The sequence below is a fragment of the Pseudozobellia sp. WGM2 genome (assembly GCF_017810075.1).
Lineage (GTDB): Bacteria > Bacteroidota > Bacteroidia > Flavobacteriales > Flavobacteriaceae > JADNYK01.
Map to the genome: position 1 here is coordinate 288,357 of NZ_JADNYK010000004.1, position 57,671 is coordinate 346,027.

46 protein-coding genes (1 of these 46 only partly in view) are annotated in these 57,671 nt (G+C 39.2%); 21 read left to right on the forward strand and 25 right to left on the reverse strand.

Annotated features, from left to right (window positions below):
* Positions 1–39 precede the first annotated feature (39 nt).
* From IV512_RS11110 to IV512_RS11120, 3 genes are read left to right on the forward strand one after another with little or no spacing between them, the layout of a single operon-like run.
* Positions 40–3,165, forward strand: coding sequence for a TonB-dependent receptor (locus tag IV512_RS11110; protein ID WP_245224752.1), 3,126 nt, complete (start codon positions 40–42; stop codon positions 3,163–3,165).
* A 5-nt stretch (positions 3,166–3,170) separates the two neighbouring features.
* Positions 3,171–5,012: a RagB/SusD family nutrient uptake outer membrane protein gene (locus IV512_RS11115; RefSeq protein ID WP_209403334.1), complete on the forward strand. Its 1,842-nt coding sequence runs from the start codon at positions 3,171–3,173 to the stop codon at positions 5,010–5,012.
* 51 nt (positions 5,013–5,063) lie between these two features.
* On the forward strand, positions 5,064–5,738 hold the full coding sequence (locus tag IV512_RS11120; protein ID WP_209403336.1) for a DUF3823 domain-containing protein: 675 nt from the start codon (positions 5,064–5,066) through the stop codon (positions 5,736–5,738).
* Between the two features lie 231 nt (positions 5,739–5,969).
* Here IV512_RS11120 and IV512_RS11125 read toward each other — a convergent pair whose 3' ends face one another.
* Positions 5,970–6,110, reverse strand: a complete 141-nt coding sequence (locus IV512_RS11125) for a hypothetical protein (RefSeq protein WP_209403338.1) — start codon at positions 6,108–6,110, stop codon at positions 5,970–5,972.
* A gap of 67 nt (positions 6,111–6,177) precedes the next feature.
* On the reverse strand, positions 6,178–6,633 hold the full coding sequence (locus tag IV512_RS11130) for a DUF4442 domain-containing protein (RefSeq protein ID WP_209403916.1): 456 nt from the start codon (positions 6,631–6,633) through the stop codon (positions 6,178–6,180).
* Positions 6,634–6,765: 132 nt separating this feature from the next.
* Here IV512_RS11130 and IV512_RS11135 point away from each other — a divergent pair, with 132 nt between their 5' ends.
* The 6 genes from IV512_RS11135 (at position 6,766) to IV512_RS11160 (ending at position 12,690) form a co-directional block, all read left to right on the forward strand.
* Positions 6,766–7,248, forward strand: coding sequence for a DUF4870 domain-containing protein (locus IV512_RS11135; RefSeq protein ID WP_100871753.1), 483 nt, complete (start codon positions 6,766–6,768; stop codon positions 7,246–7,248).
* Between the two features lie 172 nt (positions 7,249–7,420).
* Entirely contained in the window at positions 7,421–7,750 is a 330-nt protein-coding gene (locus IV512_RS11140; RefSeq protein ID WP_100872398.1) for a PadR family transcriptional regulator, read from the forward strand.
* 62 nt (positions 7,751–7,812) lie between these two features.
* Positions 7,813–9,633, forward strand: a complete 1,821-nt coding sequence (locus tag IV512_RS11145) for a PspC domain-containing protein (protein WP_100871752.1) — start codon at positions 7,813–7,815, stop codon at positions 9,631–9,633.
* Positions 9,634–9,768: 135 nt separating this feature from the next.
* Positions 9,769–10,500, forward strand: coding sequence for a head GIN domain-containing protein (locus tag IV512_RS11150; RefSeq protein ID WP_209403340.1), 732 nt, complete (start codon positions 9,769–9,771; stop codon positions 10,498–10,500).
* A 124-nt stretch (positions 10,501–10,624) separates the two neighbouring features.
* Positions 10,625–11,635 (forward strand): dipeptide epimerase, encoded by a 1,011-nt coding sequence (locus IV512_RS11155; RefSeq protein WP_209403342.1) that lies wholly within the window; start codon positions 10,625–10,627, stop codon positions 11,633–11,635.
* Positions 11,635–12,690 carry an aminotransferase class I/II-fold pyridoxal phosphate-dependent enzyme gene (locus IV512_RS11160; protein WP_209403344.1) on the forward strand — a complete coding sequence of 352 codons (1,056 nt, stop codon included), beginning with the start codon at positions 11,635–11,637 and terminating at the stop codon, positions 12,688–12,690. The genes IV512_RS11155 and IV512_RS11160 overlap by 1 nt, the downstream gene beginning before the upstream one ends.
* Positions 12,691–12,706: 16 nt before the next feature.
* Here the strand turns inward: IV512_RS11160 and IV512_RS11165 are convergent, their stop codons facing one another.
* Both IV512_RS11165 and IV512_RS11170 read right to left on the reverse strand, forming a co-directional pair.
* On the reverse strand, positions 12,707–14,176 hold the full coding sequence (locus tag IV512_RS11165; protein ID WP_209403346.1) for a SusD/RagB family nutrient-binding outer membrane lipoprotein: 1,470 nt from the start codon (positions 14,174–14,176) through the stop codon (positions 12,707–12,709).
* Between the two features lie 12 nt (positions 14,177–14,188).
* Complete coding sequence (locus IV512_RS11170) at positions 14,189–17,341, reverse strand: SusC/RagA family TonB-linked outer membrane protein (protein WP_209403349.1); 3,153 nt, start codon at positions 17,339–17,341, stop codon at positions 14,189–14,191.
* A 269-nt stretch (positions 17,342–17,610) separates the two neighbouring features.
* Here IV512_RS11170 and IV512_RS11175 point away from each other — a divergent pair, with 269 nt between their 5' ends.
* Positions 17,611–18,060 carry a hypothetical protein gene (locus IV512_RS11175; RefSeq protein WP_209403351.1) on the forward strand — a complete coding sequence of 150 codons (450 nt, stop codon included), beginning with the start codon at positions 17,611–17,613 and terminating at the stop codon, positions 18,058–18,060.
* A gap of 64 nt (positions 18,061–18,124) precedes the next feature.
* Here the strand turns inward: IV512_RS11175 and trxB are convergent, their stop codons facing one another.
* On the reverse strand, positions 18,125–19,090 hold the full coding sequence (trxB, locus tag IV512_RS11180; RefSeq protein ID WP_209403353.1) for a thioredoxin-disulfide reductase: 966 nt from the start codon (positions 19,088–19,090) through the stop codon (positions 18,125–18,127).
* A 258-nt stretch (positions 19,091–19,348) separates the two neighbouring features.
* Between trxB and IV512_RS11185 the strand changes: the two genes are divergently transcribed.
* Both IV512_RS11185 and IV512_RS11190 read left to right on the forward strand, forming a co-directional pair.
* Positions 19,349–20,044: a LytTR family DNA-binding domain-containing protein gene (locus IV512_RS11185; protein WP_209403355.1), complete on the forward strand. Its 696-nt coding sequence runs from the start codon at positions 19,349–19,351 to the stop codon at positions 20,042–20,044.
* Between the two features lie 247 nt (positions 20,045–20,291).
* Positions 20,292–20,996, forward strand: coding sequence for a LytTR family DNA-binding domain-containing protein (locus tag IV512_RS11190; RefSeq protein WP_209403356.1), 705 nt, complete (start codon positions 20,292–20,294; stop codon positions 20,994–20,996).
* A gap of 2 nt (positions 20,997–20,998) precedes the next feature.
* Here the strand turns inward: IV512_RS11190 and galK are convergent, their stop codons facing one another.
* Genes galK through IV512_RS11210 form a run of 4 tightly spaced genes read right to left on the reverse strand, consistent with a single transcriptional unit; the run spans position 20,999 to position 26,270 of the window.
* On the reverse strand, positions 20,999–22,144 hold the full coding sequence (gene galK, locus IV512_RS11195; RefSeq protein WP_209403359.1) for a galactokinase: 1,146 nt from the start codon (positions 22,142–22,144) through the stop codon (positions 20,999–21,001).
* 9 nt (positions 22,145–22,153) lie between these two features.
* Positions 22,154–23,299 carry a formylglycine-generating enzyme family protein gene (locus IV512_RS11200; RefSeq protein WP_209403361.1) on the reverse strand — a complete coding sequence of 382 codons (1,146 nt, stop codon included), beginning with the start codon at positions 23,297–23,299 and terminating at the stop codon, positions 22,154–22,156.
* 30 nt (positions 23,300–23,329) lie between these two features.
* Positions 23,330–24,874 carry an arylsulfatase gene (locus tag IV512_RS11205; protein ID WP_245224754.1) on the reverse strand — a complete coding sequence of 515 codons (1,545 nt, stop codon included), beginning with the start codon at positions 24,872–24,874 and terminating at the stop codon, positions 23,330–23,332.
* A 46-nt stretch (positions 24,875–24,920) separates the two neighbouring features.
* A complete protein-coding gene (locus IV512_RS11210; RefSeq protein ID WP_209403365.1) occupies positions 24,921–26,270 on the reverse strand; it encodes a Gfo/Idh/MocA family protein in 1,350 nt (449 codons plus the stop codon).
* A gap of 367 nt (positions 26,271–26,637) precedes the next feature.
* On the opposite strand from IV512_RS11210, the gene IV512_RS11215 reads away from it, so the two are divergent.
* Positions 26,638–27,906 carry a sugar MFS transporter gene (locus tag IV512_RS11215; protein WP_209403367.1) on the forward strand — a complete coding sequence of 423 codons (1,269 nt, stop codon included), beginning with the start codon at positions 26,638–26,640 and terminating at the stop codon, positions 27,904–27,906.
* Positions 27,907–27,967: 61 nt separating this feature from the next.
* On the opposite strand, the gene IV512_RS11220 is transcribed toward IV512_RS11215, so the two are convergent.
* The 3 genes from IV512_RS11220 to IV512_RS11230 all read right to left on the reverse strand — a co-directional run bounded on the left by IV512_RS11220 (position 27,968) and on the right by IV512_RS11230 (position 34,484).
* Complete coding sequence (locus IV512_RS11220) at positions 27,968–29,410, reverse strand: rubredoxin (RefSeq protein ID WP_209403369.1); 1,443 nt, start codon at positions 29,408–29,410, stop codon at positions 27,968–27,970.
* A 48-nt stretch (positions 29,411–29,458) separates the two neighbouring features.
* Positions 29,459–32,992, reverse strand: a complete 3,534-nt coding sequence (locus IV512_RS11225) for a nitrate reductase (RefSeq protein ID WP_209403371.1) — start codon at positions 32,990–32,992, stop codon at positions 29,459–29,461.
* A 142-nt stretch (positions 32,993–33,134) separates the two neighbouring features.
* Positions 33,135–34,484 carry an alpha-amylase family glycosyl hydrolase gene (locus IV512_RS11230; protein WP_209403373.1) on the reverse strand — a complete coding sequence of 450 codons (1,350 nt, stop codon included), beginning with the start codon at positions 34,482–34,484 and terminating at the stop codon, positions 33,135–33,137.
* Between the two features lie 207 nt (positions 34,485–34,691).
* Here IV512_RS11230 and IV512_RS11235 point away from each other — a divergent pair, with 207 nt between their 5' ends.
* On the forward strand, positions 34,692–35,999 hold the full coding sequence (locus IV512_RS11235) for a serine hydrolase (protein ID WP_209403375.1): 1,308 nt from the start codon (positions 34,692–34,694) through the stop codon (positions 35,997–35,999).
* 10 nt (positions 36,000–36,009) lie between these two features.
* Here the strand turns inward: IV512_RS11235 and IV512_RS11240 are convergent, their stop codons facing one another.
* From IV512_RS11240 to cobA, 8 genes are all read right to left on the reverse strand, one after another.
* On the reverse strand, positions 36,010–37,497 hold the full coding sequence (locus tag IV512_RS11240) for a glycoside hydrolase family 28 protein (protein ID WP_209403377.1): 1,488 nt from the start codon (positions 37,495–37,497) through the stop codon (positions 36,010–36,012).
* Between the two features lie 32 nt (positions 37,498–37,529).
* Positions 37,530–38,951, reverse strand: a complete 1,422-nt coding sequence (locus IV512_RS11245; protein ID WP_209403379.1) for a DUF1593 domain-containing protein — start codon at positions 38,949–38,951, stop codon at positions 37,530–37,532.
* 130 nt (positions 38,952–39,081) lie between these two features.
* Positions 39,082–40,176: a hypothetical protein gene (locus IV512_RS11250; protein WP_209403381.1), complete on the reverse strand. Its 1,095-nt coding sequence runs from the start codon at positions 40,174–40,176 to the stop codon at positions 39,082–39,084.
* A gap of 47 nt (positions 40,177–40,223) precedes the next feature.
* Positions 40,224–41,579, reverse strand: coding sequence for a glycoside hydrolase family 28 protein (locus IV512_RS11255; protein WP_209403383.1), 1,356 nt, complete (start codon positions 41,577–41,579; stop codon positions 40,224–40,226).
* 96 nt (positions 41,580–41,675) lie between these two features.
* The gene (locus tag IV512_RS11260; RefSeq protein ID WP_209403385.1) at positions 41,676–42,347 is read right to left on the reverse strand and encodes a response regulator transcription factor; all 672 of its coding nucleotides are present in this window, start codon (positions 42,345–42,347) and stop codon (positions 41,676–41,678) included.
* Between the two features lie 167 nt (positions 42,348–42,514).
* Positions 42,515–43,807, reverse strand: a complete 1,293-nt coding sequence (locus tag IV512_RS11265) for an alginate export family protein (protein WP_209403387.1) — start codon at positions 43,805–43,807, stop codon at positions 42,515–42,517.
* 87 nt (positions 43,808–43,894) lie between these two features.
* A complete protein-coding gene (locus tag IV512_RS11270) occupies positions 43,895–45,313 on the reverse strand; it encodes an MFS transporter (protein WP_209403389.1) in 1,419 nt (472 codons plus the stop codon).
* A 247-nt stretch (positions 45,314–45,560) separates the two neighbouring features.
* On the reverse strand, positions 45,561–46,334 hold the full coding sequence (gene cobA / locus IV512_RS11275; RefSeq protein ID WP_209403391.1) for a uroporphyrinogen-III C-methyltransferase: 774 nt from the start codon (positions 46,332–46,334) through the stop codon (positions 45,561–45,563).
* A gap of 128 nt (positions 46,335–46,462) precedes the next feature.
* On the opposite strand from cobA, the gene nirB reads away from it, so the two are divergent.
* The 7 genes from nirB to IV512_RS11310 all read left to right on the forward strand — a co-directional run bounded on the left by nirB (position 46,463) and on the right by IV512_RS11310 (position 53,892).
* Positions 46,463–48,979 carry a nitrite reductase large subunit NirB gene (nirB, locus tag IV512_RS11280; protein WP_209403393.1) on the forward strand — a complete coding sequence of 839 codons (2,517 nt, stop codon included), beginning with the start codon at positions 46,463–46,465 and terminating at the stop codon, positions 48,977–48,979.
* Between the two features lie 28 nt (positions 48,980–49,007).
* Positions 49,008–49,388, forward strand: coding sequence for a nitrite reductase small subunit NirD (gene nirD, locus IV512_RS11285; RefSeq protein ID WP_245224756.1), 381 nt, complete (start codon positions 49,008–49,010; stop codon positions 49,386–49,388).
* Positions 49,389–49,472: 84 nt separating this feature from the next.
* The gene (locus IV512_RS11290; RefSeq protein ID WP_209403395.1) at positions 49,473–50,063 is read left to right on the forward strand and encodes a DUF4202 domain-containing protein; all 591 of its coding nucleotides are present in this window, start codon (positions 49,473–49,475) and stop codon (positions 50,061–50,063) included.
* A 23-nt stretch (positions 50,064–50,086) separates the two neighbouring features.
* Positions 50,087–51,934 carry an ATP-binding protein gene (locus IV512_RS11295; protein ID WP_209403398.1) on the forward strand — a complete coding sequence of 616 codons (1,848 nt, stop codon included), beginning with the start codon at positions 50,087–50,089 and terminating at the stop codon, positions 51,932–51,934.
* A gap of 4 nt (positions 51,935–51,938) precedes the next feature.
* Positions 51,939–52,307, forward strand: coding sequence for a hypothetical protein (locus IV512_RS11300; RefSeq protein WP_209403400.1), 369 nt, complete (start codon positions 51,939–51,941; stop codon positions 52,305–52,307).
* A gap of 193 nt (positions 52,308–52,500) precedes the next feature.
* On the forward strand, positions 52,501–52,902 hold the full coding sequence (locus IV512_RS11305) for a response regulator (protein ID WP_209403402.1): 402 nt from the start codon (positions 52,501–52,503) through the stop codon (positions 52,900–52,902).
* A 279-nt stretch (positions 52,903–53,181) separates the two neighbouring features.
* Positions 53,182–53,892 (forward strand): LytTR family DNA-binding domain-containing protein, encoded by a 711-nt coding sequence (locus IV512_RS11310; RefSeq protein WP_209403403.1) that lies wholly within the window; start codon positions 53,182–53,184, stop codon positions 53,890–53,892.
* Positions 53,893–54,610: 718 nt separating this feature from the next.
* Here the strand turns inward: IV512_RS11310 and IV512_RS11315 are convergent.
* From IV512_RS11315 to thiM, 5 genes are all read right to left on the reverse strand, one after another.
* On the reverse strand, positions 54,611–55,120 hold the full coding sequence (locus tag IV512_RS11315) for a DUF5004 domain-containing protein (protein ID WP_209403405.1): 510 nt from the start codon (positions 55,118–55,120) through the stop codon (positions 54,611–54,613).
* Between the two features lie 103 nt (positions 55,121–55,223).
* Positions 55,224–55,871, reverse strand: coding sequence for a thiaminase II (gene tenA / locus IV512_RS11320; protein WP_209403407.1), 648 nt, complete (start codon positions 55,869–55,871; stop codon positions 55,224–55,226).
* Positions 55,855–56,691: a bifunctional hydroxymethylpyrimidine kinase/phosphomethylpyrimidine kinase gene (gene thiD / locus IV512_RS11325; protein ID WP_209403409.1), complete on the reverse strand. Its 837-nt coding sequence runs from the start codon at positions 56,689–56,691 to the stop codon at positions 55,855–55,857. Before thiD ends, tenA begins: the two co-directional genes overlap by 17 nt.
* A complete protein-coding gene (thiE, locus tag IV512_RS11330; RefSeq protein ID WP_209403411.1) occupies positions 56,688–57,323 on the reverse strand; it encodes a thiamine phosphate synthase in 636 nt (211 codons plus the stop codon). The genes thiD and thiE overlap by 4 nt, the downstream gene beginning before the upstream one ends.
* Positions 57,323–57,671 carry the 3' end of a hydroxyethylthiazole kinase gene (gene thiM / locus IV512_RS11335; protein WP_209403413.1) on the reverse strand. It continues 449 nt past the right edge of the window, so only the last 349 of its 798 coding nucleotides appear in the window; the start codon falls outside the window, past its right edge — the gene reads right to left on this strand; the stop codon is at positions 57,323–57,325. Before thiM ends, thiE begins: the two co-directional genes overlap by 1 nt.

The following is a 57,671-nucleotide window of genomic DNA, read 5'->3' on the forward strand; positions in this document are numbered from 1 at the left end:
CTAGACAGACTGCTACTTTTTTTTAAACTCCCACTGAAAATGCCTTTTATTGTATTCTGCTTTCTCGTGACAGGATGGGTAAATGCACAAAATTCAGTTATAATTTCGGGAGAAGTAACTGATGAAAACAATATACCGTTACCGGGTGCCAACATTATTGAAAAGGGGACATCAAACGGAATTACTACTGATTTAGATGGCAAGTTCACCATCGACATTGCAGACAAATCGAATCAATTATTAGTAGTATCCTATATTGGTTTCTCTACACAAGAAATTGAAGTAGATGACAAAAGTTATTATACTATTACACTACTCCCTGATTCTGAAGCCTTGGATGAAGTTGTGCTTGTTGGGTATGGAACAAAAAAGAAGGAAGATGTAACTAATGCAATAAGTACCGTAAAAGCAGATGACTTAACAAGAACAACATCAACCACTACAGCTGGAGCACTAGCTGGAAGGGTTCAGGGTATAAGTGTTAGAGCTGCAGATGCCCGACCTGGGCGAGGAGCTAGTTTGGAAGTCAGAAATATGGGAAACCCCTTGTTTGTAATTGATGGAATTCCCTACGGCGGGCAAACAGGAAATGATTGGGTGCAATCATCCAATGTTTCAGGAATGGACGTGTTCAACACTTTAAACCCAGAAGACATCGAAAGTGTTACTATCTTAAAAGATGCATCCGCTGCTATTTACGGTTTGAGAGCTGCCAATGGTGTCGTGCTAGTAACCACAAAAAGTGGTAGTAAAAATAAAAAAACCACTGTGAGCATCAACCATTATTATGGTACACAAAATTTGACTCGTTTTCCCGAGATGGCAGATGCCAGCCTATATATGAGAGGGCTTGTTGAAGCCGCTCAAAATGAGAACAGGGACCCTAATAGTGTTCTTACACCCGAAGAACTAGAAAAATGGCAAAATGGAACAGAACCTGGTTACCAAGGATATGACTACTATAAAGAGCTGATGAGAAAGGGTATTCCTCAAACCCAAACAACCATAAGTGTGTCTGGAGGATCAGAAAAATCCAGTTATTATTTATCCTTAGGCAATCTTGATCAAAAGGCTTTAATGAAAGATTTTGGCTATACCAGAACAAATTTTCAAGCCAACTTAAAGGCAGATATTACTAAACGGTTAAGCATTGGAAGCCAAATTAGTGGTAAGCAGGAAAAAACAGAAGACGTAGGATTACCTGGTGGAGATGGTTATTTCGCTGCTATTTTAGGTGTTTTTAGCAATATACCTACTGTAGGCCCATATGCAAATGATAATCCTAATTTCCCTAATCATACTAGGGACTTCTCAAGAAACCCGGCCTTATTTGATCGAGATATTGTGGGTTATAAAGACAATTTGAACAGAACGGCCAATATAAACTTATTTGCAGATTATAAATTTGATTTTGGATTGACAGCCAGTGGCAAGGTGTCTTATAATTATACCAATAATAAATTTGACGGTTTTCAGTATACCTATGACGTTTACAGTTATGATGCTGCCAACGACTCTTATTTTCCTTCGGCGGGGGTATATGGGAGATGGCGCTACCAAACAGAAAGGGAAGTAGTATCTAGATATGCACAATTTCAACTGGATTATAATAAAACATTTGACAAACATAAGATTGGGGTTACGGTTGGGTATGAAAAATCAGATTATGACAAAAATTATCAAGCAATTAGCACAGACCCCTCTAACAATTATTTACCCTTATTGGAGTATGATCGATTGAATGGCTTGGGAGACAGTTGGTCTTATGAAGCAAGAGCTGGATATATTGGCAGATTAAATTACAACTATGACAATAGGTACATATTGGAGATTTTGGGTAGGTATGACGGATCGTATCTGTATCCACCAGGAAAAAGATGGGGTTTCTTCCCTGGAGTATCAGCCGCATGGAGACTTTCCAATGAGAAGTTCTTTAATTCTGCTACCGATATTTTCAGTAATGTAAAAATTAGAGGCTCTATAGGTCAGACGGGGTTAGAACAAGGGGTTGGTATGTTCGATTATTTAGGAGGATATACCTTTAACTCTGGAAATGCAGTTCTAGACGGTTCCTTTACAAATGGAATTAGGCCAAGAGGCTTACCGGTAACCAATTTATCTTGGGTAAAAAACACCAACTACAATGTTGGTATTGATTTAGGTCTGTTCGAGAACAAAATAACTCTTACCACAGATGTATTTAAGATTATTAGGTCTGGAACGCCTGCTGCACGTTATGACGTACTATTACCTAGTGAAGTTGGCTATTCGCTACCAAATGAAAACCTAAACAAAAATGGTTATTATGGTATTGAAGGTATCATATCTTACAAAAATAGCATAAAAGATTTCACCTACAGTGCAAGCTTTAACGGTACTTTATCTAGATATAAAAGTATAGAAACTTACAAGCCACGGTTTGGGAACTCATGGGATGAATATAGATCATCTTCTGAAGATCGTTGGGGAGGTATTTGGTGGGGTCATCAAGTAATTGGGAGATTTCAAAATGAAGAACAAATAAAGAACCATACCGTAAACATAGATGGTCAAAACAACAGAACCTTACTTCCCGGAGATCTCATTTATAAAGATGTAAATGGAGACGGTATAATTAACGGTATGGACGAGCGCCCCATTGGATATCCGGACAACTGGGCTCCAATGATTTCTTTTGGAGGTAATCTAGCCTTAAATTGGAAAGGGTGGGGTCTGAATATAGATTTAGCTGGGGGCGCAATGCAATCTTGGTTTCAAGATTATGAATTGAAAAATCCTTATCATGCTGGGGGCAACTCACCAGCCTACCTTTTAAATGACCGTTGGCATCGATCTGACCCCTATGACCCTGATAGCGAATGGATTTCAGGGTATTATCCAGCAATTCGATCAGGAAATGTAGGTCCTAACTGGAGAAACAGCGACTTTTGGCTACAAAATGTTAAGTATTTAAGATTAAGAAACGTTGAGCTAGGATATAATTTCCCGTCTGAATTTACTGATATACTAAAGCTCAGCAAAGCTCGTGTATATGTTAATTGCTCCAACCTAGCTTCGATTGACAATGTAAAACGTTATCAAATTGATCCTGAAATACAAGCCCGAGCAGCCGTTGTATATCCTCAACAACGCACATTAATATTTGGTTTTAATATTACATTCTAAAGATTATGAATAAACTATACATATACTTATTTGGATTTTTGCTATTTGGACTACTGCCCAGTTGCAATCATGACGATTGGTTTGAGCGTGAACCACAAAATATCATTGTGGACGAACAGTTATGGAACGATCCTGAATTAATCAAATCTCTACTAGCCAATTATTATAATAGACTGCCCTCACTACATGGAGTATTCAATGTTGGTGGCATGAGTGAAATAGATGACGCCATGTATTCTGGCCATTTTGACCAGAACTGGCGTAACGATTTTGAATACGGTGATGATTATGGCCGATACTGGGATTACAGCTTTATTCGTGACATTAATCTAGCTTTAGATAACCTTGATAATTATAGCAAAGACCTAGACGAAGAACAAGTTGCTTTATTCAAGGCAGAGTTACGATTCATTAGAGCTTTTGTATATTTTGAATTGGTTAAGCGCATGGGAGGCGTTCCATTAGTCACAGAACAGCTAATTTATGACTTTAATGGAGACCCCACCAATTTACAAGTTCCACGCTCCAAAGAGTATGAGGTGTACGATTTTATATTCAATGAGTTAGAGTCGATTAAAACAGATTTGGCCGCTAACAATAACAGCAAAACCAGGGCTAATCTGTATATAGCCCTTGCATTGGAAAGTAGGGCCATGCTTTATGCCGGGTCGTTGGCCAAGTATAACAGTCTAATGGCTTCTCCAATAACACTTTCTGGTGAAGAAGTAGGTATACCGGCCAACCTGGCGGATGGTTATTATCAAAAATCCTTGAACGCGTCGCTAGAAATCATTAATTCTGGCAGATATAGCCTATATGAAGCGAATTCGAACAAAGAATTAAATTTTTATGAGGCACTAATCAATAAAGACAATAACCCGGAAACTATCTTTGCCAAAGATTATGCTTCAGAGCTAAAAGAACACTGGTATACATTTGAAAACGTTCCCAGATCTTTAATGGAAGATAATGAAGGCTCTTCTATTTTAAGTCCATCCCTAAATTTAGTTGAGAGTTTTGATTATCTAGACGGCAGTGATGGTGCCTTAAACTATATTGACGGCACAGGAAATTATATTGTTTATGATAACATGACCGATATCTATAATAATAAAGATGCACGCCTTTGGGGAACCGTAGTACTACCTGGAACTGCGATTCGGGGAAGCAATGTAAATGTTCAAGCCGGCGTAGCCGTTTGGAACGGTACCGCATACGAACTACAAAATGCGCCAAACCTTGGAGATAACTTTAGTGACGGAAAATTATGGACAGGTTTCGACGGACCTCAGGACAATGCTCAGTTTGTTAGTAATACCGGTTTCTATACACGTAAATTTATTTCCAACAAACCTGGGGAGGCACTGAGAAACAATTCAACTAATTGGTGGCCATGGTTCAGATTGGGTGAAATTTATCTCAATGCTTCAGAAGCGGCTTTTGAGCTGGGACGAGAAAGCTTAGCGCTAGAGTATATCAACCTTATTCGTAGCAGAGCAGGATTTCCGGAAAACAGCTTAACCCAATTGACCTTAACTGACTTTCAAAAAGAAAGGCGCCATGAACTAGCTTATGAAGATCACCGATATTTTGATTTAAAGAGGTGGAGATTAGCCCATGAAATCTGGGATGGCAATCAAGAAAGTGAAGAGGCCGTAGTATATGGTTTATACCCGTATAGGATTGTTAATCCTGGTCACGAAGATGACAGTAAATTCATTTATGTAAAAACGCGCCCAACTAGATTTCGTCGAGCAAGATTTTTCCGCCTGGCAAATTACTATGCATCAATTGATCCCAATGTTCTTAATAACAACCCTAAATTAGTTAGAAACCCTTACCATTAATTGAATTAAATTAAAATGAGAGATAGAAGAATAATATTAAAGTCTGATACTATGAAGAAAGAGTTATTGTTTCTACTAATAACTTTGAACATTCTTTTGGTATCCTGCGAATATGATAATTTTGACGAACCAAATGCAACCCTTAGCGGTAACGTTGTATATGAGAATAGTGTTATTGGCGTTAGAACAAATGGACCCCAATTTGAGCTTTGGCAAGGGGGCTATGAGCTAAAAGAACTAATACCTGTCTTTATAGCTCAAGATGGTAGTTATTCCGTTTCATTATTCGACGGTGAGTACAAACTTGTTAGAAAAGAAGGAGGACCATGGATGTCGCAACTCACCGATACATTAGTTGTAAATGTTCAGGGGAACACTATCTTGGATGTTCCTGTTACACCATACTTCATTGTAAATGATATAAACATTAGCAAAAATGAAACTTCAATAGATGCAGAATTTTCTTTAAAACAAATAGTCGAAACTGCCAACTTAGAGTTCGTTAATATATATTTGGGTGAAGGTCTTTTGACAGATCAGAATCGCTATGAAGCAGTATCTTCCGCTGATATAGCCAATATAAGTTTTACTGAAAGTTCTATGGTCTCAGTTGAAATTCCAGAAGAACTTAGCAATGAAAATTTTGTATATGCACGTATTGGAGTCAAATCTAACCTTAGCAACGAGTTATACTACACTCAATCCTTTAAAATAGACTTAAACTAATAAATTAGAGATGTTAATCACCACATATTAGATATCCCATTTCCTGAAACTTACCACAGACTTAATAAAGTTTTCTTAAGACATCATATACCAACTAGCAAAGTGCTGTAAAATCATCAATTGAACGTCTTTGGTACTAGCCGTTGAATTTTAATGACTTAATTAAAATGACAAAAATTTAGCGATATCTATTTTCACTGGTTTTAGAGTGCTCAATAGACAGCTTAATTTTTACTCAGCAGTACAAGTTTCTTCAACCGTACCAGGTCGGTCGGTCAAGCCAACTGCTTCCCACCGCCCACGATCAACAATAAGGCAGTCATTACAATCATTTCGGAATAGATAAATAAGATGGTCGACAATGCGTTGCATTTTTGTTTTTTGTTGATACCTATTAGTTGTCTACGGAGCTGTATTTGTTACATTTATTGAGCATGTATTATCCTTTCACCTTCACCGTCCACTCAAAATTGAACGTAGAAACCACTACCCCGTCTTCATTCACACCCACTGATTTCATCCAAAAAGCTTGTCCCTCACCTGTTGCTATGGTTTTTTCGATAGCCTCCTTTATCAAATGCCCGTCTTCACAGGTAAACGTAATTCTGCCCGTTGCTTTCTTAGAAAAGTTGGCGTTGTTATTGGCTACCAACATACTTATTTTTTTTCCACTTGCTTGAATCTGATTGATGACCATAGCACCTGTACTCAATTCTGCGGCCATACCTTGTACCGCCCAAAACATAGATTTAAAAGGGTTTTGATTTCGCCATCCGTGCTTTACGGTTACCACACATTTTTGGTCAGAAATCGATTTTACCCGTACACCTGTCCACCAAGCAGCCGGCAATTTGAAAAAAGTGAACTTATTGAATTTACTTGCGGAAACGCCCATTATACCATCGTTTTGGGTAAAAATAGACAAAATTACCGAAGTTTATAATGTTAATTAATTCTTAAATTTTAGTACTTTGTTTTGCATAGTACCTTTTTTCAACCATATATTTGCATAAGAAATTACTAAGTCATGGAAAGTACACTTACCAAACACGAAAGAAATATATCGGCCTTAATACATGCTTCTACGTTTTCGAAGTTTGTAATACCGTTCGGTAATTTTATAATTCCCCTAGTTTTATGGACAGCCAATAAAAATGAATACAGCTATGTAGACTATAATGGCAAACAGGCGTTAAATTTTCAAATTAGCCTACTACTCTATTCCGTAGTTTTAGGTGCCATCAGTATTCCTTTTTTAATAGGTTTTTTTCCTGACATATTCGATTTGGGTTTCTTCGGGTTTGACCAGCTATCTAATTACAACAACTTTTCAATCAATATAGACCCTGATAATTTCAAGTTCGGTACTTGGCTGATCCCGTTAAGCCTAGCGGGTTTGATAAAAGCAGCTTTGTTTATTGTAAACGTGGTTTACACCATTTTAGCAACTATAAAAACCAACGAGGGTCAGTATTTTGAGTACCCTTTGACCATAAAGTTTATTAAGTAAAATCAACAGGTCTTAATCACACCTGAAATCATAGGAGTTTATTCATCAATCAATCTCATCAGAATGTTTATTCATCGATCTAAAAACGAACAGTCACCCCATGCAGACGACATTTTTAAAACAATCACGTTCCCCCCACGAGAAGGAACTGCATAAAAAGCAAAAAGAAATTATGAATGTAGAAAATACAAAAGCACAAATGCGCAAAGGTGTTCTAGAATACTGCATCCTCTCTATATTAAACGGAAAGGACAAGTATGCCTCTGAGATTCTAGAGACCTTAAAAGACGCTAAGATGCTCGTGGTAGAAGGTACTATTTACCCGCTTCTGACACGACTAAAAAATGCGGGTCTTTTAAGCTACCGCTGGGAAGAATCAACTTCTGGCCCACCGAGAAAATACTATGCCCTAACGGAAACCGGTAAACTTTTTCTAAAAGAACTGAATGCCACTTGGGATGAGTTAAGAACAGCAACAAATCTTGTGACCAATAATAAATAAACCTAAAGAACACCCCTGTAATTACTAACCACCTTAGATGCTCAGGATTAAAAAATAAGACAATGAACAAAACTGTAAATATTAATCTAGCCAATATGCTTTTTCATATCGATGAAGAGGCATTTAACAAAATGCAGCGCTATCTAGAGTCGGTAAAGCGTTCATTTGCCAACACTCCTGGTAGTGAAGAGATTTTGGCCGATATAGAAGCTCGAGTTGCCGAACTCTTTCACGAAAAACTTGAAAACGAACGTCAGGTCATTACCATAAAAGAAGTAGATGAGGTTATCTCTATTATGGGGCAACCAGAAGACTATATGGTCGATGAAGATATTTTTGAAGATGAGCCAAGCACCGGCAGCGGACATTCTCAAACCAAAAAGGCTAAGAAATTCTACCGCGATACTGAACAAAAGTATGTAGCCGGTGTTTCTTCAGGACTTGGTCATTACTTCAATATTGACCCGTTGTGGATTCGTTTACTCTGGATTATTTTGACTATTGGTTCGACCGGTGCCTTCATCATTATTTACGGCTTGCTTTGGCTATTGATTCCAGAAGCTAAAACAACCTCGCAAAAACTGGATATGCGGGGGGAGGATGTCAACATCAGCAATATAGAACGTAAGGTCAAGGAAGGCTTTGATGATGTTGCCCAAAAAATAAAGAACGTCGATTATGAGGGTGTAACCAATAAAGTAAAAAATGGTGGTAAATCGTTTTTCGACACTATTGGTGAAATCATCATGTTTCTCTTTAAGGTTTTCGGAAAGTTTATCGGTATCATACTCGTGATTATAGGCGCCGCCACTATCATCGGCATGTTTATCGGCATGCTCACCGTTGGTACTTTAGATTGGATTAATTTACCAGGAGTAGACGGGGTGATTCATAGTATAACAGGTGCACCGGTTTGGCTTCTCTCGATGCTATTTTTCTTTGTCATTGGTATTCCCTTCTTCTTTTTGCTCTATTTGGGGCTAAAGATATTGGTGAACAATCTTAAATCTATCGGTAACATAGCTAAGTTCTCGTTACTAGGGCTGTGGTTGATTTCCTTGATCGCACTAATCGTGCTCGGCATTAGGGAGGCGGCCTCGCACGCCTTTACAGGAAGTGTTACTGAAGAAAACCCTATTTACTTTGAAAACAGTCAAGACACACTTAATATTCAATTGGTTTCTTCTGAATTTTACGATGATGGCGAACATGTTCGAATGAACGACATGATTATGTTATATGATGACAATGGAGACCCTATAATGCAATCTGAAGACGTACGTTTTAACATTAAGAAATCTAATGACACCATCGCCCGTATCTCGATTCGCAAAGAAGCCAACGGCCCCTCTTTTAAAGAAGCCCGAAATACAGCTGAAATCATAAGTTACGAATACAGTTTAAGAGGTAATACCTTAATGTTGAATAATTACCTTACGACCTCCGATAGCAATAAATTTCATGATCAAGAGGTCAGGGCGAACATCTATTTACCTGCAGGAAAAATTTTGAAATACGACCCTTCAAATCGACGTAACTGGTTGATACGCTCTGAAAAAGATATAGATATCGATGAGCCTGAAAATTACATCTGGAAAATGGGTTTAGATGGGGAGTTGAAATGTCAAAACTGTCCGGAGGAGGTTGAAGAAGATGATGACGACGAAAACAGGATTCGAATTAATGAAGATGGAATAGATATTAATATCAAAGATGACAACGGAGAGTCTTTTGAAATGAAAATTGGCAATGACCAAGTTCGTATCAAAGCCAATGACGAAGAAGATAACGTTGATATTAACATCGATGGCAGCAGTAACACGGTCAAAATAAAAGCGAAGGATGGTGACAAGACAATGACCAAAACAATAACTCAAGACTAAAATTACGATTCAGGTATAAAATCGTACAGGTCGGTAACAAAAATTAAAGTAATTCGTCGTTATAGAACACTTTTACATTGTAATTCAAAACAACAGCATCAACAAAAACAATCATCAATCAAAAAACGAACAATCATGACAACACTAGTTAGAGTAGCAATAGCTTTTATAGTAGCAATTTTTCTTTCCTCATGCGGCTTTGATATTAACATCGGAGATTTTGGCACCGGTAAACCCGGTAATGGTACCGTTGTAAAAGAAAGCCGAAAAGTATCCGGTGATTTTACTGAAGTCTCAGCATCTGAGGGCTTGGCCGTATTTGTAACGCAGGATGACAACTATAAGATAGAAGTTGAAGGTGATGAGAACATTATAGACCTTATCGCAACCGATATTAAAGATGGTAAACTTCGTATTCACGCTGAAGAGAATATCGGTAGGGCAACTAAAAACATATACGTTTCCCTTCCTGAAATTTCTAGGCTGAAAGGTTCTAGCGGCTCACAGCTTAAAACTGAAAATGAGATTAAGAGTAATACGTTGGAAATTGATGGAAGCAGTGGTGCGCAACTTTACGTAGATTTGAAATCAAAATCGGTAGAAATAGACGCCAGTAGCGGCGCTAACCTAAATATTTCAGGTCAAACGGTTCACGCTGATATCGATGTAAGTTCGGGTGGAAACATCAATGCAAAAGAATTGCAAACTAAAACTTGTGATGCCGACGCCAGTAGTGGTGGCAACGTAAAAGTTAAAGTTTCAGAATCGTTAACCGCAGATGCAAGTAGCGGTGGTAATATTTCATATTCTGGTGAACCCAATGTTTCTAAGAAAAAATCAGTTTCCGGAAGTGTTCATCAATATTAATGCGAACCCACATTAAAATCATTTGACCTGCTAACTTTAACAGGTCTTTATATTTAAAAAAAGCTGATTTCAGATTCTCACGGTCGCAACGGTCTTTATATCTTCGTACAAACTAAACTTCAGTATGCGATTGACCCTAAAAAAATATGTGCTTGCGCTAAAACACACCTTTAGTATTTCACGCGAATCGCACGATTATCAAAACACCCTTATCGTAGGCTTTTCTTTAGGTGATAGTACCGGTTACGGAGAAAGCACCTCGAACCCTTATTACAAAATTTCCATTGAAAGCATGATGGCAGAAATCAATGCTATTCGTGCTGACATCGAGTCGTTCGATTTTGACAGGCCTGAGGAGTTTCATAAATTTTTGGTCGAAAAGAATTTATCCAATTTCGCCATATGCGCTTTAGACCTTGCCGCTTGGGATTTGTATGGAAAATTAAAAGGTAAGCCTCTCTATGACGTTTGGGGAACATCCAAAGAAAATTATCCGATTACAAATTATACCATTGGTATTGCACCGGTCGATAAAATGGTCGCTAAGATGCAAGAGATGCCATGGCCCATTTATAAAATAAAATTGGGCACTGAAGACGATGTTGCAATAGTAAAAGAATTGAGAAGGCACACCGATGCCATTTTTCGCATCGATGCCAATTGCGCTTGGTCCGCGGAAGAAACCATACTTAATGCCCCCTTACTTAAAGATTTGGGTGTTGAATTTCTTGAACAACCCTTACATGCTGAAGATTGGGAGGGTATGGAGAAAGTAATGCACGCTAGTGTCTTACCCGTAGTGGCCGATGAAAGTTGTATTGTTGAAGCGGATGTGGAAAAATGCGGACTTCATTTTAATGGCATCAATATTAAACTGACCAAATGTGGGGGCTTGACCCCTGCCCTACGTATGATAAAAAAGGGAAAAAGCATGGGAATGAAGGTTATGGTCGGCTGTATGACCGAATCTACCGTTGGTATTTCTGCCATAGCCCAGCTATTGCCACAATTGGATTATGTTGATATGGATGGCCCCCTACTGCTTAAAGAAGATATAGCAAATGGGGTTCAAATTTTAAAGAATGGTATGCTTATTTTCCCTGAAATAGGAGGATCTGGTGTAACTTTGAGGTAATGGCCTATACAATTGATTCGTTTCCGGGAAGAAAAGTTAATGTAAAAGGAGAGCCCCATCTCTACTTTGGGGGCACGTCGTACTTGGGCCTACAGACCGATGATGAATTTCAAGATATATTCATAAATAATATTAAACGCTACGGCACCAATTATGGAGCCAGTAGAAAATCGAATCTTCAAATTGCTGTATTTGAAGAAACGGAACATTATCTAACGGACATGGTAGGCTGCGAATCGACCTTGACCCTTTCATCTGGTTATTTAGCAGGTCAATTTGTCTCTCAAGCTTTTCATGACAAACACCATCAACTGTTCTATGCGCCGAATACCCATGCAGCACTTTATCAGGCGAAAATAAGACCCTATACCACCTTTACCGCCCTAAACATTGCAGTGAGAGAGCACCTCAATTCGAACGAGAAAAGTAAAGCACCGGTCGTTTTCGTTGATGCCATTGATTTTTCCGGATGCAACTATCCGCATTTTGAGGCATTGCGTACCCTACCGCTCGACGAAATTATTCTGGTCGTTGATGATTCTCATGGTATCGGTATAGTGGGCGAAGATGGTGGTGGAGTCTTTAAGAGTCTCTCACAATTTAATATAAAAGAACTTTTAGTCTGTTGCTCATTGGGTAAGGGCTTTGCCATTCAGGCAGGGGCCATCTTCGGAACCAATAAAAGAATAGAACGACTGAAGGATACCGCGTTTTTCGGTGGCGCAAGCCCTGCTGCACCAGCGGCAATGGCTACTCTGCTTGAAGCAAGAGCGTTATACAAGGAAAAAAGAGCTCTACTAAATGAGCATATTCAACATTTTACCGATAAGCTAGAGCTTAAAAAAAAGTTCCATTTTATGGAGGCGCACCCTGCTTTCACCTTTTCAGATGTGCAACTCAGTGAATACTTAGAAGCTAATAGAATTATTGTAACCAATTTTCCATACCCCGATGAAGACGCGCAGATAATGAGCCGGATTATCTTGAGTGCCGGGCATAAAAAAAAGGATATCGACTACCTGTTAAAGTGTATCAATATCCTTCCTAAGATTTAAATTTAATTCAATCAACCTATCTATCCCACCAAACAGGTTCGATAGGTGATTTTTTATTCGCCAGTACATTTTCCGGATTTCTTGTTTCTTCCCTATCCGGGTATACTGCTCGAACGAACCATTCTCCAGAGAATTCTCCTTCATCACTATCTACAGGCAACTCTAAGTCCACAAAAACATCTGAAGAGAAATCATACCTTCGAAAATCAACAAATGTCTCTGGGTTCAAAAAGTTGGCAATATATTTTTCCTTCATAATATGATTGAGCATTAGATTCGTTTCACCTACAGCAATCGCTCCATCGGTCAAATATATAGACCCATCAACACCTAATTTCTCCATATTGGCCTGAATGCCTTCTATATAGGCTGTATATGCATCAATTGTAGATCCAGTGCTAGTTGGTGTACCACCGTTAATTAAAAACTCTGCCTCAGCTCGTATAAATTGGGCTTCAGCATAAGATATGATAACTATTGGCGAATCTAATGAAGTATAAAAGCCAGAATCGGAAAAATCGGTATTGGCATCTTCACCATCTGATGATGCGCCATCTCCTCCACTAACATATCCTCTAAACGGGTCTCCTTCTTCCCCTTCATTGTCTGCATACTCAGGGAGTCTAGGATCAATAACTAAATCAGGGTTTGTGAAGGGGTATGAACTACCATTCATGTAACTTACTAGTTGATCACCTACTTTATCATGAACATTACCAGTATTAGGTGAAAGCACTTCTCGTGAGTGCCAAGGATTAAGGTTTCTTTCTTCAAAAAAGATTTCAAAATCATCATCATTTGATGTGAAGCCATTTTCCAAAAAAGTCAGCGACCTATTAGCGGCATCCAATCCGTCAACTTCCGTTAAATGTAAGGCGTACCTAGCTTTTAACGTATATGCCGCACGCAACCATTGTTCAGAATCACCACCGTAGACGATATCACCCGTTCCAGGTAAAAACTCTGAAGCATTTGAAACGCTTAGTTCTTGAATAGCTTCGTCTAAAAGACTATTAACACTAGAATAAATTGATTCTTGTGAATCAAAAGCAGGCTTAAGGTTATCAGACCCAAATGAGGCTTGGCTATAGGGTATGGCACCATAACTGTCGGTACCCAGACCTAGATTAATTGCTACTAGAACTTTCGCAATACCACTAAAATGATTTGAATTGGTTTCTTCTGCTTTTGACAAAATGGTATTCAAGTTAGGCAAGGCGTACAAATAAATTTCACTCCATGCCGAAGTAATCGAAGTTAGACCAATTGTGGTTCCACCTTGACCGGTAAAATATTGTGTATAGTTTCCGAAACTTCGTTCTGCCCAGTATTGTGCCATTACCGTATGATAAATAGCAGGACCCAAGAGATCGTTCATTCGCAATTGTTCTTCAGTAGCAGAACCTGTGGGCACGTTTACGTCAAAATAATCGTCACTACAGCCAATTAATAAAAAGGCGAATATTAATATTGTATATTTTTTCATCTTACTATGTTATTAAAATTCAAGACTTAGGCCCAAAGAGTAATTTTGCGTTAAAGGGGTCGTGAGACCAGTAAAACCGTAAATATTGCTTCCTGCACTAAACTGGTTGCTCTCTGGATCAAAACCGTCAAATGGAGTCCAAAGAATAATATTGTTGGCATTCACGTTTACCGCTAATTTGGTTACACCGATGCGGTCTAAAAACTTTTTTGGTAAATCGTACGAAAGGGCTACTGTTCTTAATTTAACCCAAGAACCATCTTGTAATAGCACTTCAGAAGCAGCATTATACACCGATGCACTTCTATAAAAATTATCCGCAGTAATAATCGTTTCTGTCGTATTCGGTACGAACCCATTAGATCCATCTGACATTACCCCTTCTAGAACCTTTGGCATATCTCTAAATTCGGTTATTGCGAGATTACCGTTTCTGATAGAGTTTCTTAATCCTCTGTCATATAAATCTCCCCCTGCCTTATATTCTACAAGAAAATTAAGTCCTACATTCTTATACTTAAAATAGTTAGACATAGATAGAACATAATCAGGGAATGCGTTACCTACCTTTACCTTTGCATTTTCACCTTCAAAATAATAGCCAGAGTTTTCAGATCCGGTAACTACCCAATTACCTTCTGCATCAACAAAACGCTGCCCGTCTGGAGCGGTCTGAAAAACCCAGCCATATAAAGTTCCCAAAGCGTCACCTACTTTGGCTTTTCCCGTTATCCAATCATCGAAAAACACAATCTCATCTAAATCCTCTGGAATTGCTGTAACTTCGCCTCCTGTGGTAGAGAAATTAACTATAGACTCCCAATTGAAGTTGTCTTGCTTAACAATTTTTGCACTTAATAAAAGCTCGTGACCCCAAGTTTCATAATCGCCCGCATTTCTAATTACACTTGACAGCCCTGAAGAATAAGCTGAGCCTACCGGAAAAATTTGATCTTCTACCTTGGTGTTGTAATACGAATAGTCTACTCGTATACGATTGTCCCAAAATCGTAAATCCGTACCAATTTCTAGAGTGTTGTTCCTTTCTGGAATAAGGTCTGGATCCCCAAACTGGGTACTTGCCCTAAACCCTCCTGCACCACTAAATGGAAAGTCGTTGTCTTTTATAAAATATTGACCTATTTGCCCAAAATTGGGACCTTTGCCTACTTGGGCCCATGACCCCCTCAATTTCCCAAAAGTTAAAAAATCGCCAGCGGGGTCAATAAGATCATTAAATACATATGAAAGGCTTACCGAAGGATAAAAGAATGAGCGGTTTTGTGAAGGCATTACAGATATCCAATCATTGCGACCTGTTACCGATAAGAACAAAACATCTTTGTATTCAAATCTCAAATCACCAAAAACCCCGATGTTTCTCAATTGGGTAACGGTTTTATCTCCAAAAAGATTTGTGGTATTACTTATTTCCCTAATATCAGGTATATTGAGGCCTTCCCCTCTAATATACGCATAGTCTGTCTTAGTATCAGACAATTGATGTCCTGCAGTCAATGTAGTTGAAAAATCATCTGAAAAGTCTTTTGTAAAAGTAGCCAATAGGTTAGATTCAATTCCAGTGAAGTTGATGTTCTCATTTACCAAAAAACCACCAACCTGAGAACCAGCATCAACATCAGGCGGTACAAAACGATTACGTAGGTCTGAATAATTATCTACTTGTACAGCGTAGGAAATATTGGCCCATTCTGCTGGTTTCCAGTTCAAGGTTATATTACCGACCCAACGGTTAACATTATCCTCCAAATTGCTCATTTCAGCAAGATATCTAGGGTTATCAGCGATTCCGTCTGAATAATTTTTCTCTGTTCCGTCGGGCAACAAATAATCGTTTATATCAAAGGTGGCCGCCCAATAAGAGAGAGAGCTATAAATCGACTTATCACCACCAGTACCCCTACTGCCACCAGAGTTAGTGTATGAAATGGATGAATTAATATTAAATTGGTCATTTACTTTATAACCTCCCTTAAATCTAAAATTTATTTTGTCATATGATGTGTTCGGTTCTATACCCTCATCGCTACTTCTTCCCGCAGATAAATAGTAATCTAATTTTTCTGTTGCTCCACTTAAGTTAAAATTAACTTGAGTATTTACTCCTGTTCTAAAAAAATCGTAGGGGCTGTAGAACCTATCATTACTCAAATCTATAACGGTACCATCTTCTAAGGTAAAAGAATCATCGGTGTACGGTACACCCCATGCATAAAATGAAAAACCAGCGTAATAGTTGTAGCCATTGGGCTGGCTAGGGTCTTCAACTGCTGGAATTCTAGTAGTTCTATGGCCCTCACGGTAGGTGGTTTGCAAAGTAGGTGTTTTGGTGACTTCTCTAACCGTAGTCGAGGCCGTAACACCTACTCGAACTTTACCTTGTTTTCCTTTTTTAGTAGTAATTACTATGGCTCCATTAGATGCCCTAATACCATATAAGGATGTAGCGGCTGCACCTTTTAAGACGTTAAAGCTTGCAATGTCTTCAGGGTTTATATCTCCGGCCCTATTAGAAAAGGCAAATTGCTCTGAGCTACCTGTAGCATTCGAACCGGCACTAGGCAATACATTACCCGCGAAAGTATCGTTATTCAGAGCTATACCATCAACTATTATCAAAGGTTGATTATCACGACCTGGGTTAACAGAGGTTACACCACGAATTAAAATGTCTACACCGCCACCTGCCGAGCCAGACGTTCGATTAATTTGTACACCAGCGACCCTACCTTGTAAAGATTCTAATGGGTTTACCTGACCAGCCAAATTCAATTCATCGGCATCTACCTTTTGAACTGCATAACCCAAAGTTTTTGTCTCTTTTTCAAGACCGAATGCAGTAACCACTACCTCATCTAATTGTGCCGAATCCTCTTCTAAACGAACATCGATGGTACTGCTACTTCCTATTGTTATTTGCTGTGATAACATTCCTAAATAGGAAAAAATCAAAACATCACCTGAACTCGCTTCTATCGAATAATCGCCATCAAAATTAGTCGTTGTGCCCCTACTGGTTCCGGAAACGACAATCGATGCCCCGGGTAAGGGCTCGCCGGTGTTATCTGAGACTTTTCCTGAAATGGCCTGGCCGAATGACACCGTAGTGCATAAGACTAGTAACACGAAAGTTATTTTCTTCATATTATTTAAGTTAATTAGTTTAACATAAAAATAACAAATACTTACATACGGTATATCCTCATCTGTAGAAATAGCGAATTCCCAAAATAGAATACATCAAATTATATTATGATGACAATCTGAAAAATCAAATTGAAAAATCATGAATAGCAAGGTATTCTTTCGAAAAGATAAAATCACAATTAATGCATGAAAATATTCACAAATTTGTAAAAATAATCGTATCTTATTAAAGTAAAATGATTATCAATCCTCTAAAACACTTGATTATGAAAAAACTATTCGGATTGGTTTTCTTGATGTTATTCTTGGTCTCTGCCACGATATATACATCTTCAAAACCTCAAAAGGCTGCTTCACTTGAGGGCACTTGGGAACTTATGAACCGTTACAATTGGGAAGATGGCAATGTCTCTGATACCATACCCAACACCAACGGATATCAACAAGTAAAAATTTATAGTAAGGGTAAGGTCATGTGGACTCGGTATTCACCTGACGACTCTAATGAGTGGTTCGGGTATGGCTCTTATACTACTACCGACGACGACCATTTAGAAGAGCGCCTAGAATACGGATCTAAAGTTATGATGAGCATTCAAGACACCATCGAAGTATTTAGGTTCGAGTTGCAGCTTGACAAAAATACCTATAGCCAAATCTCGGTAGACCAAGATGGCAATCGAACTTTTTCAGAAAATTACAGACGTATTGACTAAAGGCAAATAAAAAATCCGGTGATACCTGTATCACCGGATTTTCTGAAATTCAAAAATTACTTAATTAAACTACCGCCTTTTCGGTCTCAACGGTGGCCAAATACCTCTCGGCATCTAAAGCTGCCATACAACCGGTACCGGCAGCGGTTACTGCTTGACGGTACTCTTTGTCTTGCGCATCTCCACTAGCAAAGACTCCTGGTTTATTAGTCTTGGTAGATTTTCCCTTAGTTATGATATAACCGGTCTCATCCATATCTAATTGACCTTTAAAAATATCGGTATTCGGTTTATGGCCGATAGCAATAAAAAGTCCGGTGATAGCAATATCTTCTTTTTCGCCTGTTTGATTATTCACCATACGAAGACCTTCGACAACTTGATCACCTAGAACCTCATCTACCTCTGTATTATATCTAATTTCAATATTATCCAAACTGGTGACTCGGTGCTGCATAGCCTTTGAAGCCCTCATATAATCTTTACGAACCAGCATGGTAACCTTATTGCAAATATTAGCTAGGTATGAAGCTTCTTCGGCGGCCGTATCTCCCGCTCCGACAATAGCCACATCTTGACCTTTATAAAAGAAACCATCACAGACCGCACAGGCTGAAACTCCGCCCCCCCTTAAACGTTGCTCGCTAGGTATATTCAAATATTTTGCTGAAGCTCCTGTAGAAATAATTACGGTTTCTGCCTCAATAACTTTACTATCGTCTATTGTTAATTTATGAATACCCCCGATCTCATCGCTAAGTTCTGCAGAGGTTACCATACCAATTCTAACTTCTGTGCCAAAACGCTCAGCTTGTTGCTGAAGTTGAACCATCATGGTCGGCCCATCAATACCCTCAGGATATCCTGGAAAGTTGTCTACCTCGGTGGTAGTTGTCAACTGCCCCCCTGGTTCCATTCCGGTATAAAGCAAGGGTTTCAAGTCTGCTCGTGAAGCATAAATTGCAGCTGTGTAGCCTGCAGGTCCTGACCCTACAATCAACGTTTTAACTCTTTCTATCTTCTCTGCCATAATCGAATACTCATTTAAAATAATTAAAAAACAAATGTAACTTTTTTGAAAAAAGCATCAGTCAAAAATCATAAAAAGTTATAGCCCTTAGTCGATACATAAACCATATGCTTACAATAAATAGCGTGCCTTTGTAGGTGAGTTTTCGTAACCCACTCGTAGCTTTATAAGAATGGAAATAAATCATAAAAATATGTTAAAATAAAACTCTTGATGTACGTTTTCGTATGTACTAAGTGAACCACCAATTACACTATTATGAACACTGAAAAAGTACGAACGGCAATTATCGATGCCTCTGACAGCCATAGGCGTAATCTTGCGAACTTGGTAGAAAATAATTCTAATTTACTTTTAACTGCTTGTTACAGAAATGCCATTCAGGCCAAGAAAGAAAAGGTTGAATTAAAATCAAGTCTTATTTTTTTGGATGTTGAGATGCCGTTAATAACCGGATTCGATCTTTTAGAATCTTTCGAAGAGAGACCTGAAGTTGTACTTTTAAGCGACAAACCCGATTATGCTCTTAAAGCTTTTGAATACAACGTTACCGATTACCTTTTAAAACCACTCGAAATGAAACGTTTTGAGATAGCGGTACAAAAGTCGTTGAATAACATAAAATTACAATTAGATTCAAAGGCTCATGACCACTTTTTTGTAAAAAGTAACTTCAGAAAAGTCAAAATCAATTATTGCGATATAAAATGGATAGAGGCTCTTGGCGACTATATTAAACTAGTAACCAAAAAATCTAACCATGTAGTATTAAGCTCTATGAAAGCTTTTGAAAAACAATTACCTACCGAACAATTTGTGAGAATTCATAAATCATATATTATTAATCTAAATAGAGTAGAAAAGCTTAACCATTCGATTGTTGAAGTAGATGGAAAGAGTATGCCCATAAGTCGAAATAGAAAGACGAACTTAATGGATGCCCTAGGCCTTTAACCATTTTGTTTGCTTGTTCAGGACAAATTTTAAGTCTTAATAATTAAGATCTCGTTCAATACTAAATATGCAAGATTTCATATGAGGTTCTAATTCGTGCAGATTATTTTAAAAGTTTATAAACCTTTATATTTGTTATTCGAATGGCGAACCTAAAGTCGAAATGGTCGACTTAAAACTATTTTTTCGCATTCTATCTTTCAAGGTATCAGAATTTGACATTTACTCCCCCAAATAAATAATTAACATGAGTAATTCGACTTTAAAATGCGTAGTCATAGACGATTCTAAAATGCAGCGAACAGCTGTTTCAAAACTCATAAGAGACCATAAAGATCTCTCTTTAATGGCGGATTATGAAAATGGAATCAAGGCTCAAAAAGGTCTTGTGAACCAGCAAGTAGATTTACTATTTCTTGATATAGAAATGCCGGTCATCAATGGCTTTCAATTTATGGAATCTCTTGAAGATAGACCTCAGGTAATTCTTATTACTTCTAAACCTGAGTATGCGATGCAAGCTTTTGACTACGATGTTACCGACTACCTCATGAAGCCTATAACTTCTGAACGCTTTAATAAATCGGTATTGAAAGCCTTATTAAGAAGCAGGGGAATAACCCATGAAGAAGAAGACCACATCTATGTAAATAGCAAATTAAAGAAGATAAAGGTCTTTATAAAAGATATTCAATGGATAGAAGGGTTGGGAGATTATTTAAAAATTATCACCGATAGCGAAACTCTTCTCGTATTAAGTACCATGAAAAGTTTTATGAATCAATTACCTGAAGATGAATTTTTACGTATTCATAAATCTTATATCATAAACTTGAATAGAGTAGAAAGATATAATAGTCAGCATGTAGAGTTATGTGGCAATCAAATACCTTTAAGTAGACATAAAAAAGCTGCACTTGAAGAAGCCTTGCTCAATGCTTCGGTAAATTAAAGTTAGTTTGAGCTAATTAATGATATGGCCGTTGTTCCTCCGCTAGGTTCTACTTTAAAAGGTTCTAAGTCAATATTAAATTTTTCTTTATAAGCCTTGGCCGCACTTTCTACAAAGTCGGAAACGGCATCGGCATGAACAATGTTCAATGTACAGCCACCAAAACCTCCTCCTGTTTGGCGAGCTCCTAGAACGGTGTGGAAAGATTTAGAAAAATTCACTAGAAAATCAGATTCAGGGCAACTTACTTCATACAATTTACTTATACCTTCATGAGCATCGTAAAGTAGGTCTCCCACTTTTTTGTGATCTTTTAGTCTAAGTGCATCTGCCATTTGAAGCACTCTTTGGTTTTCCGAAACTATAAAAGAACATCTATTGAAGACCTTTTGTGAAAGGTCGTTCTTACAATCTACAAGCATCTCTTGAGTCACCTCTCTCAAAGAATTAACTTTTGGGTATTTATTTTTGATTATAGACACCCCTTGTTCACATTCTTGTTTACGTACATTATACTCACTAGTCGCCAAATTATGCGACACCTTGGTATTCAACAAAATTATTTTATATGGATTTAGGTCTATAGGAATGTAATTACTTTCCAAACTTAAGCAATCCAACAAGATAACATGACCAGCTCGACTCATCACCGAAGCATATTGGTCCATAATTCCGCATTGGGTGCCGGCATAGGTATGTTCTGCAGTTTGAGAAAGTTGTACAATATCCAATTTAGATAAGCCCAAATCAAACAATTCGTTCAATCCATATGCCAAACCACATTCTAAAGCAGCAGAAGAACTTAAACCAGAACCTGTGGGCAAATTACTTTCTAATATGCAGTCAAAACCCTTAAGCTTATCGCTTCGCTTCAAAATCTCGTTTATTACTCCTAATATATAATTCTGCCATTCAACATTACTTCTTGCAATTCTATTTAAATTTAGCTCAAACCCAGTGTCAAATGTTTTACTGTATACGTTGCAAGTATCTTTTGAACCATTCTTTTGCAATTCGAAGGTGATGTTTTTTTCGATTGCCGTGGGCAACACGTAGCCCATATTGTAATCGGTATGCTCACCTATAAGGTTAATTCTACCTGGGGAAACGACTTTTAATTCGGATGTAAAATCCTTAATAAACTGCATACTAATTTTTTAATTGGGGGTTTCTTTGACCATATCAACCGTCGCTACGGTTCTAAAACCTAAATGCTCTAAAGAAGAATCTAAACTGGTGGCCATACGCGCCGAAACCCTATAGCTGGCGCAATAGGAAGCGTTACACAAAAAAGAGCCGCCTTTCATCACCTTTTCCCTAGCGTAGGGGTCGCGTTCATTATATGGTGAGCCTGCCCCTTGTGGATTTTTTAATATGTTATTACCTGCACTCACTTCATTATAGTATTTGGTATCGTACCAATCTGAGGTCCATTCCCAAACATTTCCTGCCATATCATAAAGTCCTAAACTATTCGGAGGATATGATTTTACGGGGGCCCGGTCTTCGTAACCATCTTTTTTGGTATTGGTTACAGGAAACTCACCTTCCCAAGTGTTGGCTTTTTTTTCTAATTCACTACCATCGTCACCCCAAAAATAAGTAGTGTTCGTATTTTCTCCCCTCGCCGCCAACTCCCATTCCGCCTCCGTTGGCAAACGTCGATTTGCCCATTCGCAATAGGCAAGCGCATCTTCATAAGCAATATGAACTACCGGGTAGTTATCTTTACCCTCAATACTACTTCCAGGACCATTCGGCTCCCTCCAATTCGCACCGATGGTCCATTTCCACCATTGTGAAAAATCGTAAAGATTTTGCACGGTACTCTCCGTTTTTTTAAAAGTTAAAGAACCGGGTTGCAAAATTGAATCATGAGGCTTTGGAGTGCCGCCCGGAAGTTGTTTTTTCATCTCTTCCCAATCGATTTCCCTTTCTGCAACCGTTGTATAACCTGAATCTTCGACAAACTTTTTGAACTCTGCATTGGTGACTTCCGTTGCATCGATAAAAAAGCCATCTATCGCTACTCTATGGGCAGGTTTCTCATGGGCCATAGCCTGCTGATCTTGAGCTACCGCACCCTTTTCAAATACCACCCCGGGCACCCAGACCATACCATCTGGAGCTGTTAAACTATCGGGTATATTTTCAATAACAGTTGTATCGACGACTATTTCTTCTTTCTTACTGACAACCTCAGATCGGCTCTCAGTATCGATGGTGTTCTTTTTTTGATCTTTGCAAGAAATCGTTAGTGAAATAATACCGTAGACCAGAAAAATTCGAGTGTAAATATGCATGTAAATTTTTAAAAATTCGGAATGGTAAATTTACTTATTATTGGCAATTAACCCACCTTCTATAGCCGGCATTTTAAAATGTTCCAATTCTGGAGTTTCTCTTTGCTCTTTAAAAATTTCAATTGCCCTATCAATAATTTCAGGATGTTGCTCAGCAACATTGTTCTGTTCTGTTGGGTCTTTTTTCAAATCGTACAATTCTAGTGTTGCCGGTTTGTTATTGGTTAGGTTTTGCCGAACCACTTTCCAATCACCTATACGAATCGCTATTTGACCTCCATAACTGGGAAACTCCCAATACATAAAATCATGTTCAACCTGCTCTCCCTCAGATATCATAGTGGGCAGTATACTTATGCCATCGGTATCATCAGGTAGTTCGTAACCGGCTACATCAGCAAAAGTTGCAAGCATGTCGTAGTGAGCAGATTGTAGGTCACTTTCGGTACCGGCCTGAATATGCTTTGGCCATGAAGCAATCATCGGCACACGAATACCCCCTTCGTATAAATACCCCTTGCCCCTACCATGGGTACCCTCAAAAGGTTTAGCACTCTCAAAAAATTCAGGGTCTGCACCCCCTGCGTAGCTTGGGCCATTGTCTGAAGTAAACACGATCAAAGTGTTCTCATAAAGGCCTTCGTCTTTCAACTGCTCAACCAATTTACCTATGTTTTCATCAAAATAAGATACCATAGCAGCATAGGCCGCATGGGGATTTTTATGAGGAAAATATCCTTTATCACCTAGGTAAGGTTCTTCAGCACCAAATTTCTCGATGTAATAATCTACCCAACGCTGCGGAGCTTGAAGCGCTACATGTGGTATCGGTGACGCCCAATATAAAAAGAAGGGTTTGTCACTACTTCTTTCTACAAAATTTGTGAGTTCTTCGAACATTAAGTCCGGTGCATAATCTGTTAAATTAAAATCGGCGTAACTTTCAATATCGTTAGGGTCCGCCCCCTCAGGCAGCTTGGTGTTGGGCGCAATCGTGTCATTGGCCAAAGGCACCCTATTTTCATTTTTATAAAGATGCAATGGGTAGTACGTATGGGCCTGTCTTTGACAGTTGAATCCATAGAAAAAATCAAAACCCATGGTAGTTGGTAAAGAATGGGTATGTGGCGCACCTAAGCCCCATTTACCCACCATTCCTGTTGTATAGCCTGCTTCTTTTAAGCGGTGGGCCATAGTAATTGTCGATTTCGGCATTGGGCCTTGACCTTCTAAAGTTGAGTCTTTAGCCATGGCCTTATAATTCCATACCTCACCTCGTTCTTTCCATTCCGAATTACTTCTAATATAAGCATGACCCGCATGTTTTCCGGTTAGCAACATATATCTCGCCGGAGCGCAAACCGGGGCGCTACTATAGTGCTGGGTAAACCTCATTCCCGATTTGGCCAAAGCATCGATGTTCGGGGTCTCTATTTTTTCTTGTCCAAAAACACCGATTTCCGCGTAGCCCAAATCATCGGCAAGAATGTAAATGATATTTGGTTTAGTGTTCGATTGAACCTTACTTTCAGTTTTTGGTGATTCTTTACATGACCAAAAAAGTGTCCCCGCCATAAGCAGGGACATTATTGATTTTATCGATAACATAAATACTGTTATTTTATATTACAGTTGTTTTACCAGGAGTTGGAATTTCGTACATTCCCTCGTCATTAGGCTGAACGGGTGCAGGAGAATCCCACGTCAGGTTTTCAGGAGCCAAAGCGAGGTTAGATTGCATGGCTTCATCCCATTTGATTACTTTACCGGAATAAGTTGCCATTCGACCGATTATAGCACTCATGGTACTTTTAGCTCCATTTTCTGCATCGGAAATTACTCCCCCGTTGCGAATCGACTCGAATAGTTTTACATGTTCGACTTGATATGGGTTCGGATCGTCTTTACCTCGGTGTTCAAAAATCGTTTGACCGCTCCAATCTTTTAAAGTGGCATTATCCCCTTCAGTGGAAACCGTTCCCTTTGTTCCCTGAAAAAATTCAGATACCCTACTCATAGTTTCAGGCTGATGTCGGCACTGACTTGCAATCACCGCCCCACTTGGGTAGGTAAACTCTACAAAATGGTGATCGTAAATTTCGCCGTGGTCTTTGCCGGTTCGAACCTGTCTACCGCCCATACCCTGCGCTGAAATCGGATATTCACCTATGAACCAGTTGGCAACATCGATATTGTGAATATGCTGCTCCAGAATATGATCGCCGCAAAGCCAGTTGAAGTAATACCAATTCCGCATTTGATACTCTAATTCGGTTTGGGTCGGCTGGCGCTCACGCACCCAGACGCCACCGCTATTCCAATACACTTGACCTGATACGATAGAACCAATGGCATCTTTTTTCAGGTGATCCATAGCGGCCAAGTAACTATCTTGATAATGACGCTGCAAACCTACCACTACATTCAATTTTTTCTCCTTTGCCATTTTTGCTGCCGCCAATACCTTTCTAACCCCGGGCACGTCTGTGGCTACAGGTTTTTCCATAAACACATGCTTATCATTATTTATGGCATACTCAAAATGTTGAGGACGAAAACCTGGAGGAGTTGCCAGAATGACCACGTCAGCCAAATCAATTGCTTTTTGAGCGGCATCAAAGCCCACGAACTGATTTTTCTCCTTCACGTTTACCTTTTTGGTTTCTCCCAAGGCTTTTGAAATATTCATCAGACTACTTTTCAAGCGGTCTTCAAATGCATCGGCCATGGCTACCAATTCTACGTTCTCGTCTGCATTAAGTGCCTGTACCGCGGCCCCGGTTCCGCGACCACCACAGCCCACCAAGGCTAACTTCAGCTTTTTGTCACCTAGAACATTTACCATTCCGTTCATTTGCAAATTGGGCAGAAGCATAGAACCACCAGTGAATAATGCGGTGTTTCTTACAAAATCTCTTCTAGAATTTTTTGTTGAAAAAGCTTCAGAGCTTTTCTTTTCTGATTTTTTCATTTCTTATTGTTATTTAGTTGAATTTGGTTTATTCTCAGCAAAGTTGTGAATATATAAATAATATCTTACTCTAACGTTTTCGTAATTGTGATTTTAACTGTTTTTAGCTAGACTATTATTTAACTATTCTAAGAACATAGCTTAATATCTAAGTACGAGAATTTTACGGAGATGTTTAAATGATTCTAACGGCTATCGATACAATTACTTTAACATTTCAGTGAAATTATTTTATCGGATAGATGCCTTTTTTTTTATCAATTACGGATTTTTGATTTATCTTTCGTTGCAATTTTCGCAAAAAAACATACCTAAACCCTAATATTCTGAAACAGAATACTTAAAACAATAAACCAAATTATAACAAATGGAAACATCACCAAAAGTATCGGCAAGTAATGCCAACAGACTCTTCTATGCAAGTTGCTTTGCATTGATTACTACGGCTTTCTCCTTTGCCATTGCCGCAGGAACTTTAGAACAATTAAAAACCGAATTAGCATTGAGCGCAAGCGAAGCGGGATTGATCTCTTCGATGTGGTTTTTAGGTTTTCCTATTTCTATGGTAATCGGTGGATTGATTTATCATAAAGTGGGTGGTAAAGCCATAATGCAATTTGCATTTTTTGCACATTCGATCGGTATTCTACTGTTAATATTCTCAGGTAGTTATATGGGCTTGCTAATAGCCAATTTACTAATTGGTTTAGGAAACGGGTGTACTGAAGCCGCCTGTAACCCTATGATTGCCGATGCCTATCAAGGTACTCGTATGAGTAAAATGATGAACCGCTTTCACATGTGGTTTCCCGGGGGTATTGCATTAGGCAGTTTACTATCTGGAGGAATGACCCAACTCGGAATTCTAGGACAGAATCAAGTATGGTTGCTTTTAATTCCTGCCCTTATTTATGCATTTTTATTCTTCGGTCAAACATGGCCAAAAGCCAAAGTAGAGGAAGCTGCAAGCTTATCGGGAAATTTAAAAGCGATGCTATCGCCTTTATTCATTTTCATGATTATCTGTATGGCCTTAACTGCCATTACCGAGTTTGGCCCGAACCAATGGGTAGGACTAATTTTATCAAGTAGTGGAGCGCACCCTATGTTGATTTTGGCGTTAACATCAGGTTTAATGGCGATTGCTCGATTCTTTGGGGGAGACATGGTCAACAGATTTGATCAGACCGGTGTTCTATTGGGATCTGCCGTATTGGCCTTGTTCGGCCTCTTTCTATTCAGTTCACAGACAGGAACAATGGCCTATGTAGCTGCAGTTTTCTTTGCCTTGGGTATTGCCTATTTTTGGCCCAACATGCTTGGTTTCATTGCTGATAAAATACCGAAAAGTGGTGCTTTAGGCCTTTCTATCATGGGTGCGGTAGGCATGTTCTCCTCTTCAATTTTTCAACCTATCATCGGAACTTGGATCGATAAAGATCAAGAGATGGCGGCAGCACAGGGTTTAGCTGGTGAAGAGTTGAAACTTGTTGCTGGTCAAGCCACAATTGGCACAATGACCATATTCCCCATAATTTTGATAGTACTTTTTACGATTCTATATTTCTGGGTACGCAACAATAAAGCCAAAAGCAGTGCTCAAGCCAATTCACAGGCGGAGACTACTGCCATGTAAAGTAAAGGAAATTCTATCAGTAAACGAAAAGCGGTTCCGTACTCGGAACCGTTTTTTTTGTTTACAATATCACCAATTCGGTTTTCTTGAATTGTGATTTCACCGCATCACACACGGGGCAGGTGTATGTTTCCGGTACTTCGGCAAATGGCGTTCCGGCCGAAATGCTTGCGGCAGCATCACCGTATTGGTCATCATAAACTGTGAGACAAGATGAGCATTGATAGATTGCACGAACGGTCTGTTCATCTTTAGTGGCTGTCGGTTTAGAGGCCGAAGCAATTTTTTCAGAACCCAATTGATCAAAATATTTTTTACTAAGTTCCATCAATAAACCTGGTAGTTCAATTTTATCAACGTCATGCGCAAAGGCTACATATTTTTGAATATTAGGATCAAAATTTTCAAAGTGAAGAACGTTATATGTAGGCCTAACCTCAAAATCTTTAACTATCGCAGGTGGTGCGTTCTTTTCTATCAAAACTGAGGCGAAATGTGATCTTTTGCCCACATCGTTACTGATTCCGAAAGTTAAACCATAGGTGCTTATATCGTTTTGATCAAAACTTCGAACCAAGAACTTCTTAAGTTCAAGAGCTTCGCTATCATCGACCGGCAAATGCCAATTCATTTCTAGCTGAGAATGCCGAACATTAATACCTCTCTGCCCCAGAAAACGCTCAAGCTCGGGTCGGGCAGACTTTTTTATGCCCTTGATGATAAAAGATTTCCACGGAGTGATACATATCTTACCAATACTATTATCAAGACAAAAACCACAGAATTCTTTCAAAAATTCAAGGTTGTAGTTGTTGTTTCGCCAATATAGGCCCAACCAATATTGATCAAGGCCCATTCTGTTCATGCCTTCGTAGTAAGGAAATTTTATGTAAGGTATTTCAAGTTCCTTATCTATCGTTCGACTATTGGCATCTAACTTTTTATTCAAAATAAACGCCAATTCTTCGACATCCGCTACATCCTCATATATATCTTCAATAGTTTTTGCGAACGTAGTAATATCCCAACTGTAAATTAGAACCGGGTAATACGCCGATTTTTCCCAATGTGGCAATTTTAGGTTTAGGTACCAATAATCTTCATTCTCGGAAGCTATAAAATTCAAGTTACCATTGAACAAAGGCACCAATCTTTGTTTTGGGTCGGTGATATTAATTTTTAGTTTAGGACTGTAATCAAAACCCTCTAAAATATAGAGGTAGGTAGAACCTTTTAACCAATGGGTCATCTCAAAAATATCGGCCGACACGTAAGATGAAACGATATTTTGAAAATTTCTGTTCGATTCAATTTCTACATTGAACTTAGAAATATTATCGAGTAACTTATCATCTTCACCTTTTAAGGGGAATAATAAATCTTGCCTTGAACCGAAAAAAACTTCTTTGAGGCCAACAGCTTCAAGCATGGCAATACAATCTTTAAGCTCCCCTGGGGAAGTAACCCCACCTTTAAGCATAATTCTATGTAAATTATCATTCATCTCTAGGTGATTTGTCCAAAAAATTCACTTATCATTAACTAGTGCAGCCTATACCGTGGCCGCTTGTAATTGTGTATTCAATATCTCTTGTACTTCAGGTTTGCAGCTACCGCACCCAAGACCAGCACCGGTCTGCGCACAGAGCTTAGAAAACTCTTCGCATCCCGCATTGATTACGTCTATAATGTTGCCCTCTCCCACTTGGCTGCAAGAGCATACCAATTTGCCCTTTAACGGTACCGAAGTGCTGTTTCCGCGTAGTAGTTCTTCCCTCTTCTCAGATAGCTCTATTTGATCTTCAATCAATCTCTTGAACTCGGCAAATTCATTTTTATCACCCATTAGAATCGCCCCAAGCAACGTATCATCTTTAACGATACACTTTTTATAGTAACGCTTGCTTACATCCATAAAAATAATCTCTTCATAACTAGAATCGTTCGTCGGGGCATTGACCATACCCAAACTACAAAGATCCAAATCTTCAAACTTTAAAATATTCATCAAAACCGAACCATTGTACATACTTGCGTAGTCACCCATTATATATTTTGCGGCGATATCAGCTTGCTGTTCGGCCGCAGAAGTAATACCAAAAAGTGAATTCTTGAATTCAGCGATCTCGCCTAGGGCAAAAATATTGGGTTCACTGGTCTGTAAATATTCATTTACGATTACCCCCCTACTGGTTCTTATATCTGAAAATTTGGCCAATTCGATATTTGGTCGAGTGCCAATGGCGTAAACAATAGCATTACATTTTATGCTACGACCGGTTTTAAGGGTTACTGATAGTATATTTTTACGCCCTTTTTCTTCAAAAACGGTGCTCACTTCATTATCGAAATAAATTTTGATGCCTCTTTCTGAAACATCTTCTGCCAATAAACGGCTTGCCACCCGATCTAGTTGCCTTTCCATAAGTCGTGGGGCCCGCTGTATAATACTTATATTGACATTTCTTCGTTTTAGGGCTGCGGCAAGCTCCAATCCTAGAAGTCCGCCCCCCACAATTACAACATGCTGTTCTTCAGCTGGCAAACCTGTCTCTTGTAGATACTTTCTAAGCTTGTCGGCATCACCCCGTTCACGCATCGTAAACCTTCCGGGCAAATTAATTTGAACATCACTTGGCACAAAGGCTCGGCTACCGGTCGCCATAACCAAAACATCATAGTTGTGTTCATTACCCGAATCATCGGTAACCTTCTGATTTTCTTTATCTATTTGCGTTATACCTAGACCCGAATGTAAATGGATGCCTAACTTTTTCACCTCTCCTTTTTTCAATTTCTCCAAGGCTTCCCAAGTCAATTCATCGCTAACGTATTCCGGTAAAAGAACACGATTATAAAATGGGTCGCTCTCCCTTGAAAAAACATGAAGTTCATCTAGCTTATTCTTTGATCGATAGGTCTGAACGAAACGATAAGCTGCCGCCCCGGCACCGATAATCAAAACTTTTTGCTTTGGTTTCACATATTTTTCGACCTGAACCGCACAGTATTTGAAATCAGGTTCTTTTGATATGGGATCTATAAGGTCATTGGTAATATTATTCGCCCTACCGAAATCATTATTGAGTACTTTGCCCCAATGCATCGGTAAAAAGACCACGCGTTCACGAATATCAAAATTCACCTTGACCTTAACCTGAACCTGCCCCCTTCTACTTTTAATTACGGCCACATCACCTTCTTTCAATCCTCTTAAATAAGCATCGACCTTATTCATTTCTAAAAAAGGTTCTGGAATATGCGTAAGCAAACGCTTAACCTTACCGGTCTTGGTGCGGGTATGCCATTGATCTCGCACTCGACCGGTATTCAATATCAGAGGATAATCTGTAGAAATTTGCTCCGATTGATTATATAGCTTCGGAGGTGCATTAAAATGGGACCTTTCATCATTTGTATAAAATTGTAAGTCTGTAAATAACCTTGGGGTGCCCTTGTGGTCGACACTGGGTACAGGCCATTGAAAACTGCCTTCAGTCTGTAAGCGATGGTAAGACAAGCCAGAAATATCGATATTAGTGCCTTTGGTCAATAAACAATGTTCGTCATAAACCTCACTTGCATTTTTATAATCAAAGCCGTTGTATTTCATTTTTTGGGCAAAGCGCCATAAAATTTCAACATCGGGAAGTGCTTCCCCAGGGGCATCGATAACCTTTGGCAGATAACTTATTCTACGCTCTGAATTGGTCATCGTACCTTCTTTTTCAAGCCAACCTGCAGCCGGCAAAAGTAAGTCGGCGAACTTCGTCGTTTCAGAATTATGCGAAATGTCTTGTACAACCACGAAACTGGCATTCTGTAGCGCTTTTTCAGCTTTATTTGCATTGGGCAAACTCACTATGGGGTTGGTACAGATGATCCAAACAGCTTTCATTTTGCCACTTTCCAACGCATCGAACATCTCCGTAGCGGTGTAACCCGCTTCACCAGAAATAGCCTTGCCTCCCCAAAAGTCAGCAACTTCTTCACGATGTCTCGGGTTACCCAAATCTTTATGTGCCGCTAAAAGACTTGCCATGCCGCCAACTTCACGGCCTCCCATCGCATTTGGTTGTCCGGTAAGCGAAAAAGGACCAGAACCCGGTTTTCCGATTTGGCCTGTAAGCAAAGAAAGGTTCAACAGTGCCAAATTCTTGCTCACGCCAATAACGCTTTGGTTGAGTCCCATAGTCCACATTGATAGAAATGCTTTAGAATTACCAATATAGGCAGCGGCCTTACGAATTTCTTCAACTGTAATACCACACAGATCGGCCGCCTTTCTAAGGGTAAGCTGAAAAGCGCTCTCTTTACAAGCCTCGAAATTACTGGTGTGGTTCTTTATAAATTTTTTATCGATTTTTTTCTTCTCTATCAACCATCGGGCCATAGCATTAAAAAGAATCACATCGGTACCCGGTAAAATTTGCAGATGAAGGTCTGCTATCGCACAAGTTTGTGTTTTTCGAGGATCTACTACAATGATTTTCACATCGGGGTTTTCTTCTTTGTGCCTTTCGATCCTACGGAAAAGAATTGGGTGACACCAGGCGGGATTCGCCCCGGCAATTAAAAAACAGTCGGAAAGCTCGATATCGTCATACGAAATAGGAACCGAATCTTCACCAAGCATTTTTTTATAACCGACAACCGCCGAACTCATACAAAGTCTAGAATTGGTATCAACATTATTTGTGCCGATGAAGCCCTTTGCCAACTTATTGACCAAATAATACTCTTCGGTGAGACACTGACCCGATACGTAAAACCCCACACTATTGGGGCCATGCCTGTCTATAATGCTCTGAAATACCGCTGAAGCCCTTTCAAAAGCCGTGTCCCATGAAACCCGTTGCTTAGGATGGTTACGGCTCCAACGCATCTCAGGGTATAAAATACGGTCTGAAGTATCTTGAGCTACATAGTTTAGGTTCTTACCTTTCGAACATAACATTCCTTTGTTTACCGGGTAAGATTCATCACCTTCAACTTTTATGGTACCCTTATTGTCAACTGATACATCGATACCACAACCCACCCCGCAGTAGGAACAAATGGTTTTATGTACATTATTTTTTTGCATGTTCAAAAAATTGAGGTTAGAAGCAACCTACTTTACGTATGCAAATTATAAAAATACGTATATATACGTAGTAAATATATCGTAAAAGTTAAGCGCAAATTTGAGAGTACAATAAAAAACGGAGGTATTTACTTCATAAAATTCAACCTAAATATTGAAGAACAGCTCCCCAATTTGGTGAAACTACCAATTTCAGGCCTTTCTCTTCTGCGCATAAATAATTAATATTGTTCAATACATCTCTATAATTACCAACTCTAATTTGAGTGGCTTTCAGATAAACTGTTCTAGAGCACTTATCAGAATTTACAATCACTAAAACCATTTCATTTTTTTGATATCTTAAAAAGGCATATACCTTTTTTTTGACTAAAACCTCTTCGAAATCTCCTTCTGCCAATGCATAAATAGTTTTACGTAGTTCTATAAATCGTTTTAACGAATTAAATAAATCAGGGTGCTTCACCCAAGAAAATCGCTTACTATAAACAACATGTGGGCGTAACTCGGTATCACTCCCCTCTTTCCTTTGCCCTTCAAAACCCCACTCGCTGCCATAATACAGGGCAGGAATACCAGGCAGTGTAAAAAGTAATAGATAAAGAGGATAAAGGTGTTCTGGCTTATTAAGGTCACTAGCCGCCCTATTGACATCGTGATTGTCTACAAAAGAATATAAATGAAGCTTTTTATATTTGCCGGTCGGTCCATATTGCCGATTAAGAATACTACTTAATCTATCAAAATCTTTCTCATTGAAACTCTGATAGAGCGGTGCGTGATAATCATAGTTAGTCACCGAATCTAGCATACTTTCACCTATCCACTTGCGATAGTCGCCCTGAACCACCTCACCCATAAGCCAAAAATCCCGTTTAAGCTGCTTACAGTATTTCGATAACTCACTCATAAATGAAAAATCAAGAACATCGGCCGTATCAAGTCTGAGACCATCGATTTGAAATTCTTCCACCCATAACCTTACGGCTCCAAAAAGGTGTTTTCTAACCTCTTCATTTTTTAGGTTAAGTTCTACTAACTGATAATATCCCCGCCAAGAACTATAGGAAAAAGAATCGCCAAGGGGGCTCTTCTTCGTAAAATCAACATTAGAAAACCAGTTCTTATAAGGTGACCTTTCTCCCTTTTCCTGTAGATCTTTAAATGCCCAGAAATCTCTGCCAACATGATTAAAAACCGCATCAATGACGACTTTGACACCAAGTTTATGGGCCTTTTCAATAATATCGACCAAAGACTCGTTATTGCCCAAACGCCGGTCTACGCTATAATAATCTGCAGTGTCATAACCATGTGAGGTCGATTCAAAAACAGGACCTAAGTAAAGCGCATTGCAGCCTAGCTCTAAAAGATGGTTCAACCAAGAATCTAATTCAAAGAGTAGCTTTTTAGGCTCAGAATCGAAGTTGTTTATATTCGGTGCACCTAAAAGTCCAAGGGGATATATATGATAAAATATCCGATCGTGCATATAATTTGTTATTAGATTTCAATTATTAAAATATATCCCTTTTAACTTTAAGAAGTTGGCATGAAAACATATGAAAAAATGGCAGTACCATAAATTAACAATAAAAAATACCGAATTGTATAAGAAATAATGTATTTCATCCGTTATTTAAGTATTTCATCCTATATTCATACCTGTTAACCGAAAAGCTAATCTCTGAATTTTCACATGCGAACAATTAAATTCCTAGCGGTATTTGCGCTTTTGACCTTAACCCTAATAATTGCAACTTCTAGCACCAAAAATTCGGAAACATCATCAACTACCGTTGAAAAAGTCACTTTAAAAGCACCTCAACAAATCGCGGAAAACAGAATTGATTCTAAAAAGTACTTGTCTGACAAGCAAAAGCTAAAGTCGGCTTTAACTACCTATTTTAAAAGAGCAATTGCCTCAGGCGATATCGTCGGTGCCGGTGTAAGCATCGTTCAATCTGATAGCATTGTTCTGGCCGAAGGTTTCGGAAGACGAAATTATAACCATAATTATACCGTGGATGGGGAGACTGTATTTAGATTAGGTTCTCTCTCAAAAGGTTTCGCGGGTATCTTAGCTGCCGATTTGAAAAATGATGGGTATTTGGAATGGAAAGATCGCATTATTGACTATTTGCCGCAGTTTCAATTAGGTGACGCACGAAATACTTCTGAGATTACCTTGGCCAATATTCTTTCACATACTTCGGGCACCCCGTATCATAGTTTTACCAATCTTGTTGAAGCTGGCCTGCCCATGGAAACTATTGCATCTCGTTTTAAAGAGGTGGTACCAATCAGTAAACCTGGCACCATGTACAGTTATCAAAATGCTATTTTTGCACTCTGTAGTGAAGTTATGCAAAAAGCTACCGGTAGTGAAATAAGTGCATCACTGAACAATCGATTTTTCAAACCTTTAGGCATGTGTAGCACTTCAATGGACTATAAAACCTTGAACGAGACCATTAATGTGGCCCTACCCCATTCTAAAAGACGTAACGGTTGGCAGACCCTTAGACTCAGTGACAACTATTACAATGCTATCGCGGCCGGAGGCATCAATGCCAGCGCCCACGATATGGCCAAATGGATGCGTTTTTTATTGGGGCATAATTCAGAAGTACTTGATAAAAAAGCTATATCGGAAGCCTTTACCCCATTTATCGAAATTCCTGGAAGTCATAAATATTACCACAGATGGCCAGGCCATGAAAAGTCGTTCTACGGATTCGGTTGGAGAATTCATAAGTTCACCGAAGATGGAAACCCTTTAGAGAAAACTATTTGGCACCATGGCGGAAGCGTAAACAATTACCGAAATGAAATTGCCATGTACCCGGAAGCAGACTTGGGAATTTGCGTACTCTTGAACAGCAATTCGAGAATTGCCAGAACCGTAATTCCTGACTTATACGAAATTTACAAAGGTATTTACGAGCCAACTACAGAAAAACTTGCTCAAGCCGCCAACAAATCAGAAAACAATTCTACCCTATAGGGTCTGACAGTTATTCTTGATAAATCATATCTACATTCTCAAACTTCACGTTATGGCCTTCTAATATTTCAATGTTTTGGTCTTTGCTTCGAATTATTGAATTCTTGATTACAAAGTCTTTTACATCGCTCATATAGATATTTTGCCCCGAGGTCACATCTAGGTTTTCCATAATAACATTGGTCAACGGAACTTCTGGTATGCCTTTAGCTTTTATGAAATTCTCTTCGGTATGTATCTCCACATTCCGAAAAAACAAGTTTCGATATCTGGGTGTAAGTTCGGTAATCTCACGTTTGGGTAAGCGATCCGCCAATTCTCCCACATAAGTTCTACTACCTAGTAAATCCCACTCCAAAGCATGTCTTTTGATATTCATTTTTACTCTTTCGTAGTAAATATTCTCTACCCCACCACCTCTAGGGCGACGGGTTTTAAAACGAAAACCCCTATCGGTACCATCAAAAATACAGTCGTACAGATAAACGTTCCGAATCCACCCTGCAGTTTCACTGCCCGTTGTAATTGCACCATGACCTGCCTCTGACAAACAATATCTAACTACTATATTTTCGGTAGGCCGGTTGACACGAATACCATCTTTATCGCGGCCCGATTTCATAGTAAAACAATCATCTCCATTATTTAGCGTAGCATATTCGATTAATACGTTTCTAGATGATTCGATGTCTATTCCGTCACCTGTTGGAATACCCACGGAGTTGACAGTGATCCCTCTAATTATAACGCCGTCACAGTAAATCGGAGTCACATTCCACGTGACACTGTTCTCAATTGTAATGCCTTCAATTAAAACATTATTGCACTCGACCAAACATACCGATTTTGGCTTGTAGAAGAGCCTTCCCTTATGTCCATCATAAATCCTTTCTTTAACAGGAGCGTTTTGGTCAATGGCATTTTCGACCACTCCCTTGGGGCTTGGGGCCGACCTCACGGCAGCATCCTCTCCCGGGCCAATAATCTTACCTTTTCCCGTAATCGCGATATTTTCTGCTTTATGGGCATAAATGAACCCACCGCTAGACATGATTTCGATACCTTCTACCCGAGTGAACACCGCAGGTAAGTAATCTTCAATAGCCCCTCCGATTAGAAGCTCGGCGCCTTCTTGAAGTTCTAGATTCACATTGCTTTTCAGTTCAATGCGAGATGTAAGCCATTTACCTGAAGGTACTACAACGGTACCACCACCTCTTCGGTTCACTTTATCTATGGCTTTCTGAATAATTTCGGTCACTTTTTGACCAGATTTTGCTCCAGCTTTACTAATATCAATACTGTAGGCTGCGAATGTCGGCCTTTTTAAGTCAGGCATATCAAAAGGAGCCTGAATTGGAGCTATTTCTGTCGGCAAAGCATGGGCGCCCACTTGATCTTTAGTCAAGAATGGCTCTTGGGATGCCGGGGTTTTGAACTGACTCCAACCCATATGGGCTACTAAAACAAATAAAAAACATACTCTAAATCTATTCATAAAGCTATGGCACAATGGTTTATTTAAAAACATCAAGGAGTTAGAGTGACAATCACCCTTTTATATCGGCTCAATTGTTGTGTACCTTTATCGGAAACCTTAACAATAAAATGTGCCGTTTGTTTCTTCTTTACTTTAGGTGCGGTAAAATAAGCTTGATGTACATTTTCGGCACCATTAACCTTAATTAGTTTTTGGTAAGAGCCTGCTTCTGGGTAATTGTACCACAAAAAGCTCAAGTTGTCACCATCTGGGTCTGTGCTCTCAAAAGCATCTAATGTAAAATTCTCACCCCCTTTAATCGTAATTTTATCATCATGGGTCAGGGTAACGACGGGAGGGTGGTTGGCCTCTTCATACGTTTGTGTACACCAATCCATTCGCGCAGCGAAATCATTCTGAATGTCATCACGCCAACGCCACAGGCTAGCTTTATCACTTTGATGGGAAATACTGTCGTATTGAACCGTTCTACCGTACATTTTAGGTAGATATCGAACTAGACTATCGCTAGCATTTGTCCATATCGCTCGCGTTTCCGGTGCGATTTCTACTATTGAGTGACCTTCTTTTGTCTTTGAGAAATCAGGCTTATACAACTCATAGCGACCACCCCAACCACCCCACTCGGGATGCTCAGAAACATTGAGCCCATTGGGTATAAGTGATAGAAAGGCCGGTGTATCTCCCTCAACTCCCCAAGCGACATCAGGGTATGCAGCCCCTAGCGGACCATGCCCTTGCTGTATATGTTCCGTAAGCCAAGGGTTACTTATGGTGGTATTGTCTATGCCTTTAATCACAGAGTTAATACCCGTCCAAGTGGCAGACCCATAATCATCACCAGGGGTCACAATATAGAAAAGATCGGGAAAATTGTTACGAATCCATATTCCACTATCATCTTGGTCAGATATTGTATAGACCCGTAGTTTAGATACCATATTTTTCACTTCTCGGGGCGATTTGGTTTCCCTTATCGTATGTAAAGCCTGGGCAAGAGTATTCACTCCTCCCCAAACAGAAATCCACAAAGGCCTATCATCTTCTTTTTCAAGCTCGGTGATTATCCAATCAGAACCCTCTGAGTCCATACCCTTACCAACTCCGGTCATACCGTATTTCGGGAGACCGTTCTTAACCAAAGCCATAAGGTCTTTTTCAGAAGGAAAACCCTCGGCATGTTTCGTTAAATTGGATTGTACTTTACCATATGCTTCGATAATTTTCTCTATGGATTCAGGATGTATCGATGATTGTAGCCAGCATGAAGTCGTAGCTACCAAGCCTTTTATCTCTATCTCATTGGCGTAAAGAAATAGACGAACCAAAGATTGTGTATCGTCGGGATCGGCCTCTATATCAGTTAAAACAATAACTCGGTCTTTAGCAATCGATTGCGCAAAAAGAAAATTAAATGAATGAAAAAGAATAATAAAAACCAGTGTTCTCATGAAAAAGTGATTGATGGTTCAAAAAGAATTACAAGATATAACTTTATGTTTGGCAGCAATAAAAAGTTACGAATATATTATTAATATTTTCGATTTTTTACGAATAGCCACTACATTACCGATGTATTAACTATTTCCACGCTAGAGAACATTTTCCGATTGCGTAAAACTTACTCCCTTTCAAATTCATCATTGAAGTATAGATCACCGTAAAAGTACCGTTATCTTCTTCTATCGCACACAAAGGGGTACGCATGGCATGATCACCTTTTGCACCCCACATTTTACCTTTTGACTGAATCTTCACTCGTTGTTCCGGTGTCCATTTCACTCCATCTTCAGAGGTACTATAGGCAATTTCTTGATCTCCTAAAGAATCGAATACGGCCAAATATCCTCCGTCTTTTAGTTCGGTAACCTGAGGGTTTTCGATAAATTCTTTGGCAATCGGCAAAGGGTTCACCCCTTCGGGCAATCTCTCCCATGGCCCCTCTAAGCTGGGTGCCTTGGCCAAGCCCACCGGCCAAGGACCTTTGGGAATATAGTTATGCCCATCATAGAAGGCATACCAATTTTCCCCCACTTTATATGGATTAAAAGTCGCCACCGCTTGTTGCCCCTCCCACTCTTGAGAATTTTCATCGGGTTGTAGCACAATACCCATATCGGCATAAGGGCCTGCGATACCTTCGACTCCTTGAAAGACAGATTTGGCACGCCAAATACGCCCTTGATAGTCACTGCCAGGTAGTTCTCTTTTAGACTTGTCGCCACCTCTATAGGCTACATAAAAAATGTTCCACGCGTTTTCTTTTGTATTGAACTCAACACCGGTCACCCATACTTCCGATCTCGGATTGAATGGGGAGCGACCTGGTATACTCTCTACTACAGTGCTTTGCCGCTTCCAGTTTACGGCATCAGAACTGGTCCAATACGAAATGCGAAGATCCCGATGAGAACGGAAAAACATTTCATTTACGAACATATGGTAGGTATCATCAATTTTCACCACCTGCCCTGTTTCAAAACCTGTTTGATTATTGGTACCCAGAACATCACGATGGTCGGGTTCTATGACCGGGCTTTCGTGCTCAGACACCAATACCAACTTTTTCGCCAAGTCGAGGTTCTTTTCTTGAGAATATATTGTACCTATCAAAAAGAATGACAGTATTAATAAGGTAGCAGTTTTTAAAGCTGTATTTAATCGATAGTCGCTCATGCTCAATAGTTGGGTTAAAGTGGTTGGTAAGTTTTCTAAATCAAATCTTACTGAATATTTAGTTGCGCCACCTTCTCTTGAATCAACCATTCACGGGCATCTTCTTCTTCCGCGCTGATTTTACAGCCAATGAAATCGACCTTATCGGCGTGTCTAACATAAAAAGCGTAGGCATTGGTGTTGCCGAATTTACTACCCTCTGGGTATTTTCCATCATACTCCATAACTGTTTGATCGGTCTTCTGAATACCTCCTTTTAATTGTAAATTCAAATTCTCTAGAACCACATTTTGAATGTTGTGGCCTTCTATACCGGTAATAATTGATGGGTATTGCTTGGTATAATCCCTACCGTTGATATTCTTAAGGTGGATGTTCGAGATGCTGCCAATTCTAGGCTTACGACCTGGCACCGTACGTTTTCTATCGGCCAAAAGCATAAAAACTGCTTGTCCGCAATTTGAAATCTCACAATCGCTAATATTTATGTTATCGATTACCGCACCATCCATAGATTCTAAAACAATAGCCGAGTTCTGAAAGGCATTTTTCAGAGTAAGGTTCGAAATATCGAAATTCATAAAGCTTCCTAAACCATCGGTTCCCAACTTAAAACAATTACCTGCATTTACATTCAATTTGTCAATAGTGCAATTACGCACTACCACATCTTTACACCCATATTCACTTCCACTCTTGAAACAAATGCCATCATCTTCAGACTTAATATCACAATCTTCAATCAAGACCTTGTGGCAATCTACAATATCGATTCCATCACGATTGGGGGTCAAATTACCTGTATGTACTTTGATATTGCGTATGGTTATACTATCAGATTCTATATAAACTTGGGTCCAACAGGCCGGGTCGACCATAGTAATATCAGAGACGGTAATATTTTTGGAACCGACAAAGGCTAAGATTGATGGCCTATCTTTTTCGGTACCAAGCTCCTTAACATTCATCCATGGGTCATAATCGCCTTGCCCATCTATTTTTCCTTTTCCGGTAATAGTTACATTTTTTACATGGTTGCCATAAATTAACCTGCGTTGGCAATCTTCTAGCATTCGATTAGGAAAACGGGTCTCTATTTTATGGTGTGGATATGCATCTTCGGCATCTGATTGTATGCCCAAAATAGTAGCTGTAGAATCTAATTGCAAAGTCATGTTATTGCCCAACATTAACTGCCCCGTCAAGAATGATCCTTCAGGAAAAATGACCTTGCCTCCCGTACCTTTACACGCATCAATGGCCTTTTGAATAGCTATCTGATCATTGGTCACCCCATCGCCTGTCGCGCCGTAATCGTAGACATTATGGGTTATATTTTTAGTTTCTTTGGTGGCACATTGAATGGAAATCAATAAGGCAAAAAAAAGGAAGTATTTGGTCATAATCGTTAGCTGATAATGATAAAAAAGAGATTTTTCATCAATTAAACAGCCCGAAAGATAGGAAAAATGAATACTGAAAATTTAAAAAATCAGTTACTAAACCAAATTGTACTCTTGAGCTTTTTTAGAAAGGTCTATCAAGTTTTTAACATCCATCTTGCGCATTAAGTTAAAACGGTGGGTTTCTACCGTACGCTTACTATTCTGTAATTTTTCAGAAATCTGTTTATTGGTCAAACCGGACAAAACCAATTCTAAAACCTGCAATTCTTTATTGGTTAGATCAAAGGGATTTTCGGTCTGCTTTCCTTTTTTGGGGGTATCAGTGATTTCTTTACTGGGGTTCAACAAATTGTTGACCAAAATATTGGAGATATCTCCACTGTAATATTTTCCACCTTCGCGAACGGTATGTATCGCCTTTATAAATTCTGTTTTTCCGGTATCCTTTAACAGATACCCATTCGCACCGGCACTTACCGACTGTAGAATATATTCTTCTGAATCGTGCATTGATAAGATTATAGACTTTACTGAAGACTTGCCGGCATTTAATGCATGAACAGCTTCGATACCTGTCATTTTCGGCATTCGAATGTCTATAATCAACAAATCAGGTTGTTTGTTCTTTACTAATTCTAGCGCTTCCTTTCCATCTGACCCTTCCCCGATAACTTCGAGGTCTGATTCGCTTTCTAATAATGCCCGTATTCCGTCACGTACCAGTGAATGGTCATCCACTAAAACGATACTTGTAGTTTGATTCAAGGTGTAAGTATTTGTACGTACAAATATAGATGAATTTTATAATCCCTGACAATCTATGAAAACTAAGGTCATAAATATGTATTTGAATGGAAAGAATACAAAAAACGAACCGCCACAACCAAAAGAGGTCATAACGGCTCCATCGAAGCATCGTATAATAAGAGTACTTAATTTTTAGCTGTATTGATAAACTTTGGCTTGATGACCAACATGGCCCAAATCCAATTCTGGCTGCTTGCTGCAGCTTCATCAGCTATACCCTTTAGTTCATACATTCCACTTGCAGCAAACATATGTGAGTAACCAAATTTTAATCCGTAACCATTAAAATTCTGCGAGAATACTATATCTATTTCAGTACCCAAAGAATTTTCACCACTGGGCAGTTCTTGTTCTCCGTTAAATTTAAGAACCTTGAGCAGCAAACCTGATTTGTCGCCTAATTTGAAATTAGCACTGGCATGAAGATCAAAGAGTCCGATTGAATTGGCATGATTTCCCACATAGAAATAATCCATAAAACCATTGAACTTATGGTTGGTACCATAAAGGGGAAAAAACGCTTCGGTCTTATCTGCCGTATCTGCCTTATTGCCACTTATCACCTCTGTTCCGATGCCCAAACCAATTTTGGGAGATGCCTTATAAGTTAAATCAAGACCCAGTAAATAGGCTGAAGCCACCTTTAAATTGTTTTGACGTTCACCGGTTTGAAGAAAGGCGTTTAAAGCGGCCCCGAATTTACCTTTCTTATAATTCAAATGAGTACCTAAGGTCTGTAAATTGCTGACACCATCGGCAACGCTTTCTTCACCTTCGCCCGTAAAATTCTGAAAGCCATTGTTCAGTAATAACAGACTTCCAGAAAATTCATTCCATTTTTTCTTTACGTATAGGTATTGCATCGATTTATAAGAGAAAAAACCTGCCGTATTGTATATTGTTCCGACCGATTGAAAACCTGCAGGATTATTAAAATCTTGATTAAAAGCCAAGCCCAAGTCGGCCATAAAACTATTTTTCTTGTAACTCAACAGGGCGGCATCGTGATTTCTCCCTTGCTGGGCCCAATCAAGTCCGCCAAAAATACGTTGGTCATCGTATGCAATTACTTGACGGCCCAATTTGGTTGAAAAACGTTCCCCTAATTTTAGTTTCGCCCAAGCTTGAAAAACTGCAAAAGAATTGTTTTGATCATGAGGTAATATCTGCCTGTTCTCACCCCAGACCATAACATCTTGTAAGCTCAAATAAAACTCATAAGAATCGAACTTATACCCTGTGTTTAGCCTAATACGTGTTGAAATGGCATATCCTGGATCAGCTGCATCTGCAATAATACTTCCGAAACCATGTCGATATTCGGTACGTGGCCTAAACTCGCCATCAAGGGTAAATTGAGCCAAAGTATCTTGATATGAGAGCAAGAAAAGGCACAGAAAAATATAAATGTTTTTCATACATCAGGTTTTATAAATTGGGTAACTGTAGCGGTATGCTTCTCTAGCCAACAATAACCTAGAAGAACATACCGCTTTAGAAAATTTCTATTTAGCAGAACCGGAGATGGCCAATTCTCCCTTCATTTCTTCCTCTATCGCTTTTTCATCAGCCATTGAAAATTTGATAGCCAAGGTCGTCAGGGCACTTATGACTACGAAAATACCTATCACAAAATAGCCGCTTGAGACCGCACCTGCGGCAGCCGTAGATTGTGCGGCCTTCATTGCTTCTTCCCCCAGAGCTGAATTTGCCGCCAACGCATTGGTTTCGGCAATGGCAGATTTCGACTTTAAGAAAAGTGCTGCCAAAAATGCCCCCACATTACCCCCTGCGCCCACAATACCGGAAATGGAACCTATAGCCTTTTTATTTATAAAAGGTACAACCGAAAAGGTTGCTCCTTCGGCCATCTGAACCGTAAGGCTAAAAGCAATTAAGAATATAAGACCGACCGAGAGACTTGTTGCCAGTGAGAAAGTAGAAAGCATGAGGCCTTCAGCGGCTAGAATTATTGTCAAGAAAATTACTCTGCCCCTTAGACCTTTTAATCTACCGAATCGATCACCGAAAAATCCCCCCAAGGTTCGGGCAAAAATATTCATTAGAGCAAATGAGAGTACCAAGTTACCGGCAGTCGAACGGGTAAGACCAAAATTATTCTGCAAGTAGTCATCCATAGTACCATAAACAGTAAGTTCCATACCGAAACAAGCGGCGTAGACTATAAACAATATCCACACTCGATAGTCTTTAAGTACGCTCATGAAACTCTCCTCATCTTTTTTCAACGCAGGCATTTTTCCTTCTTTCTTAAGGTCAGAAAAGTTACCGTCAGGGGTATCGGTCGTAAAGAAATAATATACAAGCCCCATCAGCATTGCGATTATACCTGCAATTACCATCGAATATCGCCAAGCGATCTCATCGGCCACCCCAAAACTAACTACAGCTGCTGCTATCAAAGGCATACCTAATCGGTTGGCACCCCCACCTAAATTACCCCAACCAGCAGAAGTAGCATTGGCGGTGCCCACAATATTAGGAGCAAACATAATCGAAGTATGAAATTGGGTAATTACAAATGAAGCACCGATGAAACCAATGAACAACCGACAGATTAAGAACTGTAGCGGGGTCTGTACAAAACCGATTAAAATAACTGGTATGGCACCAAGAATTAGTAGATAGGTATAACATATTCTCGGACCAAATCGGTCGCATAATTTACCAATCAATAATCGGGCGAAAACCGTACCTGTCACTGCTAATATGATAGAGTTCCATTTCTGGTCGGGAGTTAGCCCTAAATCTTTAACCACATCTGGCATAAATGGTACTATACCAAACCATGCGAAGAAACAAATGAAGAAGGCGATGGAAGTAATCCAAAAGGTACGAATAGGCACACTTTTGATATCAGTGAGCTTTAAAGTTGTTGCTTTTTTAGAGGCTTGTGTTTTCATAATACTGATTTTTAAATTGATGTTCCCTAAAATATTCTTTACAATATTACGTATTTATACGTAGTAATACGTAGTAATTAATTGAAAATAGTACGTAATTATAGATTTTTACCAGGTAAGAAAATTTACCTTACGGATAATGTGAATTCAAAAAAAACAAGCTTCTAAAATTGATAATTCTCAATTTTGGAAGCTGCAATCGTTCATCTAGTATTATAGTTAATAGCTAGTATTTATACCGTAAAACCTAAAAATTGGAGTAAAGAACTCGCTGTACCTCTTCCTCAAAAAAAGAAGGATGTTCAGCCACCACATCACCAATAATAATAACACCTGGCATACCCGGTTTAAGGCGCCCAAGTAATTCACTAGCACGTTTTAAAGTAGTCACCTCACAGTTTTCATCAGGTAGAGTACCGTTTTGAATAACAGCTATGGGCGTCATAGCCCCCCTATACCTACCTACCTCATCGGTGATTTCAAGTAGTTTCGACAACCCCATAAGCACAACCATCGTGGTTGATGACTTTGCCGCAAATTTCAAATCTTCAGAAAAAGAACCATCCTTTTTCGTTGCGGTCATAACCCAAAAACTACTACTAACACCTCTTGAAGTCATAGGTATACCTTGACTGCTCGGAACAGCTATCGCGCTCGTTACCCCTGGAATAACAGAAACGGGAATACCAAAAGACTCCACATAACCTATCTCTTCCGATGCCCTTCCAAACACAAAAGGATCTCCTCCCTTCAAACGCACTACATGCCCGTATTCAAAAGCAGCATCAACCAACAACTTATTTATATCATTTTGAGAATAGGAGTGTTTTCCACTTCTTTTTCCTACGTATATCTTTGGAACAGATTTATCTATATATGATAAAATATCTTTTCCTACTAAAGCATCATACAAAACAATATCAGCGTTCTCCAAAGCTTTCAAACCCCTTATAGTTATAAGGTCTGAACTACCCGGACCCGCCCCTACCAATGTAACAATTGATTTGTTTTTCCCTATCATAATATCTGTCTTTAAGGTTATACAATTATGAATACCACAACAAAACTACGTAATTATTCATATATATTTAGATAAAAAATACGTATTTATACTTATTTTTGTTTCGTTGATTCTAAAATCGAAGTAAAATGAAAACAATAATTGTTGTCGGTAACGGCATGGTCGGCTATAAGTTCTGCGAGAAGTTCATAGCCCACGAGAACAGTAAAAATTTTAAGCTTGTTGTTTTTGGCGAAGAACCCCGAGCCGCATACGACCGGGTACACCTCAGCGAATTTTTCGCCAATCGCGATGCAAAGGCATTAGAGCTGGCATCTTTAGATTGGTATACCGATAACAATATTGATTTAATCATTAAAGAACGGGTAACCGATATTCATCGAGATAAGCAAACCGTTACCACGGCAAGCGATAAAGAATATTCATACGATTATCTAGTACTCGCTACAGGCTCTGCGCCCTTCGTGCCGCCTATTACCGGTGTAGAGAAGGAGGGTGTATTTGTCTACCGAACTATTGAAGACCTTGAAGACATGCTTGCTTATGCCGAAAAAATAAAGAGCAGAAAATCGAATGGCAAAGCAGCCGTACTTGGGGGTGGTCTTTTAGGACTTGAAGCAGGGAAAGCTGTAATGGATATGGGTCTTGAACCCCATGTTGTCGAATACGCCCCCAAACTCATGCCGAGACAGCTTGATGCAAGAAGTAGTAATGTTCTTCAACTGACTTTAGAGTCTATGGGCATTCAAATACACACTGGCAAAGCTACCAACCGTATCTTGGGCAATGGGGTAATCACCGGAATGGATTTTGGTGAAGACGATACCTTAGAAGTAGATATGCTCGTGGTCTCGGCCGGAATTCGGCCTCGAGATGAACTTGCAAGAACATGCGATCTCGAAATGGGAGTTCGTGGCGGTATCATGGTTAACAATAAAATGCAGACCTCAGACCCGAAAATATTTGCGATAGGTGAAGTAGCGCTTTATAATCAGATGATATACGGGCTGGTCGCTCCCGGTTATGAAATGGCAGAGGTTGCGGTCAACCAGATTTTAGAAAATCATAACGTGGCCATGCAAAAAGAAATCGACATGTCTACAAAACTGAAATTAATCGGTGTCGATGTAGCCAGTTTCGGAGTACCCTATATGCCTGCCGACAAAGGGCTTTCTATAATATATGAAAATAAAACCAAGGGTATCTATAAAAGAATAAATGTCAGCCATGACGGTAAAACTCTTCTAGGTGGTATTATGGTAGGTGATGCGGGCGATTATAGCATACTTCATCAAATGTATCTCAACAATATGCCTCTGCCCGACAATGCCGAAGAATTGATTGTGGGCGCCCGGGGCGAAGGCGGCTCCGCGTTTGGCAGTGCCATGGATCTACCCGATAGTGCCGTAATTTGCTCCTGCGAGGCAGTTACTAAAGGGGCTATATGCTGCTCGGTTCTTGATGACGGCAATGAAACGGTCAAATCGGTATCGAAGGCTACAAAAGCAGGAACGGGCTGTGGGGGCTGTAAGCCCATGCTTACCGACTTGGTTACCGAAAGCTTAAAATCGTTAGGTAAAACAGTAAAAAACAGTATTTGCGAACATTTTAATTATTCAAGGCAAGAGCTCTATGATATCGTAAAGACCCGAGGAATCAAAGATTATGATGAATTGCTCGATACTGTCGGTACAGGTCATGGCTGTGAAATTTGCAAACCGGTGTCGGCCGGTATTTTCGCAAGTATTTACAACGAAACGGCCAATAAACAAGAAACGATACAAGATAGTAACGACCGTTATCTAGCCAATATTCAACGAAATGGTACTTACTCGGTCGTACCCCGCGTAGCTGGCGGAGAAATAACTCCGAAACAATTAATGGCTTTAGGCAGAATAGCCCAAAAATATGATCTCTATTCGAAAATCACGGGAGGGCAGCGCATCGACTTGTTCGGGGCAAAATTACATGAACTACCCCTAATTTGGGAAGAACTCATAGCCGAAGGTTTTGAAACCGGGCAGGCTTACGGAAAATCGCTTCGAACCGTAAAGAGCTGCGTCGGTTCAACTTGGTGTCGTTATGGTATGGATGAAAGCGTAAGTTTTGCCATTGAAATTGAAAATCGTTACAAGGGTATTCGGTCGCCCCACAAATTAAAAGGCGGGGTATCTGGCTGTATTAGAGAATGTGCCGAGGCCCGATGCAAAGATTTTGGCTTCATCGCCGTTGAAGGCGGGTGGAATGTTTATGTAGGCGGCAATGGTGGTGCCAATCCAAGACACGCCGAACTACTTGTAGAAAAAGTAGATAAAAAGACTGCAATGACCTATGTAGATCGGTTCATAATGTTTTACATAAAAACAGCACAACCCTTACAAAGAACAGCCGCTTGGTTAGAAAAGCTTGAAGGAGGCATTACCTATTTACAAAACGTAGTCATGAACGATTCTCTGGGTATTGTTAGTGAATTAGACGCTGAAATGCAAGCTTATGTAGACACCTACAAATGTGAATGGAAAGAGGCGGTCGAAAACCCTGAAATCCGCTCGAGATACACTCATTTTGTTAATTCTGAAGAAGAAGATGATAATATAGAATTTGTATCGCTCCGAGACCAAAAAATGCCCAAAGAGTGGGTGTAGTTATAATAACGAACTAAAACATTTAGAAATGATTTCATCAACATTAGAAAAATATCAGACCGTAGCAATTGAAGATGTCAAGGTTTGGTACAAAGCAGCCTTGGTCAATAAGTTTCCGAAAAATGGAGGAGCGTGTGTTAAGTATAAAGAAAAGCAAATAGCGGTTTTCAATTTTACCAGAGAAGGCAATTGGTATGCATGCCAAAATCTTTGTCCGCATAAGATGGAAATGGTCTTGTCACGAGGTATGATCGGAGAAGAAAATTTAGAACCAAAAATTGCCTGTCCGCTTCACAAAAATACTTTTTCGTTAAAAACAGGTGAGAACCTTAATGGTAGTTTGGGTGCTATTGCCACCTATCCGGTTCGTATAATTGATGGTTATGTTTACATCGGATTTAGCGAATGAAAGATTCTATTCGTTTATAGGTTTATAAGGGAGTAAGCCAATGATTGGGAAAGGAAATTATTATCTTTCCAGAAAATATAATTTATGCCTACCTCCAATAAATTAGACGAAGCCTTTAAAAAATTCGATGCGGCCAATAGTAAGGATCCGAATACCGAAGAGTTTAAAGGAAAAAGCTATCCGAAAGAAGTTCTTTATGCCATTAGGATGTCTGACCAACTGGACAAGTTTGCCCCGCAAGCCTCTGAAGCTTTACGATTGACCGCGCGTTGCCAACACATTTGTCGTTGGGAAATACCTCGCGAGTCATATGAAATGAACAGGATCGGTTACCTTAAGTGGCGTCAAGAGCTTAAAAAGTTTCATGCCCAAACTGCCACTTCAATTTTAGAGGAGGTAGGATATGATCAAGAAACCATAGCCAAAGTTTCCTTTCTATTGGAAAAGAAACAACTAAAAAAGAATGAGGAGACCCAAACACTCGAAGATGTTATTTGCTTGGTCTTTTTAGAGCATTATTTTGAGCCCTTCTCTAAAGAACACCCTGACGATAAACTTATTGATATACTGCAAAAAACATGGCGGAAAATGTCTGAAAAGGGGCAAGAGGCTGCATTAAAGCTACCCCTTTCTGAAAATGCCGTACGCCTAGTCACCAAGGCAATTAGTACTTAAACCAGAAAATAAATAATCGGTTCGTGACCAAAACTAAGTACCATCGATCATTGGATAATGCGACCTTTATACGGATTCGCAAATGGTATCTTTTGGCTCTGGCGGGCATCGCCTTGACGATTATTATCGCACAAATTCTTATTCAAAGTCACCTCAATTCGCAGCTGAACGACTCTCGGGTCATAAATATAGCTGGTCGCCAACGAGCCTATAGCCAGAAGCTGACCAAAGAAGTTTTACTCATTAAAGATGCCTTTCAAAATCGTCAAATTGGTTCAACAATTACCGAACTTACCGAAACTTTATCGGTTTGGAAAAACTCGCATCTAGCCTTGCAAAAGGGTGATGAATCTATTGGGCTTCCTGTTGAAAACCATCCGGAGATACTAGAACTGTTTCTTCAACTCGAAGCGCACCACAATTTGATGGTACAAGCTGCCGAGGCTATTATCACATCCTATAATAATAACAGCCTTTCCGAAAGTAAACTCCAGCACGCTACAATGGATGTGCTGCAAAATGAAAGTAAGTTTTTAGAGTTGATGGATATTATCGTCAACGAGTACGATAAACGTAGTAAGGCAAAATTGGAAAGCCTAAAACGAAAAGAATATTTATTACTTGGTATTTCCCTTTCTATATTACTCCTTGAAATTGCCTTTATTTTCAGACCGCTCTCCCTACAGATACGTAAAACGGTGGCCAGTTTAATTCAAAGCAGAGGCCAATCTGAGAGCCAAGCGAGAGAAACCCAAAAACTTTATGAAGAAAAAGAAAAGTCACTAAAAGACCTTCAAGAGCTTAATTTCGTTATTGATAATGCAGCGTTGTTCGCAAGTGCCAGACAAGACGGTAGTATAGTCTTTATCAGCAAAAAATTTCTTAACCTCTTAAACCTTGAATCAAAAGATCTTAATAAGCCATTGTCCGAGGTGCTTACCGTCGATGAAGGTCAACAACAATACTTAAAAGAAGTTTTAAAAAACAATAGAAAAAATGTAATTCGAACAGAAGAAATTCTAATTACTACAGTTAACAAAGAAAATTATTGGCTAGATATGTCTATAGTGCCCATGCACCAATCAAGCCAGCAGCAAAGTGTACTTATTCTATGTTCAGATATTACCGAGCGTAAAATAAATGCCCTTAAAGTCGAACAGCTGACCCAACAAAATTTTGAGGAACGTATGCTTCAGAAAAGAATTCAGGCCAGTCAAATTGTCGAGGGTCAAGAAGAGGAGCGAAAACGCATAGCCAAAGATATTCACGACGGAATAGGCCAAATGCTTACCGCTCTTAAATTCAATATTGAATCTATAGATGTTGAAAACCAAGAAAAAACCGCAGAAAAGATTGATTACCTTAAGGTATTGACCTCTGATTTGATCAAGGGCGTACGAACTGCAACCTTTAACTTAACGCCACCTGAATTGAGCGACCATGGTATTTTTCCTGCTCTGCAAAAAATGACCGTTGAACTTTCAAAATTAACTGGTAAAACCATTCTTTTTGAAAACAGAACCGAGAAGCACATACGCTTTGACTCTCTTGCCGAAACAAATATTTATAGGGTAACCCAAGAAGCGGTCAATAATGCTATCAAATATGCTCAGGCCAATTATATACTGGTCACTATTAATTACAAAGATGGTATTCTGAGCGTATTGATCGATGACGATGGTAAGGGGTTTGACACTTCGGTCATGAACAGCCCCCCTAAAAATAACAGTGAGGGTGGTATGGGGCTTTTCTTTATGAAAGAACGTATCAGCTATATCAATGGGCGCTTGTTTATCAACTCTCACCCAGGAAAAGGTACTCGTGTAACCATAAATTATAAAACGGAACAAAGAGAAACGGTTAAAATATAGTCAAATGAAGATAAGAATAAGGGGGAATTCGGTAAGGTATAGACTTACCAAAACCGAGGTGGAGACTTTTTGTACAACAGGGCTTTATGCCGAAACCACAGAGTTCAACACCCAAAAGTTCACATACGAACTACGTACCAAAAAGAATTTGGTCGAACTTCAGGCAGATTTTATTGACCGGACCATTACCGTATGGATACCTGAGAAAGAAACAAGTAACTGGGCCGAAAGCTCTAAAGTTGGTTTTAAAAATGAGTTTAAATTAAATACGGGAAAAACCATTTCACTATTGGTCGAAAAAGATTTTGTTTGTTTGGATGAAAGGGATGAAGACGAATCGGACAACTACCCGAACCCTCTTACAAGCCAGTAAACGAGTCGGTTTAATTATGAGGCAATCAAAAAGCGTTCACCTCATAATTAAACCGACTCGTTTTCAATTTTTTATAAAAACTCGGCTATCTAAAATTACCATTCGTCTACAGTAAACCTCCACTCGTCTACTCCTACCCTTAATTGTATTTATTTAGTAAGAGATTTGTATCTCACTTAATTACTTATGCGCCATGAAAATACTTTTTATAGAAGATGACCAAGTAGAAATGATGAAGATGAATAGAGCTATCTCTAAACTTCAGGCCAAACACCAACTTATATGGGCTGAAAATGGTCACGAAGCCCTATCAGAATTAATGTCTTGTACTCGCCTACCCGATCTTATCATTTTAGATCTTAATATGCCTAGAATGAACGGCAATGAATTTTTAAAATCAATAAAACAAAGTGAGGTTTTCAAATATATTCCCGTAGTTGTATTAACCACCTCACAAAATAGAGAAGACATGGTCGATTGCTACACTACTGGTATCGCAGGTTACGTAGTAAAACCATTGAAATATGAAGATTATGTCAAGAAAATTGATAAGATACTTGCCTATTGGGAAGTAAATGACATCGTACCCGCGTAAAGCTCATCCATATCTAAAATCTAAAAAAGGTAACACCCACTTTATGGCATGATTGTTTTACCTTATCTATACTTTTTAAAGTTTGACCCTAATACAGCATGACGACTATATGGCGTATAAATGTTATGCTGTTACGGGGCAACTTCTCCTCTACTACTATAATATATTCTTACCATACACAATTAGCAGTACGAACCTTACGTTACAATAAAAGTCTATAAAGACTTAAAATATTATCATTATCTTGATAAGGTAATAGCGAAAAGGTATCTCTTTAATATGAACTGTATTATTGTCGACGATGAAGCATCTGCAAGGGCTATAGTAACCCAACTTTGCTCTAAAATACCCGATTTAGACATAATCGAACAATTCGAAAGTGCAGTCGACGCCATTAAATTTTTAAATCAGCAAAACGTCGATGTCGTGTTCTTAGACATTCATATGCCCGGGTTTACCGGTGTCGACTTTGTTCAAACCTTAAAGAACCCACCACATATCGTTCTTACCACATCAGACACCGAATTTGCAATTGAAGCCTATGAATATGAGGCGATTGTAGATTATTTGGTAAAACCCATTACTCACGAACGTTTTCAAAAATCTATTTTGAAACTTAAAAAAGTAATGAGTAGAACTACCCAGACCTTTGATGAAACCGAAGAGCCTTCTACCCCCGGAAATGACTTGTACGTAAATATAGACCGTAGGTTAATAAAATTAAATCTTAACGAAATTCAGGTCATCGAGGCAAAAGGTGATTATATTGAAATTAAATTAGAAAAAGATACTTATCGCGTACACACAACCCTTAAGAAAATTAAAGATAAATTACCTGAAAAAATCTTTCTACAAATACACCGTTCTTTCATTATCAATTTTACAAAAATTATAGATATTGAAGATAATAGTGTATTGATTGGTAAAAATGTGGTGCCCATCAGTCGATCTAACCGTCCAGAATTAATGCGGCGTCTCAACCTGGTATAAATATTTTATTACTTCATCGGGCAAACAGAGATTTTTGTATTGACCCGTACTGCCACGTTCTAAGTACTAATCAACAATTACTCCTTCACTTTATCATCTAATTTGAGATATGTGAGTAGTTTTCTTCTACCCCTCATTAATGGTCGACCGCAACTAACCTTCATCCGTCTACAGAAAATCTTCATCCGTCGATTACTGACCCTATATCCAAAACAAGTAACCGAAATTTGTAAAACAATTTTAAAAGTGGATAGCTGGTGTGAGATAAGTACTAGTTAATTACAATATGGGTCGTAAGCCCTAGACTGCACTCAATGTGTCGGTTCGGAGAGTGCAATCGACTAGAGAACAATCGAGTACAATTAGCTCGGTTGTTCTTTTACAGTAAAACGGCTGGATAATAGTTCTAAACTTTATCTAATTCAGTTTACCGGAAATCGTCCCCCGAAGGTTTCCGGTTTTTTTTTTAAGTACCCGAAGTATCAAGACAAAACCCTTAATTGGTCGTCCGAAGTCTATTTTAGTTTGATAAATCAAATAGTTAATTACCAACTAACCTTGAGAGATTACCATCTAACTACAGAAAACGTTCAACCACCTAAAAAAGTGAAGCATAAGATTTAAAACTTAAGAACTTTACCATAATTAAGGCTAGTTTATTTTTTGTGCAGTAAAGGGAGTGATTTGGTCAATCGCTCCCTTTCTATTTTTAGCTTATTTATTGTTGAAGACTGTATGTAAAACTTACCTCGGTTTGAATTGAACTACCGTTGGTATCGGTGATATTAAAATTTTCTTTAAAGACAAAAGCAGAATTATCATCATTAAATTCAATCGCAAGGTTTTGAATATTACAAGAACCCACCAAACTTAATGTTGAACCAACCAGTTGCCAAGTACCGGACAAATCAACAGTTCGTTCACAATTATCCGCCTTTAAGCCTTGCTTAAATGTGTAGCCCCTATTGGTAGTAAAAACATAGGCACCATCTCTTTGACATTCGCTATACTGTGCAAAAATATCAGTTGACGGGTTGTCTTCACTATCATCGGAAAGATCAACTTCGTCTTCAGCGGTTATGGCAATGAGCACCCACTCACCTACCATCTTCTCTTCACTTACCATAAGTACACCTGAATAATCTTCGGGGCAGTCTACACTATTATCACTTGTACAACCCAATAAAAAAACGCCAATGGCCAATACCAAAAAAATTCTTTCTCTCATAAAATGTCTATAATTATAGTTTCTATAATAAGACGCAATAGATGGAAAATGGTTGCCTATAAAATGCTTAAATCTAATTTCAAGAAAAATTCAAGTTTCTTTTTTACCATCGTTTTAAAACATAGGCACTATTCCAAAATTCATATTCTAACCTACTGGCCGTCACAAAGGCTTCTGTCATGGCCTGTTGTTGTATTGGAGTACAACCTAATGAAATACGATTACTGATATCGATTGCCCGTTGTGTAATTATCCCAAACTCTTCCCCTGCATAAGTTTCAATCCATTTTTGGTAAGGGTTCTCAATGGCTTTTTGATTCTGATAAATATGGTCACCAACTTTTTTATAGATCCAGAAGCAGGGCAAAACCGCTGCAATAGCAACCTCCACCGGTTGCAAGGCCGCAGTGCTTTTTAGAAAATTACCGTAGTGGTGGCAAGTAGGTTGAATACTTCCCTTTTCACTAAGTTGATAAGACTCAAAATAAGACTCATGAAGTGCCTTTTCGACCACAATAGCGCCTTCTGCAAATTTGATATAGGCCAACGAATCTTCAAGACTTTGGGTTCTTGCTCCGATAATTGCCAAAGCACGACCGAACTGGTCTAAATAGTGTGCGTCTTGCAACATATAAAATTGAAACTTTTCCAAGGGTAGAGTGCCATTCGTTAACTCGGTAATGAAAGGCATTTCAATTATTTTTTGATATATCGGTATTATCTGCTCCCAGGCTTTACTGCTCCAATTCATTTTTTATTAGTTGTTGAGGATTATAAAAATGGTTCAAAGGTCCATTACCACCACCGACTCGCACATCTTTACCATTCAAGATAGCTTGATGTACGTAGTTTTGTCCCGATTCAATAGCTTCAAGCAGCGATTCACCTCTTGCCAAAAAACTGGCAATGGCGGAAGATAAAGTGCATCCGGACCCATGGGTATTGTTCGTTTCGAATTTTTCAAAATGAAATTCATGTACTTTTCCATCTTCGGAAAAATAAAGGGAAGTAAGCTTGTCGGTCTTCAGATGCCCTCCCTTTAAAAGTAAAGAGTGTACTCCTAATTTTTGAATCATCTCCCCTGCTTTATACATATCCTCAACATTATCAATAGGCATCTCCGCTAAAATTGAGGCTTCATCTAAATTAGGAGTGATAACATCCGCTAGTGGAATTAGTTTCTCAATTATAATATCGATTGTTGCGTCTTCAATCAATTTATGACCACTGGTCGCCACCATTACCGGGTCGAACACCAAAGGCACCTTCTTATATTTCTTTAAAGAGGAAACAATAGTTTCTACCAATTCGCTCGTATGTACCATTCCAATCTTTACGGCATCTGGAAAAATATCATCAAAAATGCTCTCTATTTGCTCAGAGATGGCTTTTGTGGGAATTGGATATATCGATTGTACTCCTGTAGTATTTTGAACAGGCAATGCGGTCAAAACCGATGTGGAATAACAGCCTAGTGCCGATGTAGTTTTAATATCGGCTTGAATACCTGCACCACCACTACCGTCAAAGCCGGCAATGCTCAAAACTGATCGATAGCTATATTTTTTCATAGTGCTTTTTCTATTTGATTTCGGAGTTCCCACGCGGCTTGTTCCGGATCTTTTGCTTGGCATATGGCCGAGACCACCGCAATACAATCGGCTCCGGCCTTGATAACATCATATGCATTTTCCTTTTTCATACTGCCTATCGCGACTAAAGGTTTTGTGGTCAAAGTTCTAATTTTAGAAATACCTTCAAGACCCCACTCGGTTACAGTATCGGTCTTTGTAGAAGTGCTAAATACGGGACTGACTCCTAAATAATCCGAAACCTTGGTCTCTTCTGTTTCCAATTGTTCGAGATATTCTATCGAATACCCCAAACAGTGTGATTTCTTCCAAGATTTCTTGATTTCAGTAGGAGCCATATCATTATTGCCAACGTGTATACCAAAGGCACCAATGGCCTTGGCCACCTCGATATTATCGTTAATAATCAAAGGAACGTTATGCTTCTGCAAGACCTCTTGTAGATTTAATGAATTTTCAATAAATGCCTTTGAAGTCAAATGTTTTTCACGCAGTTGTACTATATCCACCCCTCCAGATATGGCTTTCTCCGCTACATCCGTAATTTTTCGGCCGCCACAACTTTCTTCCGAGATTACTAAATAAAGGTGATAAGGAAACGACATTAGCATTATATCACTTCTAGTTCAAGGTGAGACGAAAATTCATCTGAAGTAATATTATACAGTTTATCGAGCAAATGCATTTGTAGACTACCAGGGCCATCAGCCAATTTTGACGCTAATTCACCAGCGATACCCATCAAGGCCATGGCAGCAGTAACCGCTTCAAACGTATTGTCAATTGTGGCAATGAAGGCACCGATAATTGCTGTAGCCGAACACCCTAAACCGGTAACCTTTGTCATGAGCTCACTTCCATTTTTGATATAACATTTCCCATGTTGTGATATCACAATATCTATCTTGCCGGAAATGCAGACTACCGAACCAAATTCTTGATTCAAGTTGATAGCCGCC

Excerpts from the sequence above, each read along its gene's own strand:
- IV512_RS11110 (WP_245224752.1), top strand. The coding sequence starts at position 40 with ATGCCTTTTATTGTATTCTGCTTTCTCGTGACAGGATGGGTAAATGCA.
- IV512_RS11115 (WP_209403334.1), top strand. The coding sequence starts at position 3,171 with ATGAATAAACTATACATATACTTATTTGGATTTTTGCTATTTGGACTA.
- IV512_RS11120 (WP_209403336.1), top strand. The coding sequence starts at position 5,064 with ATGAAGAAAGAGTTATTGTTTCTACTAATAACTTTGAACATTCTTTTG.
- IV512_RS11125 (WP_209403338.1), bottom strand. The coding sequence starts at position 6,110 with ATGCAACGCATTGTCGACCATCTTATTTATCTATTCCGAAATGATTGT.
- IV512_RS11130 (WP_209403916.1), bottom strand. The coding sequence starts at position 6,633 with ATGGGCGTTTCCGCAAGTAAATTCAATAAGTTCACTTTTTTCAAATTG.
- IV512_RS11135 (WP_100871753.1), top strand. The coding sequence starts at position 6,766 with ATGGAAAGTACACTTACCAAACACGAAAGAAATATATCGGCCTTAATA.
- IV512_RS11140 (WP_100872398.1), top strand. The coding sequence starts at position 7,421 with ATGAATGTAGAAAATACAAAAGCACAAATGCGCAAAGGTGTTCTAGAA.
- IV512_RS11145 (WP_100871752.1), top strand. The coding sequence starts at position 7,813 with ATGAACAAAACTGTAAATATTAATCTAGCCAATATGCTTTTTCATATC.
- IV512_RS11150 (WP_209403340.1), top strand. The coding sequence starts at position 9,769 with ATGACAACACTAGTTAGAGTAGCAATAGCTTTTATAGTAGCAATTTTT.
- IV512_RS11155 (WP_209403342.1), top strand. The coding sequence starts at position 10,625 with ATGCGATTGACCCTAAAAAAATATGTGCTTGCGCTAAAACACACCTTT.
- IV512_RS11160 (WP_209403344.1), top strand. The coding sequence starts at position 11,635 with ATGGCCTATACAATTGATTCGTTTCCGGGAAGAAAAGTTAATGTAAAA.
- IV512_RS11165 (WP_209403346.1), bottom strand. The coding sequence starts at position 14,176 with ATGAAAAAATATACAATATTAATATTCGCCTTTTTATTAATTGGCTGT.
- IV512_RS11170 (WP_209403349.1), bottom strand. The coding sequence starts at position 17,341 with ATGAAGAAAATAACTTTCGTGTTACTAGTCTTATGCACTACGGTGTCA.
- IV512_RS11175 (WP_209403351.1), top strand. The coding sequence starts at position 17,611 with ATGAAAAAACTATTCGGATTGGTTTTCTTGATGTTATTCTTGGTCTCT.
- trxB (WP_209403353.1), bottom strand. The coding sequence starts at position 19,090 with ATGGCAGAGAAGATAGAAAGAGTTAAAACGTTGATTGTAGGGTCAGGA.
- IV512_RS11185 (WP_209403355.1), top strand. The coding sequence starts at position 19,349 with ATGAACACTGAAAAAGTACGAACGGCAATTATCGATGCCTCTGACAGC.
- IV512_RS11190 (WP_209403356.1), top strand. The coding sequence starts at position 20,292 with ATGAGTAATTCGACTTTAAAATGCGTAGTCATAGACGATTCTAAAATG.
- galK (WP_209403359.1), bottom strand. The coding sequence starts at position 22,144 with ATGCAGTTTATTAAGGATTTTACATCCGAATTAAAAGTCGTTTCCCCA.
- IV512_RS11200 (WP_209403361.1), bottom strand. The coding sequence starts at position 23,299 with ATGCATATTTACACTCGAATTTTTCTGGTCTACGGTATTATTTCACTA.
- IV512_RS11205 (WP_245224754.1), bottom strand. The coding sequence starts at position 24,874 with ATGGCGGGGACACTTTTTTGGTCATGTAAAGAATCACCAAAAACTGAA.
- IV512_RS11210 (WP_209403365.1), bottom strand. The coding sequence starts at position 26,270 with ATGAAAAAATCAGAAAAGAAAAGCTCTGAAGCTTTTTCAACAAAAAAT.
- IV512_RS11215 (WP_209403367.1), top strand. The coding sequence starts at position 26,638 with ATGGAAACATCACCAAAAGTATCGGCAAGTAATGCCAACAGACTCTTC.
- IV512_RS11220 (WP_209403369.1), bottom strand. The coding sequence starts at position 29,410 with ATGAATGATAATTTACATAGAATTATGCTTAAAGGTGGGGTTACTTCC.
- IV512_RS11225 (WP_209403371.1), bottom strand. The coding sequence starts at position 32,992 with ATGCAAAAAAATAATGTACATAAAACCATTTGTTCCTACTGCGGGGTG.
- IV512_RS11230 (WP_209403373.1), bottom strand. The coding sequence starts at position 34,484 with ATGCACGATCGGATATTTTATCATATATATCCCCTTGGACTTTTAGGT.
- IV512_RS11235 (WP_209403375.1), top strand. The coding sequence starts at position 34,692 with ATGCGAACAATTAAATTCCTAGCGGTATTTGCGCTTTTGACCTTAACC.
- IV512_RS11240 (WP_209403377.1), bottom strand. The coding sequence starts at position 37,497 with ATGAATAGATTTAGAGTATGTTTTTTATTTGTTTTAGTAGCCCATATG.
- IV512_RS11245 (WP_209403379.1), bottom strand. The coding sequence starts at position 38,951 with ATGAGAACACTGGTTTTTATTATTCTTTTTCATTCATTTAATTTTCTT.
- IV512_RS11250 (WP_209403381.1), bottom strand. The coding sequence starts at position 40,176 with ATGAGCGACTATCGATTAAATACAGCTTTAAAAACTGCTACCTTATTA.
- IV512_RS11255 (WP_209403383.1), bottom strand. The coding sequence starts at position 41,579 with ATGACCAAATACTTCCTTTTTTTTGCCTTATTGATTTCCATTCAATGT.
- IV512_RS11265 (WP_209403387.1), bottom strand. The coding sequence starts at position 43,807 with ATGAAAAACATTTATATTTTTCTGTGCCTTTTCTTGCTCTCATATCAA.
- IV512_RS11270 (WP_209403389.1), bottom strand. The coding sequence starts at position 45,313 with ATGAAAACACAAGCCTCTAAAAAAGCAACAACTTTAAAGCTCACTGAT.
- cobA (WP_209403391.1), bottom strand. The coding sequence starts at position 46,334 with ATGATAGGGAAAAACAAATCAATTGTTACATTGGTAGGGGCGGGTCCG.
- nirB (WP_209403393.1), top strand. The coding sequence starts at position 46,463 with ATGAAAACAATAATTGTTGTCGGTAACGGCATGGTCGGCTATAAGTTC.
- nirD (WP_245224756.1), top strand. The coding sequence starts at position 49,008 with ATGATTTCATCAACATTAGAAAAATATCAGACCGTAGCAATTGAAGAT.
- IV512_RS11290 (WP_209403395.1), top strand. The coding sequence starts at position 49,473 with ATGCCTACCTCCAATAAATTAGACGAAGCCTTTAAAAAATTCGATGCG.
- IV512_RS11300 (WP_209403400.1), top strand. The coding sequence starts at position 51,939 with ATGAAGATAAGAATAAGGGGGAATTCGGTAAGGTATAGACTTACCAAA.
- IV512_RS11305 (WP_209403402.1), top strand. The coding sequence starts at position 52,501 with ATGAAAATACTTTTTATAGAAGATGACCAAGTAGAAATGATGAAGATG.
- IV512_RS11310 (WP_209403403.1), top strand. The coding sequence starts at position 53,182 with ATGAACTGTATTATTGTCGACGATGAAGCATCTGCAAGGGCTATAGTA.
- IV512_RS11315 (WP_209403405.1), bottom strand. The coding sequence starts at position 55,120 with ATGAGAGAAAGAATTTTTTTGGTATTGGCCATTGGCGTTTTTTTATTG.
- tenA (WP_209403407.1), bottom strand. The coding sequence starts at position 55,871 with ATGAATTGGAGCAGTAAAGCCTGGGAGCAGATAATACCGATATATCAA.
- thiD (WP_209403409.1), bottom strand. The coding sequence starts at position 56,691 with ATGAAAAAATATAGCTATCGATCAGTTTTGAGCATTGCCGGCTTTGAC.
- thiE (WP_209403411.1), bottom strand. The coding sequence starts at position 57,323 with ATGCTAATGTCGTTTCCTTATCACCTTTATTTAGTAATCTCGGAAGAA.